This is a genomic window from Erwinia sp. B116 (genome assembly GCF_002865965.1).
Classification (GTDB): domain Bacteria; phylum Pseudomonadota; class Gammaproteobacteria; order Enterobacterales; family Enterobacteriaceae; genus Erwinia.
Genome location: NZ_JRZZ01000004.1, coordinates 80,919 through 138,589, shown reverse-complemented (window position 1 = coordinate 138,589; position 57,671 = coordinate 80,919). Strand labels below are relative to the sequence as shown.

Here is a 57,671-nt window from a genome sequence, read left to right as displayed (position 1 = left end):
CAGGATCCAGCGGTACGTAAGCGCCACCGGCTTTCAGGATAGCCAGCAGTGCCACCACCATCTCAGCGCTGCGGGCGGCACACAGCGCTACGCGCTGGTCGGGTACGACGCCGCTGACGCGCAGCTGCGCGGCCAGCTGATTAGCCTGCTGGTTAAGCGACAGGTAGCTGAGCGCCAGCCCTTCGCCGCACAGTGCGGGGGCGTCTGGCGTGCGCAGCACCTGCTGTTCAAACCAGCGGTGGATGCCGCCGGGCAGCAGCCAGCGGCGATCCGTCTGGTTCCACTGGCCGAAGACCCGTTGCTGTTCGTCCGGCAGCAGCAGCGGAATGGTCGCCAGCGGCACCTCTGCGTTGCTGTCCAGAACGTGGGCCAGCATCTGCATCAGGCGGTTGGCGCTGCGCTCTGCCTGTTCGGCGCTGAACCAGGCCTGGTTGAAGTTGAACTCGACCAGCGGCTCATCCTGCGGATGGTAGTGGCGCAGATAGACGCCCAGCGGCAGTTGCTCAAAGCCGTGGTGCATAATTTCCACCTTCAGACGGCTGCCCTCCAGCTCAATATCGGTAGGAAACACCTCCAGCGAAAAACTCAGGTCGAACAGCTGGCGGCGGCCCTGCTGGCCGAGTTTCAGGTGACGGTTAAGTTCGGCGACAGGGAAACGCTGGTGGCGGTAGCAGCGGCGCAGCTCGGCAGCGATCTGTTGCATCAGGGCGCTGAACGGCTGGCGGTGGTCGATCTGCAGGCGCAGCGGGATCATCGACGAGAACATGCCCAGCGTCTGCTTGTGCTGCGCTCCGCTGCGGTTGTGCACCGGGATGCCGATGATCGCCTCATCCACCTGCTTCAGGCGCGCCGACCAGCAGGCCAGCAGCGCGACCATCAGATGCATCGGCGAACAGCCGTGGGCGGCAGACAGCGCGCTGAGCCGGGCGAAAGCGGCCAGCGACAGGTGACGGTTGATCTGCTGGCTGGGGCAGGGACCCGCCGTTTCATACCCCGGACGGCGTTCCAGCGGGTGAAGCTGTACGTCGCTGAAGCGGCTCAGCCAGAAGGCGCGGTCCCGTTCATAGCGGGTGGATGTCTGGTAGGCGCAATCGTTGGCGATAAATTCACCGTAACCCACGATCGGGCCATCGTCCGCCTGCACTCCGTTTTTTAATTTTTTATAACGCTCCACGATGGTTGCGCTCAGCAATGATATAGACGTGCCGTCGGCAATCAGATGATGAGCGCTGATTAACCACAAGTGGTGGTTCTCATCTGTTTTAATCATCAGGCAGCGCCAAAGTAATTCATCGTACAGTTTGAAGGGAGAATTGAATCGTTCTTTCAGGAAATAACGGGCTTTCGCGGCAGCCTCTTTTTCCTGACTAAAGTTGTGGTATTCAAGATGAATGCCTTTTGTTGGTACTGTCGTCTGCACAATGCCGGACTCACTCTCTTCCAGCCGGGTCCTCAGCGCATCATGCTCGGCAAGGGTTTGATTTATTGCCTTATTAAACAGTTGGATATCAATATCTCTCTCAATTCGCCACAGTGTGCCGACGTTATAGCAGGGTGTTTCCGGGGTCAGCAACTGGTCGAGCCAGACGGCCTGTTGTACGCTGGTTAACGGATAATTAGACACGCGGGGGCCTCCATTAAAGGATCGGTAATTTTTTATCGCTACAGTACGGGAAAGTAGTATAGGAATATTTCTGAAATATGAAATGAAATTAGTTTATTTCGTTATGAGCATTTTTCAGTTTCCATGCGGGATAATATTTTTCGTTATGAGATTTAAGTCTCATAATGAGATTTCAGTTTAATTAAAATTAAAAAATGAGAATTATCAGGACGCGGTTAACCTGGGATTATTTCGTTTTCGGTAGCCGAACGCCGCCGGTGCGGCAGGCGCATTCGCCAGATTATCAGGGACAATTCCGTAAATATTTGTGCAGTGCATGGCAGAAGCTGCCAGGGCACGTTAGCATGAGAGGGGTTATTCAGGATCAATCAGGTAAAGTGGGGAGCGTCATGGCAGACAAGTGGCAGTGGTGGCTGGCGGCAGCCTGTGTAGCGGCAACGGTGGGCAGCGCCCGCGCGGATTCGCTGGATGAACAGCGGGCGCGTTATCTGCAGATTAAGCAGGCGTGGGACAGTAAACAGATGGACACCGTTGAGCGGCTGATGCCGACGCTGCGCGATTATCCGCTGTATCCCTATCTTGAATATCGCCAGCTCACTCAGGATCTCGGGCAGGAGACCGGGCTGGCGATCAACGCCTTTATTCAGCGTTATCCGACGCTGCCGCCGGTGCGTTCGCTGCCGGCACGATTTGTGAATGAACTGGCCCGCCGCGAAGACTGGCAGGGGCTGCTGGTGTTCAGCCCGCAGGAGCCAAAACCGGTGGCCGCCCGCTGTAACTGGTATTACGCCAAATGGGCCACCGGCCAGCAGCAGGTCGCCTGGGACGGAGCCAAATCGATCTGGCTGACCGGCAGTTCGCTGCCCGCCAGCTGCGACAAGCTGTTTACCGTCTGGCAGCAGGCGGGGCAGCAGAATCCGATCACTACTCTGGAACGCATCCGGCTGGCGATGAAGGCCGGCAACGGCAGCCTGGTCAGTTTCCTCGCTAAACAGCTGCCGGAGGATTACCAGACTATCGCCAATGCGGTGATGGATCTGCAAAATAATCCGGCCAACGTTGAAGGATTCGCCCGCAGCGTCGGCCCGACCGACTTTACCCGCCAGGCGACGCTGATTGGCTTTACCGCGCTGGCACGTAAGGACGCGGAGAGCGCCCGCCAGATGGTCCCGTCGCTGATTCAGCTGCAAAAGCTCGATGAGCAGCAGGCACAGGAGTTTAAAGAGGCGGTAGCCTGGCAGCTGATGGGCAAGGATGTCACCAGCGATCAGGCGCGCTGGCGTGATGACGTGGTGATGCGCACCGAGTCGACCACGCTGCTGGAGCGCCGGGTGCGCATGTCGCTGGGCAATAACGACCGCCGCGGCCTGAACACCTGGATCGCCCGCCTGCCGCTGGAAGCGAAAGCGAAAGACGAGTGGCAGTACTGGCAGGCCGACCTGCTGCTGGAGCGCGGACGCAAGGAGGAAGCCGGGGATATTCTGCGCAAACTGATGAAAGAGCGCGGCTTCTATCCGATGGTGGCCGCCCAGCGCCTCGGTGTCGACTATCCGTTACAGATTGACCGCGCGCCGGCTGTTGACAACAGCCTGACCGGCGGCCCGGAGATGGCCCGCGTGCGCGAGCTGATGTACTGGGGGATGGATAACCTGGCGCGCAGCGAGTGGAGCTATCTGGTGACCAGCCGGCCGACCGCGCAGCAGCAGATGCTGGCCAGCTACGCCCGTCAGCAGAACTGGTGGGATCTCAGCGTACAAACCACCATCACCGGCAAGCTGTGGAACAGCCTGCAGGAGCGCTTCCCGCTGGCCTGGCAGCCGCAGTTCACTCGTGCGGTGAGCGATAAGAGCATCCCGCCGAGCTACGCAATGGCCATCGCCCGTCAGGAGAGCGCGTGGAACCCGAAAGCCCGTTCACCGGTCGGGGCCTCCGGGCTGATGCAGGTGATGCCGGCCACCGCGCAGCATACGGTGACCAAATTCGGCATCCCGGGCTACAGCAACAGCAGCCAGCTGCTGGACGCCGAGACCAATATTCAGATCGGTACTCAGTATCTGGAGTCGGTCTATCAGCAGTTCGGCCAGAACCGCATCTTTGCCTCGGCGGCCTACAATGCCGGGCCGGGCCGGGTGCGCACCTGGCAGGGCAACAGCGCCGGGCAGCTGGACGTGGTGGCGTTCATTGAAACCATTCCGTTCTCGGAAACGCGTGGCTACGTGAAGAACGTACTGGCCTACGACGCCTATTACCGCTACTTCCTCGACAAACCTGACCGGCTGTTCTCCGACAGCGAATGGCAACAGCGCTACTGACCGCCTGCGCCGCAGATGCGCGGGCAGCTTCACGTCCTTAAACGAAAATGGTAAGCTGCTGTACTAGTTCAATAGTATGGCGGCTTACGATGACCGATAACCACCCTGTTCCCGTAACGGCTGAACCTGCAAATGCGGAGTGGCAGCGCTTTGTCACGCTGCTACAGCGGGCTTTTGAAGGCGAACTGCACCTGCCGCTGCTGCAGCTGATGCTGACCCCGGACGAGCGTGATGCGCTGGGCACCCGGCTGCGGATTATTGAAGAGTTGATGCGCGGCGAGATGAGCCAGCGCGAGCTGAAAAACGAGCTCGGCGCCGGTATTGCCACCATTACCCGCGGCTCAAACAGCCTCAAAAGCGCGCCACCTGCCTTAAAAGCCTGGCTGGACGCGCAGTTGCTGAATGGGCCAGATAAAGTGTGAGCCGCTAGTCTGCGGGCAACTGATACACCGGGTTGTGGAACGGGCACAGCGCCAGGATCAGCGCCTGATGATAGACGCTGCTGCGCGTCAGCTGGCCGGCGGTAAAGGCACCGATCGCGCCCCCTTTATGTTTAATATTCTCAATCCCGGTCAGACGTGACATCTCTTCGCCCAGCTCCCGACCCTGATTTATACCCTGCATGACGATCGCCGGCAGGGTGAAGCTGGCCGAACGGGACTCGCCGCGCTGCTGGCCGTCTTCAATCACCATCCACGCAAACGCACTGTCACCCTCAATGCCGGCTTCAATCGCCACCCAGAAGTCGGCATCCGGGCGGATTTCGCGGGCGTTAATCACGCGCTGACGTGCGCCAGTTCGCGTTTCTGTATCGCTGAGCGGCTGTGGCGCTACGCCGCTGTCGACCTCCACACCCTGAATATGGCAGGATCCTTCGCCGAAGATATCGCTGAACGCCTGGGAAATTGCCTTAATTTTGGCTGGATTCATGGTAGCCGCGACAACATTGTGCATAATTGTTTGGACCCTCTACGCAAATTAGCTGCAGTATAACGGAAAATAGCATGTTACAAGTCTATCTTGTTCGCCACGGAGAAACCCTCTGGAATGCCGCACGCCGCATTCAGGGGCAGTCAGACAGCGCCCTTACGGCTAAAGGAGAACAGCAGGCGCATCAGGTGGGAGACCGGGTAAAACATCTCGGCATTACCCACGTGATCGCCAGCGATTTGGGGCGTACCCGTCGTACCGCTGAAATTATCGCTGACGCCTGCGGCTGCGAGGTCAGACTCGATCCGCGCCTGCGTGAGCTGAATATGGGCGTGCTGGAACAGCGGCCGCTGGATTCACTGAGCGCAGAAGAGGAAGGCTGGCGTAAGACGCTGGTGGACGGAACCGAAGGGGGCCGCATTCCGCAGGGTGAATCGATGTCTGAAATGGCGGAACGTATGCATCAGGCGCTGAACACCTGCCTGCAGCTGCCTGAAGGGAGCCGGCCGCTGATCGTCAGCCACGGTATGGCGCTCGGGGTGCTGGTCAGCACCATTCTCGGTCTGCCCGCCAGTTCAGAGCGTCGCCTGCGCCTGCGTAACTGTTCCATCTCTCGCGTCGATTATCAGCAGAGCCCGTGGCTGGCTTCCGGCTGGGTGGTTGAGACGGCAGGGGACGTGTCGCATCTGCATGACGTGGCGCTGGACGAACTGCAGCGTTAACCTGAAGGGCCGGCAGGACCGGCCCTGATGAGTTGCCTGGATTACAGCGGTCTGGCCCGGATCGGGATCAGGTATTCACAGCGAATATCGATCGGCGGTTCGGGCCGTTTCTTGCCGCCGTGGGTGTGGAAACGTTCGATATCCTGGCCGTGACGACGGGTCAGATTCAGTAACGGCATACAGGTGCCGTACAGCAGCAGGACAAAATCCTGCAGTCCGCTCCGCAGGCCCTGATAGTTGAACTGGACATACTCTCCACCCTCCAGCAGGACGGTCTGGGTTGACTGCAGCTGATCCGACAGGTGATCTATCGGTACTGCAGTGGTGTAGAAGATCTCCTGTTCGTCGTCTTTGTCGTGGCTCGGTCGAGCCTGATGCAGGCCATACAGCACCGGGGGAACCGTGTCGGTTTCCGTCAGGAACTGACGCCAGAAGTGCAGGCGCATCTGATCGCGGAAACGGGAGATCTGTTCCAGGGTACAGGTATAGCTCTGCGTCTGACCGGCCAGCAACATCTCCGGCAGCGTGACCCATGCGGGTTGTGGCAGGGCTGTGTCGCCAAGGCGGATCGGTGGCCGTAAACCAAAGGCATTCCAGTCGGATGACCGGCGATACCAGGCTGGCGTCTGGGTAAACTGCTTTTTGAAAGCCCGGGTGAAGGTCTGCTGGGAATCAAACCGGTACTGTAAAGCAATGTCCAGGATCGGGCGGCTGGTGAGGCGCAGAGCCACAGCGGCCTTCGACAGGCGTCGGGCGCGAATATAGGCGCCGATAGCGTGGTCGGTTACTTCCTTGAACATTCTTTGCAGATGCCATTTTGAATATCCTGCTTTGGCCGCCACGTTGTCCAGTGATAGTGGCTGGTCCAGATGGCTCTCCAGCCAGACAAGCAAATCTCGAATGATACCGGCTTTGTCCATAAATCGTCCTCATTCTACTCGGTGTTAGTGCATGAATTGCAAAGTCGACAAATGTTAGCATTATATGCAAATGCAAAATATTGGGGGTTTATTGTAAAAACGTGCTTAATCACTACGCGTTTACCAGACGTTTTGTGTGACCAGCCGTAACGCTCTGTATTGCAAGATAGCTTACAATGTCATCTATTCTCATTGAAATGGTAACGTCATGACAATTAAAAAAGTGTTAATAGTCGCTTCAATCCTGAGCGCAACATTTGCTTCTCATGCTGAAGAAGTGGGTTCTGTCGACACGGTATTTAAAATGTTCGGCCCCGATCACAAAATTGTGGTTGAGGCGTTTGATGACCCGGACGTGCAGAACGTCACCTGCTATCTGAGCCGTTCGAAAACCGGCGGCATCAAAGGTGGGCTGGGGCTGGCAGAGGATACGGCCGATGCGGCGATCTCCTGCCAGCAGGTCGGCCCGATCGCGCTCAGCGATAAGATCGCGCAGGGCAAAGCCGAAGGCGAAGTGGTGTTCCGCAAGCGCACGTCACTGGTGTTTAAGAAGCTGCAGGTGGTGCGTTTTTATGACCAGAAACGCCACGCGTTAATCTATCTGAGCTATTCGGACAAAGTGGTGGAAGGGTCGCCAAAGAATGCACTGAGCGCGGTGCCGATCATGCCCTGGGGTAAGTAATGCAAAAGGGCGAGGTTAACCTCGCCCTGAACCTGAACGCAGAAATAATTAGTCCTGCAGATCGCCGCAGAAACGATAACCTTCACCGTGGATAGTGGCGATAATTTCCGGGGTGTCCGGCGTCGATTCGAAATGCTTACGGATGCGACGAATGGTGACGTCAACGGTGCGGTCGTGCGGTTTCAGCTCGCGCCCGGTCATTTTCTTCAGCAGGTCGGCACGGGTCTGAATTTTACCTGGGTTTTCGCAGAAGTGCAGCATGGCACGGAATTCACTGCGCGGCAGCTTGTACTGCTCGCCCTGCGGACTGACCAGCGAGCGGCTGTTGATATCCAGTTCCCAGCCGTTGAAACGGTAGCTTTCAACCAGTTTGCGCTCTTCACTGACGACCGCCAGGTTCATGGTACGTGACAGCAGGTTGCGTGCGCGGATGGTCAGCTCGCGTGGGTTAAAGGGCTTGGTAATATAGTCATCCGCACCAATTTCCAGGCCAAGGATCTTGTCGACTTCGTTATCACGACCGGTCAGGAACATCAGTGCAACATTTGCCTGCTCGCGCAGTTCACGCGCCAGCAGCAGTCCGTTTTTGCCCGGCAGGTTGATGTCCATAATGACCAGATTGACGTCGTTATCCGTCAGAATCTGATGCATTTCGGCACCATCCGTCGCTTCGAAAACCATGTAGCCTTCGGCTTCAAAAATACTTTTGAGCGTATTACGAGTGACTAATTCGTCTTCAACGATAAGTATGTGCGGGGTCTGCATGTGTTCGCTACCTAATTGCCAACAAAATCGAAACAGGACATACGGCTGTTACCGGGGGCGCCGGCGAAAAACCGGTAACGCTGACAACGTAACAGCAGTACAGAATGATGTTCTTGATACACACTTCAGGGCCGTCAACAACATGGTTACCCGTACGGGGGGGCGACAGGGGCTTTTACTGCCGCAACGGCGTGTATCCTAACTGCATTAACAGCAACATAACAGCACAGGCAACAACCCGTACGCAACAAAACAACGCTTAGTTGACTTATATCAAACCAAGTGTAGCACGTTAACACTTTTGTGAAAAACCCTTCCCATAATGCCGGGTTAGCTCACAAATAGCCGGGCCGATTGACACATCAGGCTGAAAAGTTAATAAGCCGTAGATAGTGTTTTTAACAATTGTTAATTATTTGATAAAAAACACTTTAATTATTGAGACAGCGGCTTATGCGGCTTATTCAATAAAGGATGAGTATACCATCTGATAGCAGTAATTTGTATTCGCCGTGGGGCGGATCGTCGTACCGTGCTGCACCTGTTATTTCCCCGGCTGACATGGCAAAGTAAGCGCCCATTTTACGATTCTGAAGGCCGCTATGCGTTTTCCACTGATTCTTGTCTCTCCCGCCCGTGCTGAAAACGTCGGTGCGGCCGCCCGCGCGATGAAAACCATGGGGTTTAGCGAGTTACGTATCGTTAACAGTCAGGTGCATCTGGAGCCGGCGGCGCAGCGGGTGGCGCACGGGGCCGGCGAGATCCTCGACGCGGCCAGCCACTGGGACTCGCTGGCAGAGGCGCTGGCGGATATTGATTTCAGCATTGCCACCACCGCGCGCAGCCGGGCGAAGTTCCGCTACTACGCTACCCCGCAGCAGGTGCAGACGGTGCTGGAAGAGAAGGTGCAGTGGATCAACAGCGCCGCGCTGGTGTTTGGCCGCGAAGACAGCGGGCTGACCAACGACGAACTGGCGCAGGTCGACCTGCTGACCGGCATCCCGATGGCGAATGACTACCCTTCGCTTAATCTCGGCCAGGCGGTGATGGTGTACTGCTATCAGCTGTCGGCGTTGCAGCAGGTGAGCGCAGGGTCTGCGCCGGTGGCCGATGCCCCGCAGCTGGCCGCGTTACGACAGCGCAGCCAGGCACTGCTGCAGCAGTTAGAGGTGGCGGGGGATGAAAAACTGGCCGACTGGCTGCAGCAGCGGCTGGGTCTGTTGCAGCAGCGGGATACGGCGATGTTGCACCGTTTACTGCACGATGTGGAAAAAAAGCTGGCAGATAAAAACGCTGGTTAAGTGACAATCCACGGCGGGAATAACTACGATTATTTATACCAGGCACAGAACCACCAGGCCGTTGCGGCAGAACCCGCCTCGGGCTGTCGCACCCCGTCCGGGCCGTAAAACATAAAAAAATTGACTTACCCGGCCGTTTGCTTTACTTCTGGAGGCCGACAGATTTTACAGACAGACGATAAATCTAAAATGCGTAAAAACAGCCTGATTACCACAATCATTATTACCACCACCATTACTACAGGTAACGGTGCGGGCTGACGCATACAGGAAAAACAAAAAAATAAGCCCGCACCTAACCAGTGCGGGCTTTTTTTTCGGCAAAAATTCAGGAGAGCTTTAACATGCGAGTGCTGAAATTCGGTGGGACCTCAGTAGCCAACGCGGAACGTTTTCTGCGGGTGGCGGACATTCTGGAGAGCAATGCACAGCAGGGACAGGTCGCTACCGTATTGTCCGCTCCGGCCAAAATTACCAACCATCTGGTGGCGATGATTGAGAAAACCATCAGTGGCCAGGACGCCACGCCGAATATCAGCGACGCCGAGCACATTTTTGCCAGCCTGCTGCAGGGCCTGGCTGAAGCCCAGCCGGGCTTTGCGCTGGAGCGGGTAAAAACGCTGGTCGATCAGGAGTTCGCGCAGCTGAAGCAGGTGCTGCACGGCATCAGCCTGCTGGGCCAGTGCCCGGACAGCGTGAATGCGGCAATCATCTGCCGTGGCGAGAAGCTGTCGATTGCGATCATGGAGGCGCTGCTACAGGCGCGCGGCTGGGGCGTCAGCGTGATCAACCCGGTTGAGAACCTGCTGGCGGTCGGCCACTATCTTGAATCCACCGTCGATATCCCTGAATCCACCCGCCGCATCGCCGCCGGCAAAATCCCGGCCGGCAATATGATCCTGATGGCCGGTTTCACCGCCGGCAACGACCGCGGTGAGCTGGTGGTGCTGGGCCGTAACGGCTCCGATTACTCTGCCGCCGTGCTGGCCGCCTGCCTGCGCGCCGACTGCTGTGAGATCTGGACCGACGTGGACGGCGTCTATACCTGCGATCCGCGCCAGGTGCCCGACGCGCGGCTGCTGAAGTCGATGTCTTACCAGGAGGCGATGGAGCTCTCTTACTTCGGTGCCAAAGTCCTCCATCCCCGCACTATCGCGCCCATCGCCCAGTTCCAGATCCCTTGTCTGATTAAAAACACCGCTAATCCGCAGGCCCCCGGCACGCTGATCGGCGGCGAGGGCAGCGATGAAGAGAACCCGGTGAAGGGCATCACCAACCTGAACAATATGGCGATGTTTAACGTCTCCGGTCCGGGAATGAAAGGGATGATCGGCATGGCCGCGCGAGTGTTCAGCGCGCTGTCACGCAGCGGCATCTCGGTGGTGCTGATCACCCAGTCCTCCTCTGAATACAGCATCAGCTTCTGCGTGCCACAAAGTGACCTGCCGCGTGCGCGTCGGGTGCTGGAAGATGAGTTCCACCTGGAGCTGAAGGACGGCCTGCTGGAGCCGCTGGACGTGATGGAGCACCTGGCGGTGATCTCGGTGGTGGGTGACGGTATGCGCACCCTGCGCGGTATCTCCGCCAAGTTCTTCTCGGCGCTGGCCCGCGCCAATATCAATATCGTGGCGATCGCGCAGGGATCTTCCGAGCGTTCGATCTCGGTGGTGGTGAATAACGATGAGGCGATCACCGGCGTGCGCGTGGTGCACCAGATGCTGTTCGCCACCGACCAGGTGATCGAAGTGTTTGTGATCGGCACCGGCGGCGTCGGCGGCGCGCTGATCGACCAGCTGCATCGCCAGCAGGCGTGGCTGAAGAACAAGCATATCGACCTGCGCGTCTGCGGCATCGCCAACTCGCGCGCGCTGCTGACCGGCGTGCACGGCATCGCGCTGGAAAACTGGCAGGAGCAGCTGCAGGCGGCGCAGGAGCCGTTCGATCTCAGGCGCCTGAACCGGCTGGTTAAGGAGTATCACCTGCTGAACCCGGTGATCGTCGACTGTACCTCCAGCCAGCAGGTTGCCGATCAGTACGCCGACTTCCTGGCGGACGGCTTCCACGTGGTAACGCCGAACAAGAAAGCCAATACATCCTCATGGAGCTACTACCAGCAGATGCGTGCGGCGGCGGCGAAATCACGCCGTAAGTTCCTCTACGACACCAACGTCGGTGCCGGGCTGCCGGTGATCGAAAACCTGCAGAACCTGCTGAACGCCGGCGACGAGCTGCTGCGCTTCTCCGGCATCCTCTCCGGTTCGCTCTCCTTTATCTTCGGCAAGCTCGACGAAGGCGTTTCCCTCTCGGCCGCCACCAGCATGGCGCGCGAGATGGGCTTTACCGAGCCGGATCCGCGTGACGATCTCTCCGGCATGGACGTGGCGCGCAAGCTGCTGATCCTCGCCCGTGAGGCAGGCCATCAGCTGGAGCTGAGCGACATTGAGATTGAAGCGGTGCTGCCGGAAGAGTTTACCGCCATCAGCGACGTGGAAGCGTTTATGCATCGTCTGCCGGAGCTGGATGACGCCTTTGCCGCGCGGGTGGCCACTGCCCGTGACGCCGGAAAAGTGTTACGTTTTGTCGGCGCGATTGAAGAGGGCGGCCGCTGCCGCGTGAAGATTGACGCGGTAGACGGCAACGACCCGCTGTATAAAGTGAAAAATGGTGAAAACGCGCTGGCCTTCTACAGCCGTTACTACCAGCCGATTCCGCTGGTGCTGCGCGGCTACGGCGCCGGTAACGATGTGACCGCCGCGGGCGTGTTTGCTGACCTGTTACGTACCCTGTCCTGGAAGTTGGGAGTTTGAAGATGGTTAAAATTTATGCCCCTGCCTCAATTGGCAACGTCAGCGTCGGCTTCGACGTCTTAGGGGCGGCGGTGTCGCCGGTGGACGGCACGCTGCTGGGTGACTGCGTCAGCGTTGAGGCGGCGGAAAGCTTCAGCCTGCGCAATGAAGGCCGCTTCGTCAGCAAGCTGCCGGCAGGCCCGAAAGAGAATATCGTTTACCAGTGCTGGCAGCGCTTTTGCGAAGCCATTGGCCGCGAAGTGCCGGTGGCGATGACGCTGGAAAAAAACATGCCGATTGGCTCCGGCCTCGGTTCCAGCGCCTGTTCAGTCGTCGCCGGGCTGATGGCGATGAACGAGCACTGCGGCAGGCCGCTGAATGACACTGAAATGCTGGCACTGATGGGCGAGTTGGAAGGACGGATTTCCGGCAGCGTACACTACGACAACGTGGCACCCTGCTTCCTCGGCGGCATTCAGCTGATGCTGGAAGAGAATGGCATTATCAGCCAGGCCGTGCCAGGGTTTGCTGACTGGCTGTGGGTAATGGCCTATCCGGGCATTAAGGTGTCGACCGCGGAAGCGCGCGCGATCCTGCCTGCCAGCTACAGCAAACAGGACATTATTCGTCACGGGCGCTACCTCGGCGGCTTTATTCACGCCTGCCACAGCCAGCAGCCGGAACTGGCGGCGAAACTGATGCAGGACGTGATTGCCGAACCGTACCGCACGCAACTGTTACCGGGCTTTGCCGCAGCCCGCCAGGCTGCCGCCGATATCGGCGCGCTGGCCTGTGGTATCTCCGGCTCCGGGCCGACGCTGTTTGCCGTGTGCAACCAGCCGGAGACGGCCCAGCGGATGGCGGACTGGCTTCGCCAGAACTATCTGCAAAATGATGAAGGCTTCGTTCATATTTGCCGCCTCGACACGGCTGGCGCACGTAAACTGGGATAACGCATGAAACTGTATAACCTTAAGGATCACAACGAGCAGGTCAGCTTTGCACAGGCGGTAAAGCAGGGGCTGGGCAAGCAGCAGGGCCTGTTCTTTCCACTGGAACTGCCGGAATTTGAGCTGACCGACATCGATGCACTGCTGGAGATGGATTTTGTTACCCGCAGCAGCAAAATTCTCTCGGCCTTTATCGGCGATGAAATTGCCGCACATCAGCTGAATGAGCGCGTGAAAACCGCCTTTACCTTCCCGGCACCGGTGGTCAGCGTGACCGACGACGTTGCCGCGCTGGAACTGTTCCACGGACCGACGCTGGCATTTAAAGACTTCGGCGGCCGTTTTATGGCGCAGATGCTGGCTTACGTCAGCGGTGCCGACGAGCAGATCACCATTCTGACCGCGACCTCCGGTGATACCGGTGCCGCCGTGGCCCACGCCTTCTACGGCATGGAAAACGTGCGCGTGGTGATCCTCTATCCGCAGGGCAAGATCAGCCCGCTGCAGGAAAAACTGTTCTGCACCCTCGGTGGCAACATTGAAACCATCGCCATCGACGGCGACTTCGACGCCTGCCAGGCGCTGGTCAAACAGTCGTTTGACGATGAAGAGCTGAAGAAGGCGATTGGCCTGAACTCGGCTAACTCAATCAACATCAGCCGCCTGCTGGCGCAGATCTGCTACTACTTTGAAGCCGTGGCGCAGCTGCCGCAGGAAAAACGCAACCAGCTGGTGATCTCGGTGCCGAGCGGCAACTTCGGCGACCTGACCGCCGGCCTGCTGGCGAAATCACTGGGTCTGCCGGTGAAGCGCTTTATCGCCGCGACTAACGCCAACGACACCGTACCGCGCTTCCTTGCCGACGGCCAGTGGACGCCAAACCAGACCGTAGCCACTCTCTCTAACGCTATGGACGTATCGCAGCCGAACAACTGGCCGCGCGTGGAAGAGATCTTCCGCCGCAAAACCTGGCGTCTGCAGGATCTTGGCTTCGGCGCGGTGAGTGATGAGACCACCAAAGCCACCATGCGCGAGCTGGCGGATCTCGGCTATATCTCCGAGCCGCACGCGGCGATCGCTTACCGTATGCTGCGCGATCAGCTGCAGGAGGGCGAATTCGGCCTGTTCCTCGGCACCGCACACCCGGCCAAGTTTATCGAGAGCGTGGAAGCGATCCTCGAGCGCAAGCTGCCGGTACCGGAAGCGCTGGCAGAACGTGCCGATCTGGATCTGCTGTCGCACAACATGAAAGCGGACTTTGCTGAACTGCGGGCGTTTCTGCTGAAGAAGTAGGATTGCCTGCAGCCGGGGAAACGGGGGGGGATGATACGGAACCCTCCGCCGGCGGGCATGTTAATGCGTAAAGGAGTCCCGGGGTGGGGCTCCTTTTTTTACGCCTCTGCTGCCGGTTTACGGCTGATTAACGGGCATGCCACCGTTTTGCGCAGCAATAAATAGAGCGCCATGACGTCCGGTCATGCTCTGCAGCGGGGAAGTTCAACGGTCAGCCGCCCAGCGACACGCATAACGATGCTCTCCGTTGGTCAGCGTGTGGCGCGTGCCGTCCGGCATCACCAGCTCCGCGCCGGCCCCTGGCGGCACCTCCACCGTCACTGAGAAGGTGCCATCGGTAATTTGCCAGCCTGAGGCAATACGGCCATAAGGCGACGCCAGCTCGCATTTCGCGTGGCTGACGCCGCCGCCGGGGCGCGGACGGAACAGAATGCGATCGTAGCCGCTGCCCGCATTCTCAATGCCCCCGACCACCCGGTGCAGCCAGTCGGCCACCGCTCCGAGCGCGTAGTGATTAAAGGAGGTCATCTCACCGCTGTTAACCGTGCCGTCCGGCTGCATACTGTCCCAGCGCTCCCAGATGGTGGTCGCGCCCATATCCACCTGGTACAGCCATGACGGGCATTCGCGGCACTGCAGCATATGGCTGAACTGCAGCAGCTTCGCCCGCGCACCGTCCGGGGCTTCTTCGGCGATCATCGCCAGCGACACCGGCACGCCACCACATCGCCAGACTGATGTCAGGTTTCGTCTGCATAAAGACCTCGGGTACAGGAAGTATTGTTGTTATCAGAGGCACTGATGCCTGTTTATGCGGGCTGACCGCCCGGATGCCACCGTTAGCAGGTAACGTTCTGATTATAAAAATGCCCACTGCAGCGGCCACCGCCGCGTCGCCAAATGCGTACCGCGGGTGGCACTGAGGGAAAGATTGCCATGCTGCCGCTCACAAATGGCGTGCGGGCTTTATGGCTGAAGGGGTTCCTGTGAGGGAGCGTAGCCGAACAGATTTTTGTAGCTGGAGGAGAAGTGGTTGCTGCTGCTAAAACCGCAGCGGAAGGCGATGTCCGTAATGCTCGCTTCCCCGCTGCGCAACCAGACGCGCGCGGCGAGCAGGCGCTGTTTACGAATAAACTGGTGCGGAGAAAGCCCGGTAATCTCTTTCACCTGGCGATACAGCGTGCGTTTACTGAGCAGAAAATGGCTGCACAGCGTGTCCCAGTCGATCTCTTCTGGATCAGACGATGGGCTTTAAAATGGGTATGGCCGCGACTGGCGCTGCTCAGGGAGCGATGAAGGGAGAGTAGCAGCTCTAACCAGACCACCTCCCGGGCGGCGTCATCCAGCAGCGCGTCGCTGGAGGGCGCGGTCAGGCGGGCAATGGTCTGACGGCAGGCCAGACGCTCCTGTGGCGTCAGCCAGCCCGGCTGCTGGTCGGGGGGGCGGTTAATACCGTTCAGCAGCGGCTGAAGATTGCTCAGATAGCGTAACGGCCGACGGGTGTTGATCAGCAGGTTGGTTAATCTGAGCGTGCCCAGCCGGTCGTAAAAATGGCTTTCCTGGCCGTGTACGAAGAACACATCACCCTGCTGGACAAAGCCGGGCTGGCCGTTGAGCACGTGCAGGCCGTGCCCGCTTTCAACAAACACCAGTTCGTCGAATTCATGGCTGTGCTCGCAGTTATTGCGTTCCGGAGCGCTGACGTAGAGCGCGAACGGCTGGCTGTCGGCGCTGAAGTATTTTTCCATACAGAGCGTGTGCATCAGACAGGCTTCCTGTCGGTGACTGAATGATGACAAGCCTGGACAACCGTTGCCGGGCGCGCGAGTGGTGATGCAAAATTTGTGAGCGGGTTAACGAACAGCAGGTGAAAGGGGGCCGGGCAGGGGCGCTGCCCGGCGTGGCATTACGCTTCGCGGCGCTTAAACACCAGCTCGTTACCGCTGCTGCCGTCGGCGTCATAGACGTAGCCGTCGATGTTGAATTTCTTCAGCTGTTCCGGCTGCGTCAGGCGGTTCTGAATGATGTAGCGGCTCATCAGGCCGCGCGCCTTCTTGGCGTAGAAGCTGATCACCTTGAACTTGCCGTTCTTCTCATCGAGGAACACCGGCTTGATGATGTCGGCGTTAAGTTGCTTAGGCTTAACCGATTTAAAGTATTCGTCGGAGGCGAGATTAATCAGCACGCTGTCGCCCTGTTCCGCCAGCGCGGCGTTCAGTGCCGTAGTAATGCGATCGCCCCAGAAGCCGTAAAGGTCCTTCGCGCGCGGGTTCTCCAGCCTGATGCCCATCTCAAGGCGGTAGGGCATCATCAGATCCAGCGGGCGCAGCAGGCCGTACAGCCCGGAGAGCATCCGCAGGTGGCTCTGGGCAAAGTCAAAATCCGCCTCGCTGAAGGTTTCCGCCTGCAGGCCGGTGTAAACGTCGCCCTTAAAGGCCAGAATCGCCTGACGGGCGTTGTCCGGGGTGAAATCCGGCTGCCAGTCGTTGAAGCGCTCTGCGTTAAGCAGCGCCAGCTTGTCGCTGATGTGCATCAGCGTACCCACCTGCGCCGGGGAGAGCTGGCGTGCCACCTCAATCAGCTGCTGCGACTGATCCAGCAGCGCCGGTTGCGTGAAACGCGCCGTCGCCAACGGGCTTTCATAGTCCAGCGTTTTAGCCGGGGAAATTACCATTAACATCGTCGTTTCCTTGTGATGACTCGTTGCGATAAACCTCAGCGCTTACTTTACCAAAAAAGCTCGCCGGACGGGTAAATCACTGCCATAGGCCAGGGGTATTACCCGCATAAAATAGTGGATAAATAGCCATTTGTGCTGCGATGTTCGTCACTGGTGTTACGGGGAACGCTGCTGCTTGCATGGTGAGTTGCGCGTGCTATCATCCGGGGCAGACATTTTCAACACCCTATCAAATCAACCTCGATGAGAATGACAAACATGACGGACAAATTAACCTCCCTGCGTCAAGTCACTACCGTAGTTGCCGACACCGGCGATATCGCGGCAATGAAACTCTACAAACCTCAGGATGCGACCACTAACCCGTCGCTGATCCTGAGCGCAGCGCAGATCCCAGAATACCGTAAGCTGATTGACGAAGCTGTTGTCTGGGCGCGCGAGCAGAGCAGCGATAAAGCAGAGCAGGTCGCTTACGCCGCTGACAAGCTGGCGGTGAACATCGGTCTGGAGATCCTGAAGCTGGTTCCGGGCCGCATCTCTACCGAAGTTGATGCGCGTCTGTCTTACGACACCGAAGGCAGCGTAGCCAAGGCACGCAGCCTGATCAAACTGTACAACGATGCCGGCATCAGCAACGACCGCATCCTGATCAAGCTGGCGTCCACCTGGCAGGGCATCCGTGCCGCCGAGCAGCTGGAAAAAGAAGGCATCAACTGTAACCTGACCCTGCTGTTCTCCTTCGCTCAGGCGCGTTCCTGCGCAGAAGCGGGTGTGTTCCTGATCTCTCCGTTCGTGGGCCGTATCCTCGACTGGTACAAAGCCAACACCGACAAGAAAGAGTACGCGCCGAATGAAGATCCAGGCGTGGTGTCAGTGACCGAAATCTACGAATACTACAAGCAGCACGGTTACGAGACCGTGGTGATGGGCGCCAGCTTCCGTAACGTCGGTGAGATCATCGAACTGGCCGGCTGTGACCGTCTGACCATCTCCCCGGGCCTGCTGAAAGAGCTGGCGGAGACCGAAGGCACCGTTGAGCGCAAGCTGTCTTACACCGGTGAAGTGAAAGCGCGTCCGGCTAAAATGACCGAGGCTGAGTTCCTGTGGCAGCACAACCAGGATCCAATGGCGGTACAGAAACTGGCTGAAGGCATCCGTAACTTTGCCATCGACCAGGGCAAACTGGATAAAATGATTGCCGACCTGCTGTAATCGTTAAGCGCGGCCGGGTCACCGGCCGCACTGCCTCCACTGCCTCCACTGCCTCCACTGCCTCCACTGCCTCCACTGCCTTCACCCGCTCTGGCCCGCTAAGGCCTCTGTGCAGACCTGGCGTCTCTCTGGCAGCTGTCCCCGGCAACACGAACCTCCCCCCGCCTTCCTGCTCTCTGTGCCTGCCACTCATGGTGCTTTGCGGTTATACTGCCTGCCTCTCTTCTTTGCTGACGGCGAACCCAATATGAACACACTCCGCATAGGACTGATCTCCGTTTCCGACCGCGCCGCTAACGGCATCTATCCCGACCTGGGGCTGCCGGCGCTGGAAGTCTGGCTGAGACGCGCGCTGACCACGCCGTTCGAAATAGAGACGCGTCTGGTGCCCGATGAGCAGCCGATGATTGAGCAGGCGATCTGTGAACTGGTCGACGAGCTGTTCTGTCATCTGGTGCTCACCACCGGCGGCACCGGCCCGGCGCGGCGCGACGTGACGCCGGACGCCACGCTGGCGATTGCCGATCGCGAGATGCCCGGTTTTGGCGAGCAGATGCGCCAGATTAGCCTTAACTTTGTACCCACCGCGATCCTCTCCCGCCAGGTGGGGGTGATCCGCAAACAGTCTTTAGTGATCAACCTGCCCGGCCAGCCGAAGTCGATTCAGGAGACGCTGGAAGGGCTGAAAGATGCCGACGGCAAAGCGCTGGTGGCGGGCATTTTTGCCAGCGTGCCGTACTGCATCCAGCTGCTGGAGGGCCCATACGTCGAGACAGATCCGCAGGTGGTAGCAGCTTTTCGGCCTAAAAGTGCCAGACGTGAAACAAACGGCTAAAAATCTGCTATTTCACGGATAAGATCCAGCTTGCAATGGTGTGTCAGTAAATTGACGATATAGTACGTTTAGCTTTACACAACGGACTATATGAATTTCATCTGACACTGGACTTATCAGCAATGGCATCCGAAACCGCGCATCGCCTTACCGGGCAGGACTATAAAACGTTATCTCTGGCCGCCCTCGGTGGTGCGCTGGAGTTCTACGACTTCATCATCTTCGTCTTCTTTGCCGCCACCATCGGCCAGCTGTTCTTCCCGGCGGATATTCCCGAGTGGCTGCGCCAGCTGCAGACCTTTGCGATCTTTGCCGCCGGCTATCTGGCGCGGCCACTGGGTGGGCTGATTATGGCGCACTTCGGCGACAGCCGCGGCCGCAAGAAAATGTTCAGCCTGAGTATTCTGATGATGGCGCTGCCGACGCTGGCGATGGGGCTGATGCCGACCTACGCCACCATTGGTATTGCCGCACCGGTGGCGCTGTTGCTGCTGCGCGTGCTGCAGGGGGCGGCGATCGGCGGTGAGGTACCGGGTGCCTGGGTGTTTGTCGCCGAGCACGTGCCGCAAAAGCGCGTCGGTTTTGCCTGCGGCACGCTGACCGCCGGGCTGACCTTCGGTATTCTGCTGGGATCGCTGGTCGCCACGCTGCTGACCAGCACGCTGACCCCGCAGGCGATCCTCGACGGCGGCTGGCGCATTCCGTTCCTGCTGGGCGGCATTTTTGGCCTTGGGGCGATGTATCTGCGCCGCTGGCTGCATGAAACCCCGGTGTTTACCGCCATGCAGCAGCGCAAGGCGCTGGCCGCCGGGCTGCCGCTGAAAACCGTGCTGCGCGATCATAAGGGCAGCGTGGTGCTATCGATGCTGCTCACCTGGATGCTATCGGCCTGTATTATGGTGGTGCTGCTGATGGCACCGACCCTGCTGCAGAAGGTGCACGGCATTCCGGCCACGGCGGCGCTGCAGGCTAACAGCGTGGCGACCGTGATGCTGATTATCGGCTGTATCGTCGCCGGGGCGCTGGTGGACAGGTTCGGTGCGGCGGTGGTGCTGATTGTCGGTAGCCTGCTGCTGGCGATCTCCTGCTGGTCGTTTTTCCAGGTAGCGGCGCTGGCGCCGGAGCAGCTGATGGTGGCCTATGCCATCGCCGGCCTGTGCGTGGGCGTGGTGGGGGTGGTGCCGTTCGTGATGGTTGGGGCGTTCCCGGCCGAGGTGCGTTTTACCGGCTTCTCCTTCTCGTATAATCTCTCCTACGCGATTTTTGGCGGCCTGACGCCGGTCACCATCACCCTGCTGATGAAGTGGACGCCGATGGCACCGGCTTATTATGTGGTCGGGCTGGCGGCGATCGGGCTGCTGCTCGGTTGCTGGCTGCTGCGGGACGCGGGCCAGCGTACGTCACTGAAGCAGGCCGACGCCCGCTAAAAGGCATCGCCATCTCCTGAAAACCCGCTCCGCCGCCGCGCAGCGGGTTTTTTTATAGCGAAAGTGAAATTTTTTTCGTCATCCCCCTTGATGCCGGGGCACTCGGCCCCATCTTATCTGGCATCCGAGGCGAGGAACCTGGAAAAAAAGCGCAGGGCGCGCAGTTGAAACTGCCGGAAACGCCCGCATTTAAGGTTCATAACCTGATTTGAAACAAATTTAAGTGGGAGACGTTTAGATGGGTAAGATTATTGGTATTGACCTGGGCACCACCAACTCTTGTGTGGCTATTATGGATGGCGGTAAAGCGCGTGTGCTGGAGAACGCCGAAGGCGATCGCACCACGCCATCGATCATCGCGTATACCCAGGACGGTGAAACGCTGGTCGGTCAGCCTGCTAAACGTCAGGCGGTGACTAACCCGCAGAACACCCTGTTTGCGATCAAGCGCCTGATTGGCCGTCGCTTCCAGGACGAAGAAGTACAGCGTGATATCAAAATCATGCCGTTCAAAATCGTCGGTGCCGACAACGGCGATGCCTGGCTGGACGTGAAAGGCCAGCGCGTGGCGCCGCCACAGATTTCAGCCGAAGTGCTGAAAAAAATGAAGAAAACGGCAGAAGATTACCTGGGTGAGCCGGTAACTGAAGCGGTAATTACCGTTCCGGCCTACTTCAACGATGCGCAGCGCCAGGCAACCAAAGACGCCGGCCGTATCGCGGGTCTGGAAGTAAAACGTATCATCAACGAACCGACCGCCGCCGCGCTGGCTTACGGTCTGGACAAAGGCCAGGGCAACCGCACCATCGCGGTATATGACCTGGGCGGCGGTACTTTCGATATCTCCATTATCGAAATCGACGAAGTTGACGGCGAAAAAACCTTCGAAGTACTGGCAACCAACGGTGATACCCACCTGGGTGGTGAAGACTTCGACAGCCGTATGATCAACTACCTCGTGGCTGAATTTAAGAAAGATCAGGGCATCGATCTGCACAACGACCCGCTGGCAATGCAGCGTCTGAAAGAAGCGGCAGAGAAAGCGAAAATCGAGCTCTCTTCTGCGCAGCAGACCGACGTTAACCTGCCGTACATCACTGCAGATGCCACCGGTCCTAAGCACCTGAACATCAAAGTGACCCGTGCGAAACTGGAATCACTGGTAGAAGACCTGGTCGCGCGCTCTATCGATCCGCTGAAAGTTGCGCTGCAGGATGCCGGCCTGTCGGTTTCTGACATCAACGACGTGATCCTGGTCGGTGGTCAGACTCGTATGCCAATGGTGCAGGCGAAAGTGGCCGAGTTCTTCGGTAAAGAGCCGCGTAAAGACGTTAACCCGGACGAAGCCGTCGCCGTAGGTGCTGCGGTGCAGGGTGGCGTGCTGGCCGGTGAAGTCAAAGACGTTCTGCTGCTGGACGTTACCCCGCTGTCGCTGGGTATTGAAACCATGGGCGGCGTGATGACCTCGCTGATCACCAAGAACACCACTATTCCGACTAAACACAGCCAGGTGTTCTCAACGGCAGAAGACAACCAGTCTGCGGTGACCATCCATGTGGTGCAGGGCGAGCGTAAACGTGCGGCGGATAACAAATCGCTGGGTCAGTTTAACCTCGACGGTATTCAGTCAGCGCCGCGCGGCATGCCGCAGATCGAAGTGACCTTCGATATCGATGCCGACGGTATCCTGCACGTGTCTGCCAAGGACAAAAACAGCGGTAAAGAGCAGAAGATCACCATTAAGGCCTCTTCCGGTCTGAACGAAGAAGAGATCGCAAAAATGGTGCGTGACGCGGAAGCGAACGCAGAATCTGACCGCAAGTTTGAAGAGCTGGTGCAGACCCGTAACCAGGGTGATCAGGCTGCGCACAGCACCCGTAAGCAGCTGGACGAAGCCGGCGATAAACTGCCAGCAGAAGACAAAGCACCGATCGAAGCGGCGCTGGCCGAGCTGAACACCGCGCTGAAAGGCGAAGACAAAGCGGAAATCGAAGCTAAGATTCAGGCGCTGATGGAAGTGTCCGGCAAGCTGATGGAGTTCGCTCAGCAGCAGCAGGCCGCCGGCGGTGCAGCTGACGCCACCGACGCAACGAAGAAAGATGACGACGTGGTTGACGCCGAATTCGAAGAAGTTAAAGACAAAAAATAATCGCCCTTGAGCGGGCTCGTCACTACTGATACATACAACCATTCAGGTCCCTTCGTGGGGGCTACCCTGGGTGCATCAAGGCGGTAAACGCGTGAATCCCCGGCAGCACAGAGATCTGTGTGACTGGGGTTAGCGAGAGCAGCCAACGCAGAGGCAGCCTGAAGCATGATGTATCGTAGTGGCGGATTTAACCAGCACGGGCGTGGAGAGATCTCCTCGCCCGTGCACGCATGTTAAGGGCTGAAAATTACCATGGCGAAGCAAGATTATTACGAGATTTTAGGCGTTTCCAAATCAGCGGAAGAGCGTGAGATCAAAAAGGCCTATAAGCGCCTGGCGATGAAGTATCACCCGGACCGTAACCAGGGCGATAAAGAAGCCGAAGGCAAGTTTAAAGAGATTAAAGAAGCCTACGAAATTCTGACCGATGCGCAGAAGCGTGCGGCCTACGATCAGTACGGTCACGCGGCCTTCGAGCAGGGCGGTATGGGCGGCGGTCACGGCGGCTTTGGCGGCGGCGGCGCAGACTTCAGTGATATCTTTGGCGACGTATTCGGCGATATCTTCGGCGGAGGCCGCCGTCAGCAGCGCGCCGCGCGCGGTGCTGATTTACGCTACAACATGGAGCTGTCGCTGGAAGAAGCGGTACGCGGCGTGACCAAAGAGATCCGTATCCCTACGCTGGAAGAGTGTGACGTCTGCCACGGCAGCGGGGCGAAGGTGGGAACCAAGCCACAAACCTGTTCCACCTGTCACGGTGCCGGCCAGGTGCAGATGCGCCAGGGCTTCTTTACCGTGCAGCAGGCGTGCCCGACCTGCCAGGGGCGCGGCTCGATCATTAAAGATCCGTGCAACGCCTGCCGCGGCCACGGCCGGGTAGAGAAATCTAAAACCCTGTCGGTGAAAATTCCGGCGGGCGTGGACACCGGCGACCGCATTCGCCTTACCGGTGAAGGTGAAGCCGGCGAGCAGGGCGCGCCGGCGGGCGATCTCTACGTTCAGGTGCAGGTGCGCAAGCACCATATCTTCGAACGTGAAGAGAACAACCTCTACTGCGAAGTGCCGATCAACTTTGTGATGGCGGCGCTCGGCGGCGAAATTGAAGTGCCGACCCTCGATGGCCGGGTGAAGCTGAAGGTGCCGGCGGAAACCCAGACCGGCAAACTGTTCCGCATGCGCGGCAAGGGCGTTAAATCCGTCCGTGGTGGCGCGCAGGGCGACCTGCTGTGCCGCGTGGTGGTGGAAACCCCGGTCAGCCTTAATGACAAGCAGAAAGCGCTGCTGCGCGAGCTGGAAGAGAGTTTTGGCGGGCCGAGCGGCGAGCACAACAACAGCCCGCGTTCAAAAAGCTTCTTTGACGGCGTGAAGAAGTTCTTTGACGACCTGACGCGCTAACCGCGCCTGTAAACGGTCAACGCTAAAAGCGGAGGGGAAATCCTCCGCTTTTTTGTTTTCCGCGCCGCCCTTATTCGCCGTGCAGATTAAGTATGCTTTGTCAGCCTTAAGCCCTTAAAAGCTTCCCTTCTTTTCTGACCCTCTGAACGGTCATCCCCGTTCTTTTTACCGGTGTTACTGGCCCCCGTGGCGCGCGCGCTCACTTCGCTGGTTTCTGGAAGCCGGTAAATGCCGGTAAAAGCCGTTTTTCCCCGCGCGTTAAAGACGTATGCTAGACGCCATTCTGACAACTCTTGTCACATTCAGCGGAGCCTGGAATTGAAAAGCATGCTAAAAAAACTGTTTAACAATGATGCGACCGGTGGCGTCGTACTGATTATCGCGGCGGCGATCGCCATGTTTCTGGCTAACCACGATGGCACCCGCGACGCCTATCAGGCGCTCCTGGCCACCCCGGTGCAGTTCCGCTTTGGCAGCCTCGACATCAATAAGGACCTGCTGCTGTGGATTAACGATGCGCTGATGGCGCTGTTCTTCCTGCTGATTGGTCTGGAAGTCAAACGTGAGCTGATCACCGGCTCACTGAACAGCCGCCAGCGGGCGATGTTCCCGCTGATCGCCGCACTGGGCGGGATGCTGGCCCCGGCGCTGATCTACGCGGCGTTTAACCACGCAGACGGGCTGGCGATACACGGCTGGGCGATCCCCACCGCCACCGATATCGCCTTTGCACTGGGGATTCTGGCGCTGCTCGGTAGCCGGGTGCCGGTGCAGCTGAAGATCTTCCTGATGGCGCTGGCGGTGATCGACGATCTCGGCGCCATCGTGATTATTGCCTTCTTCTACACCAGCAACCTGTCGCTGGCCTCGCTGGGCGTGGCCGCTGCCGCCATCGTGGCGCTGGCGCTGCTTAACCTGTGCGGCGTGCGCAAGACGTCGCTCTACCTGCTGGTGGGAATGGTGCTGTGGGTGGCGGTGCTGAAGTCGGGGGTGCACGCCACGCTGGCCGGGGTGGTCGTTGGTTTCTTTATTCCGTTGAAGAACCCGGACGGCCCGTCACCGGCTGTGGAGCTGGCGCACGGCCTGCAGCCGTGGGTCAGCTGGCTGATCCTGCCGCTGTTCGCCTTTGCCAACGCTGGCGTCTCGCTGGCTGGCGTACCGGCGGGTGGGCTGTTCTCGGCGGTGCCGCTGGGCATCGTGCTCGGTCTGTTTATCGGCAAGCCGCTGGGCATTACGCTGATCTGCTGGATGGCGGTGAAGCTGAAGCTGGCAGCACTGCCGGAAAAAACCCGCATGATCGATATCGCCGCGGTCGGCGTGCTGTGTGGGATTGGTTTTACCATGTCGATCTTCATCGCTTCGCTGGCCTTTGATGCGGCGCACGAGGAGCTGGTGACGCTGGCTAAGATCGGTATTCTGACCGGATCGGTGGTGTCGGCGGTAGTGGGGTATCTGCTGCTGCGGGTGAAGCTGCGCTAAGTGAGTGACAGACAGGCCGTGCTGACAACAGACGGTCTGTGCAAGGCTTAACTAAAAGAAACAGCAACGGATTATTTTTTTTCAGACAGGCTGCCGGAGGCAGTGTAGCGGGCAAAGGCCGCCGAAAAAGCGCACTTTACTGAGGACAGGTGAGCATTTTGAGGCGGCCTTTAACGCAGCATGACCGCAGTGCAGTAAACGGCAGCAAACCCGGAAAATAAAAAAACCGCCGTAAGGGCGGTTTCTTTATCAAAGCTCGACTAACAAGCAGGCATTAAGCCAGTTTGCTGATCTGTGCAGCCAGGTTTGCTTTATGGCGTGCAGCTTTGTTTTTGTGGATCAGGCCTTTAGCTGCCTGACGGTCCACAATTGGTTGCATTTCATTGAATGCATTCTGCGCCGCAGCTTTGTCGCCAGAAGCGATAGCAGCGTATACTTTCTTAACAAAGGTACGCATCATTGAACGACGGCTAGCGTTGTGCTTACGACGCTTCTCAGACGTTACGGCGCGTTTCTTAGCTGATTTGATATTAGCCAAGGTACAACTCCCAAATAGTTCTATGAGGACAATTCAAAGGCCGAGGAATATGCCCTTTTCGCCTTTGGTTGTCAATGGATTTGTGCAAATAAGCGCCGGTGGAACGATGGCACTTCATTACGTTTCGATGGCGCAAGATTCTACCAGCTTCGTCCAGGCGAATACAGCTTATTCACAATAAAAATCACATCCCCTGCCCGGTCAGCGACCTGCGGCAGTAAATGGCAGCAAGAAAGCGCGAAAGCGCGCATTCGCGGGTTAACCTTACGGGCTGTACAAGGTATAATCCGCCGATTTCCACAAATTTGAGCCAGCCATGAAGTTTATCCGCGGCATACACAATCTGAGAGAACACCATCGCGGCTGCGTGCTGGCCATCGGTAATTTTGACGGCGTGCACCGCGGGCATCAGGCGCTGCTGGCGCGCCTGAGCGAAGAAGGGAAGCAACGCAACCTGCCGGTGATGGTCATGCTGTTCGAACCCCAGCCGCTGGAGTTGTTTGCGCCAGGCAGTGCGCCCGCCCGCCTGACCCGTCTACGGGAAAAACTCTGCTACCTTGAGCAGGCCGGCGTCGACATCGTGCTGTGCGTGCGTTTTGACCACCGCTTTGCTGCCAACACCGCCGAGAGTTTTGTCTCCGACCTGCTGGTCGGGAAACTCGGCGTGCAGTTTCTGGTGGTGGGGGATGATTTCCGTTTTGGCGCTGGTCGCCAGGGGGATTTCCTGTTATTACAGAGGGCTGGTGCCGAATATGGCTTCAGTGTCATCAGCACCCAGACCTTTTGCGACAACGGGCAACGCATCAGCAGCACCGCCGTGCGTCAGGCGCTGGCGGAAGACGACCTGCCACAGGCCAGTGCGCTGCTGGGGCACCCCTTCAGCATTTCTGGCCGCGTGGTGCACGGTGATGCGCTGGGGCGTACTATCGGTTTCCCCACCGCCAACCTGCCGATGCGGCGTTCAGTCTCCCCGGTGAAAGGGGTGTATGCCGTTGAAGTCCGTGGCCTTGGCGGCCGCCCGCTGCCCGGCGTGGCCAATATTGGTACCCGGCCGACGGTGGCCGGTATCCGCCAGCAGCTGGAAGTGCATCTTCTGGACGTAACGGCCGATCTTTACGGGCGCCACATTGAAGTGGTGCTGCGCAAAAAAATACGTAATGAGCAGCGTTTTGCCTCGCTTGACGCGCTGAAAGAGCAAATTGCTAACGATGTGGTGACTGCCCGAACTTTTTTTGGGCTGCAAACACCGGTTTAAAGAACCGAAATACGGAATCGAGAATCTGATGAGTGACTATAAATCTACCCTGAACTTGCCGGAAACGGGGTTCCCGATGCGTGGCGATCTGGCCAAACGCGAACCGGGAATGCTGCAACGTTGGTATGATGACAAGCTGTACGGCATCATCCGCGAAGCCAAAAAAGGGAAAAAAACCTTTATCCTGCATGATGGCCCTCCGTACGCGAACGGCAGCATTCATATTGGTCACTCGGTTAACAAGATTCTGAAAGACATTATCGTTAAGTCGAAAGGCATGGCGGGCTATGACTCGCCGTACGTCCCGGGCTGGGACTGCCACGGCCTGCCGATTGAGCACAAAGTGGAGCAGATGATCGGCAAACCGGGTGAGAAAGTCACCCCGGCCGAATTCCGCGCCGCCTGCCGTAAATACGCCGCCGAGCAGGTGGAAGGGCAGAAAGCCGACTTTATCCGCCTCGGCGTGCTGGGTGACTGGGATCGCCCGTACCTGACGATGAACTTCAAAACCGAAGCCAACATCATCCGTGCGCTGGGTAAAATCATCGGTAATGGCCACCTGCACAAAGGCGCTAAGCCGGTGCACTGGTGCCTCGACTGCCGCTCTGCGCTGGCGGAAGCCGAAGTTGAGTATTACGACAAAACTTCACCGTCGATCGACGTGGCGTTTAACGCCGTGGACAAAGCCGCGGTGCTGGCGAAATTTGGCGTGGCGGATGCCGCAGGCCCGGTATCGCTGGTGATCTGGACCACCACCCCGTGGACCATGCCGGCGAACCGCGCCATCTCACTGCACCCGGAATTTGACTACCAGCTGGTGCAGATTGACGGCCGTGCGCTGATCCTCGCCAAAGACCTGGTGGAGAGCGTACTCAAGCGCGCCGGCGTCAGCGAGTGGACGGTGCTGGGCGAAGCCAAAGGCGCGGCGCTGGAGCTGCAGGGCTTCCAGCACCCGTTCCTGGAGCAGATTGTCTCCCCGGTGGTGCTCGGCGAACACGTCACGCTGGATGCCGGTACCGGTGCGGTTCATACCGCGCCAGGCCACGGCCCGGACGACTACGTGATCGGCCAGAAATACGGCATTGAAGTGGCCAACCCGGTCGGCCCGGACGGCAGCTATCTGCCGGGTACCTATCCGACGCTGGATGGCGTTAACGTCTTTAAAGCCAACGATATGATCGTTGAGCTGCTGCGTGAAAAAGGCGCGCTGCTGCACGTTGAGAAACTGCACCACAGCTATCCGCACTGCTGGCGTCACAAAACCCCGATCATCTTCCGTGCCACCCCGCAGTGGTTTATCAGCATGGATCAAAAGGGCCTGCGTGCGCAGTCGCTGAAAGAGATCAAAGGCGTGCAGTGGATCCCGGACTGGGGCCAGGCGCGTATTGAGTCGATGGTTGCCAACCGCCCGGACTGGTGTATCTCGCGCCAGCGTACCTGGGGCGTGCCAATGGCTCTGTTCGTTCACAAAGAGAGCGAAGAGCTGCACCCGGACAGCCTGGAGCTGATGGAGAAAGTGGCCCAGCGCGTTGAGCAGGACGGCATTCAGGCGTGGTGGGATCTCGACCCGCGCGACCTGATGGGCGATGACGCCGATCATTACGTTAAGGTGCCGGATACGCTGGACGTGTGGTTTGACTCCGGTTCTACCAGCTTCTCGGTGGTGGACGCGCGTCCTGAGTTTGGCGGGCATACGCCGGATATGTATCTGGAAGGTTCCGATCAGCACCGCGGCTGGTTTATGTCCTCACTGATGATCGGCACGGCGATGAAAGGCAAAGCGCCTTACCGCCAGGTGCTGACCCACGGTTTCACCGTCGATGGTCAGGGCCGCAAAATGTCCAAGTCGCTCGGCAATACCGTGTCGCCGCAGGACGTGATGAACAAGCTGGGTGCTGACATTCTGCGCCTGTGGGTGGCATCCACCGACTACTCCGGCGAGATCGCCGTGTCGGACGAGATCCTCAAACGCTCCGCCGACAGCTACCGCCGTATCCGTAACACCGCGCGTTTCCTGCTGGCTAACCTGGCCGGCTTTAATCCGGAAACGGACCTGGTGAAACCAGAAGAGATGGTGGTAGTCGATCGCTGGGCGGTGGGCCGCGCGCTGGCCGCGCAGCAGGATATCGTGGCGTCCTACGAGGCCTATGATTTCCACGAAGTGGTACAGCGCCTGATGCAGTTCTGCTCGGTAGAGATGGGGTCCTTCTATCTGGACGTGATCAAAGACCGTCAGTACACCGCTAAAGCCGATGGCCTGGCGCGTCGCAGCTGCCAGAGCGCGCTGTGGTATATCGTGGAAGCGCTGGTGCGCTGGATGGCACCGATCATGTCCTTCACCGCTGACGAAATCTGGGGCTACCTGCCGGGCAAACGCAGCCAGTACGTGTTTACCGAAGAGTGGTTCGACGGCCTGTTCGCGCTGGACGCCAGCGAGCCGATGAACGATGCTTACTGGGACGAACTGCTGAAGGTGCGCGGCGAAGTCAACAAGGTTCTGGAGCAGGCGCGTGCCGATAAACAGATCGGCGGCGCGCTGGAAGCCAGCGTCACGCTGTATGCCGACGCGGAGCTGGCCGCGAAGCTGAACAGCCTCGGTGACGAGCTGCGCTTTGTGCTGCTGACCTCGGGTGCGCAGGTGGCTGAACTGGCGCAGGCGCCGGCTGAAGCTCAGCAGAGTGAGACGGTAAAAGGCCTGAAAATTGGTCTGCACAAAGCCGCAGGCGACAAGTGTCCGCGCTGCTGGCATTACACCACCGATATCGGTCAGAACGCTGAACATGCCGATATCTGTGGCCGCTGTGTCACCAACGTCGCGGGCAGCGGCGAACAACGTAAGTTTGCATAAATGAGCCGACCTGTACTCTCAACCGGATTGCGCTGGCTGTGGCTGGCGCTGTTGGTCATCGTTATCGATCTCGGCAGCAAGCAGTGGATTATGGATACGCTGATGCTGCATGAGACGATGCCGGTGATACCGTTCTTTAACTTCTTCTATGCGCACAACTACGGTGCTGCATTCAGCTTCCTTGCCGATCACGGCGGCTGGCAGCGCTGGTTCTTCGCCGGCATTGCCATTGCCATCGTGGTGGCGCTGCTGGTGATGATGTACCGCAGCCCGGCGAGCAAGAAGCTGAACAACATCGCCTACGCGCTGATCGTTGGCGGGGCGGCGGGCAACCTGTTTGACCGGTCATATCATGGCTTTGTGGTGGACTTTATCGACTTTTACGTCGGTGACTGGCATTTTGCCACCTTTAACATCGCCGACTGCGCCATCTGCATTGGCGCAGCATTAATCGTGCTGGAAGGGTTTATCAGCCCTGCCGGCAAACCGGCTAAGAGCAAAGGGTAAGGCATGACCGATTCTGTACAGCACGATAGCGCGGTGCTGGTGCATTTCACCTTAAAGCTGGCGGATGGCTCTACTGCAGAGTCAACGCGCAGTAACGGCAAACCGGCGCTGTTTCGCCTCGGCGACGGTAGCCTGTCTGACGGGCTGGAAAGCCAGCTGGTGGGGATGAAGGTGGGCGATAAGCACGCCTTCGCACTCCCGCCTGAGGACGCGTTTGGCGGTATCAGCCCCGATCTGATCCAGTATTTTTCGCGCCGTGATTTTGTCCAGGCCGGCGAACCGGAGATCGGTGCAATCATGCTGTTCAGCGGCATGGATGGCAACGAGATGCCGGGCGTGATCCGTGAAATCTCCGGTGATTCCATCACCGTGGATTTCAACCATCCGCTGGCCGGGCAGACCATTCACTTTGATATAGAAGTGCTGGAGATCGATCCGGTACTGGAGGGCACCCATGCAGATCATGCTGGCTAACCCGCGCGGATTCTGCGCCGGGGTCGATCGTGCCATCAGCATCGTGGAGCGTGCGCTGGAGATGTATGGCGCACCGATCTACGTGCGCCATGAAGTGGTGCATAACCGCTATGTGGTGAACAGCCTGCGCGAGCGCGGGGCGATCTTTATCGAAGAGATTAGCGAAGTACCGGACGGCTCGATCCTGATCTTTTCGGCACACGGCGTGTCGCAGGCGGTACGGGCCGAAGCCAGGTCCCGCGATCTGACCATGCTGTTTGATGCCACCTGTCCGCTGGTGACCAAGGTGCATATGGAAGTGGCGCGCGCCAGCCGTAAGGGGACCGAAGCGATCCTGATCGGTCACGCCGGGCATCCGGAGGTGGAGGGCACCATGGGCCAGTACAATAACCCGAAAGGGGGGATGTATCTGGTGGAGCAGCCGGCTGACGTGTGGAAGCTGCAGGTTAAGGATGAGAATAACCTGTGCTTTATGACGCAGACCACGCTGTCGGTGGACGACACCTACGAGGTGATCGACGCTCTGCGCGCACGTTTCCCGAAGATTGTCGGACCACGTAAGGACGATATCTGTTACGCCACCACCAACCGTCAGGAAGCGGTGCGGGTGCTGGCGAAGGATGCCGACGTGGTGCTGGTGGTCGGTTCGAAGAACTCCTCTAACTCTAACCGTCTGGCGGAGCTGGCACAGCGTGCCGGTAAGCTGGCGCGGCTGATCGACTCCGCTGAAGATATTCAGGAGGAGTGGGTCAGGGGTGCGAAGTGCGTGGGCGTCACCGCCGGGGCTTCAGCACCGGACGTGCTGGTGCAGCAGGTGATCCAGCGTCTGAACGAGCTGGGCGGCGTGGAAGCGATTGAGCTGATCGGCCGCGAAGAGAACATCGTATTCGAAGTACCGAAAGAGCTGCGCGTCGACGTGCGTCAGGTCGAGTAAAAGCATCCGGTTAGCACCATCCGAACAAATACAGGCAGCGGCAACGCTGCCTTTTTCTTTTTTGGGGCTTTGTCGCTTCGGGTTCGGGGGCCTGGCTTATCGGTGCATGGCTTTTGGGCAGGGTCGCTTCGGGTTCAGGAGTCTGGTTTGTCGGGGAATGGCTTTTGGGCCGGGTCGCTTCGGGTTCGGGTGCCTGGCTTATCGGGGGAATGGCTTTGTGGCCGGGTCGCTGTGGGTGCAGGTGCCTGGCTTATCGGGGTTATCCGGATCGCGGACACGCTATGAACACGTCCGTGTGCGCTCGGCGGCGCGCGTCCCTGCGCGCCGACGGTCCGCTAACCCGGATAACCCCGATTGCCGTTGATCATTTGTGTTGCTGCTCTAAAATCCTCAGCATTCAGCATTCAGCATTCAGCATTCAGCATTCAGCATTCAGCATTCAGCATTCACCGTATTTAGGTTTTAAGAAAGCGATGCAACGGCCGAACCCGGCATCAGAACGAGAAGCTACGCCCTTAGAACAGCCACACAAATGCAAGAAGGGAGGACGTTGGCGAACAGGTTAGCCGGGCGTACGGCGCACGGATGCGCCGTCCGAGCCTACACGGATGTATTTACGGCGTCCCGGCGTTCTGTCACCAACGGCCGATCCAGACCACTGAACCTGCCGCTACGCCCCTGGCCTTTGCACTTGCAGCTGAACCCTGGCATCCAGTTGCATCGCGAGGGATGCATTGCCACTGCCATCTTCCCTGAATCCTTACAAAAATTCGTTTTACTGATAATGATTGCGCGCTGGCGTAAAATTCTAATCATCCACTTTTAATTGTGGCACAGTAGTTAACGCGTGGTTAATCTGTGTGCGCTTTGCATGCATTGAAATAAGACTGGGAATAATTATGAGTAACGCAGAAATCCGTATCGCCGTGGTGGGAGCCGCCGGGCGTATGGGACGTCAGCTGATTCAGGCCACTGTACAGGCCGAAGGCGCTCGTCTGGGGGCCGCCGTGGTGCGTGCCGGGTCATCGCTGGTGGGGGCTGATGCCGGTGAACTGGCGGGTAGCGGTGCGCTGGGGGTGAAAATCAGCGACAGCCTGAACGCGGTGGTCAATGACTTCGACGTGCTGATCGATTTTACCCGCCCGGAAGTCAGCCTGGAGTACCTGGCCTTTTGCCGCCAGCATGGCAAAGCGATGGTGATTGGTACCACCGGCTTTGATGAGGCGGGCAAGGCGGCGATTAAGGCCGCGTCGGCAGAGATTGGCATCGTGTTTGCCGCTAACTTTAGCGTCGGCGTTAACCTGGTACTGAAGCTGCTGGAAAAAGCCGCCAAAGTGATGGGCGACTACGCGGATATCGAAATTATTGAAGCCCACCACCGTCATAAAGTGGATGCGCCGTCCGGCACCGCGCTGGCGATGGGTGAGGCGATTGCCGATGCGATGGACTGGAACCTGAACGAGCACGCGGTTTACGCCCGTGAAGGCATTACCGGCGAGCGCAAGGCGCAGACTATCGGATTTGCCACCGTGCGCGCCGGCGATATCGTCGGTGAGCATACCGCGATGTTTGCGGATATCGGTGAGCGGGTAGAGATTACCCACAAGGCTTCAAGCCGGATGACCTTCGCTAATGGTGCGGTTCGTGCGGCTGGTTGGTTGAGTTCGCATAAATCAGGTCTTTTTGATATGAGAAGCGTGCTTAATCTGGAAGGTTTGTAAGTGTTGTGCACCATCGTGATGTGGTTATTACAATCATAAGGTTATGATTGAATGGGCAATAATTTTTATTGCCCTTTTTATTTTGTAAAAAAAAAGACCTTTGCTGTTGATTTTGTTTCAGAGGTCTGAAATTTGCTTTTTATTGATTTTAATGGTCGCCAAAGATAATAATTTTGACCATTTGGTCTGGTTTTTCACACTTTTCCCTCTGTTTTTATGCGTAAGCCGTCAGGCAAACGGTTTTATCACCAGGATATGTTCCCTTTTTATCGCCAATCTACTGATTTTCCGTTCAGTGAGTTAAAAAAATAAGAAAAAGTGGCTCTCAGGGTAGACATTAGGCGGGGCTATCATTAGAATGCGCGCAATTTGCCAAAAACTGAGCATTCAGGCAGTTTTGACGTTGATTTTAGGGTCAATCCTGAATTAATATGCAGATATTGTGACTGTTTATTCCCTGGAGGATGTTTTGATTAAGTCAGCGCTCTTGGTTCTGGAAGACGGAACCCAATTCCACGGTCGGGCCATCGGGGCAACCGGATCGGCAGTGGGAGAAGTTGTTTTCAACACTTCAATGACCGGTTATCAAGAAATCCTCACTGATCCTTCCTATTCCCGCCAGATCGTTACTCTTACTTATCCCCATATCGGCAATGTCGGCACTAACGCCGCTGATGCAGAATCCACTCAGGTACATGCCGCGGGCCTGGTTATTCGTGATTTACCACTGATTGCCAGCAACTACCGTAATGAAGAAGGGCTGTCTGAGTATCTGGTTCGCCACAACATTGTCGCTATTGCCGATATCGATACGCGTAAGCTTACCCGTCTGCTGCGCGAAAAAGGGGCACAGAACGGTTGCATCATCGCCGGTGACGCGCTGGACGCCGCGGTGGCGCTGGAAAAGGCTAAAGCCTTCCCGGGCCTGAAAGGCATGGACCTGGCAAAAGAAGTCACCACCCCGGATGCCTATCAATGGGCACAGGGCAGCTGGACGCTGGAAGATGAACTGCCGGCGGCGAAAACCGCTGCGGAGCTGCCGTTCCACGTGGTGGCCTATGACTACGGCGTGAAGCGCAACATCCTGCGCATGCTGGTGGATCGCGGCTGCCGCCTGACCGTAGTGCCGGCGCAGACCTCTGCAGAAGAGGTGCTGGCCCTGAATCCGGACGGCGTGTTCCTCTCAAACGGACCGGGCGACCCGGAGCCGTGTGACTACGCGATTAACGCCATCACCCGTCTGCTGGCAACCGACATCCCGGTGTTCGGCATCTGCCTCGGCCACCAGCTGCTGGCGCTGGCCAGCGGGGCTAAAACGGTGAAGATGAAGCTCGGCCACCACGGCGGCAACCACCCGGTGAAAGATCACGACAACAACACCGTGATGATCACCGCGCAGAACCACGGTTTTGCCGTTGATGACAGCAACCTGCCGGCTAACCTGCGCGTGACCCATACCTCACTGTTTGACCACACGGTACAGGGTATTCACCGCACCGATAAAGCGGCGTTCAGCTTCCAGGGGCACCCTGAAGCCAGCCCTGGCCCGCACGATGCTGCACCGCTGTTCGATCACTTTATCGAACTGATTAACGCTTACCGTTCTGCCGCGAAATAAATCAGGAGCGAAAAAATGCCAAAACGTACAGACATAAAAAGTATCCTGATCCTCGGTGCTGGCCCGATCGTTATCGGCCAGGCCTGTGAATTTGACTACTCCGGCGCCCAGGCGTGTAAAGCCCTGCGTGAAGAGGGTTACCGCGTTATCCTGGTGAACTCTAACCCGGCCACCATCATGACCGACCCGGAAATGGCCGATGCCACCTACATCGAGCCTATCAACTGGGAAGTGGTGCGTAAGATCATCGAAAAAGAGCGCCCGGACGCGGTTCTGCCGACCATGGGCGGCCAGACCGCGCTGAACTGTGCGCTGGAGCTGGAACGTCAGGGCGTGCTGGCCGAGTTCGGCGTCACCATGATCGGCGCCACCGCCGACGCGATTGATAAAGCCGAAGACCGTCGCCGCTTTGATGTGGCGATGAAGAAGATCGGTCTGGACACCGCGCGTTCCGGTATCGCACACACCATGGAAGAAGCGCTGGCGGTTGCCGCTGACGTCGGCTTCCCGTGCATCATCCGTCCCTCCTTCACCATGGGCGGCACCGGCGGCGGTATCGCTTACAACCGTGAAGAGTTCGAAGAGATCTGCGAACGCGGTCTGGATCTGTCGCCAACCAACGAGCTGCTGATTGACGAGTCGCTGATTGGCTGGAAAGAGTACGAGATGGAAGTGGTGCGTGATAAAAACGACAACTGCATCATCGTCTGCTCGATTGAAAACTTCGATGCCATGGGCATCCACACCGGTGACTCGATTACCGTAGCGCCAGCCCAGACGCTGACCGACAAAGAGTACCAGATCATGCGTAACGCCTCGCTGGCGGTACTGCGTGAAATCGGCGTGGAGACCGGCGGCTCTAACGTTCAGTTCTCGGTGAATCCGGAGAACGGCCGTCTGATCGTTATCGAGATGAACCCGCGCGTGTCGCGCTCGTCGGCGCTGGCCTCAAAAGCGACCGGCTTCCCGATTGCTAAAATCGCCGCCAAGCTGGCAGTAGGCTTCACCCTCGACGAACTGACCAACGATATCACCGGTGGCCTGACCCCGGCTTCGTTTGAACCCTCTATCGACTACGTGGTCACTAAAATCCCACGCTTCAACTTTGAGAAGTTCGCCGGTGCGAATGACCGTCTGACTACCCAGATGAAGTCGGTCGGTGAAGTGATGGCGATTGGCCGCACCCTGCAGGAATCGATGCAGAAAGCGCTGCGTGGCCTGGAAGTGGGCGCGACCGGTTTCGACCCGAAAGTCGACCTTAACGACCCGGAAGCGTTGACCACCATCCGTCGCGAGCTGAAAGATGCCGGCTCAGACCGTATCTGGTACATCGCGGACGCCTTCCGTGCCGGCCTGAGCGTGGAGGATATCTTCGCGCTGACCAACGTTGACCGCTGGTTCCTGGTGCAGATTGAAGAGCTGGTGCAGCTGGAGCAGCAGGTGGCGAAAGAGGGCGTTAACGGCCTGAACTACGACTTCCTGCGTAACCTGAAACGTAAAGGCTTTGCCGATGCCCGCCTGTCGGCGCTGGCCGGCGTGTCTGAAGCCGAAATCCGCAAGCTGCGCGAGCAGCATAACCTGCACCCGGTCTACAAACGCGTGGACACCTGTGCGGCGGAATTCGCCACCAATACCGCTTACATGTACTCCACCTATGAAGAAGAGTGCGAGTCTAACCCGAGCCAGGATCGTGACAAAATCATGGTGCTGGGCGGCGGTCCAAACCGTATCGGCCAGGGTATTGAGTTCGACTACTGCTGCGTTCACGCCGCGCTGGCGCTGCGTGAAGACGGCTTCGAAACCATCATGGTCAACTGTAACCCGGAAACCGTGTCAACCGACTACGACACCTCTGACCGTCTCTACTTCGAACCGGTGACCTTTGAAGACGTGCTGGAAATCGTGCGCATCGAGAAGCCGAAAGGCGTGATCGTACAGTACGGTGGCCAGACCCCGCTGAAGCTGGCGCGCGCGCTGGAAGCAGCAGGCGTACCGGTGATCGGTACCAGCCCGGATTCGATTGACCGTGCCGAAGACCGCGAGCGTTTCCAGCAGGCGGTCGATCGCCTGGGCCTGAAACAGCCGGCTAACGCCACGGTGACCGCCATCGATATGGCGGTAGAGAAGGCGGCGATCATCGGTTATCCGCTGGTGGTGCGCCCGTCCTACGTGCTGGGCGGCCGCGCGATGGAGATCGTCTACGACGAAATCGACCTGAAGCGCTACTTCAACACCGCGGTGTCCGTCTCGAACGACGCGCCGGTGCTGCTGGACCGCTTCCTTGATGACGCGGTGGAAGTGGATGTTGATGCCATCTGCGACGGCGACCAGGTGCTGATCGGCGGCATCATGGAGCACATTGAGCAGGCCGGCGTGCACTCCGGTGACTCCGCCTGTTCTCTGCCGGCCTACACGCTGAGCGAAGAGATCCAGAACGTCATGCGTCAGCAGGTCGAGAAACTGGCCTTCGAGCTGGGCGTACGCGGCCTGATGAACGTGCAGTTCGCGGTGAAGGATAACGAGGTGTACCTGATTGAGGTGAACCCGCGTGCCGCCCGTACCGTGCCGTTCGTCTCCAAGGCCACCGGCGTGCCGCTGGCGAAAGTGGCTGCCCGCGTGATGGCAGGCAAAAAGCTGGCCGAGCAGGGCGTGACCGAAGAAATTATCCCGCCGTACTACTCGGTGAAGGAAGTGGTGCTGCCGTTTAACAAGTTCCAGGGCGTTGACCCGATCCTCGGCCCGGAAATGCGTTCAACCGGTGAAGTGATGGGCGTCGGCCGCAGCTTTGCGGAAGCCTTCTGCAAAGCGATGCTCGGCGCGCAGAGCAACATGAAGAAGAGCGGCCGCGCGCTGCTGTCGGTTCGCGAAGGCGATAAGAAGCGTATCGTTGAGCTGGCACAGCGTCTGCAGAGCTACGGCTTTGAGCTGGACGCCACCGCCGGCACCGCTGCGGTGCTGGAAGCCGCGGGTATCGTCGTACGCCGGGTTAACAAGGTGCACGAAGGCCGCCCGCACATTCAGGATCGCCTGAAGAACGGTGAATACGCCTACATCGTGAACACCACCGCAGGCCGCCAGGCGATTGAGGATTCCAAGCTGATCCGCCGCAGTGCCCTGCAGTACAAGGTGCACTACGACACCACGCTGAACGGTGCCTTCGCCACCACCACCTCGCTGAACTCCAGCGCGACTGACCGGGTGATTTCAGTGCAGGAAATGCACGCGCAGATCGCCGGTTAATCGCTGACAACAGCTGTAAAAAACCCCGCTTCCGAGCGGGGTTTTTTTATTAGGGGGGATCTATCAGGACAGCGCCACCTTGATGCCCAGCGCGATCAGCACGCCGCCCAGCAGTTTGTCGATGATGCGCTGGGCTTTGGTCAGCCCGGCACGCACCGGTGCGCTCTGGATCAGAAACACCAGCAGCGGCCACCACAGCGTGGAGAGGCCGAGGATGATGCCGGCATACCAGAGTTTCTCACCGACGCCGGAGTCGACGCTAAGCACCTGGGTGAACACCGACAGGAAAAACAGCGTCGCCTTCGGGTTGAGCAGGTTACACAGGTAGCCCTGCATGAAGGCTTTACTCAGCGTTACCGGTTCCTGCGCCACGTTATTCAGATCCAGCCTGCTGCCGCCGTGCGCCCGCAGCGCCTGAATACCGATCCAGATCAGGTACGCTGCACCGGCATATTTCAGCAGCATAAACAGCCACGGCGTGGTGGTGATGACCACTGCCAGGCCGGCCACACAATAAGCCATATGGGTGGCGACCGCGCAGTTAACGCCCATCGCCGTCATCAGCGCGGCGCGGCGCGGATAGCGGGCGGCATTTTTCACCACCAGGAAAAAATCGGGGCCGGGGGAGAGCATGCCCAGCGTGGCGATGGTGGCAACGAACAGCGTAGTTTCAAACATGATCGGTTTCTGCAGGGAGTGTAAAGGGCGAAGTTTAGCACGACGGGGGGAATGTGGTGGCCGAAATGGTGGGATGCAGAGCACGTAAAGGCCGCGCTGAACAACCTTTACGGAATATGCAGCGCTTACCTATCGACGAAAGTTTCGCCTTTCCGTATGATGGCGCGAATTTTACCCCCTGCTGAGTTTGATATGATGATTAGCCTGATTGCGGCCCTGGCGGCCGATCGCGTAATTGGGATGGAAAACGCCATGCCATGGCACCTGCCTGCTGACCTGGCGTGGTTTAAACGCCAGACGCTGAACAAGCCGGTGGTGATGGGGCGGCGTACCTGGGAGTCGATTGGACGCCCGCTGCCAGGACGGCTGAATATTGTAATTAGCAGTAAACCTGGCGATGCCGATGGTGTGACCTGGGTGACCTCGATTGACGAAGCGCTGCAGGTAGCAGGCGACGTGGAAGAACTGATGGTGATCGGCGGCGGACGGATCTACGAGCAGCTGCTGCCGCGTGCCGATCGTCTCTATCTGACCCACATTGACGCGGAAGTAGAAGGGGATACCCATTTCCCGGACTATGAGCCGGATGAGTGGCAGTCAACCTTTAGTGAATTTCACGACGCCGACGACAAGAATTCCCACAGCTTCTGCTTTGAGATCCTCGATCGCCGCTAAGTCGTCACGCTGCTGACATCTTCGGCTTCTATCATGGCGCGACATCCACTACGGAGCGCGCCATGTCTGTTTCTGCTGCACTGAATCGCGATCGCCTGCGTGACCCGGCCCGCCGGGAACTCTCTCTTTCAGAAAGCCACCCGCCGGTGCTGTTCCAGCCGGGCGCGCTGTGGAGTATTCCCTTTGATACCCTGACGCCGGCAGAGCGGGCGGCGAACGGCACCGCAGACGATCACAGTGCCGGGGTGACTTCCCGGTTAGAGGGCTGAACAAAGACCTGCCTGTCTTCCCAGCGCAGCAGGGTCAGGGTGCCGCCCCAGCAACAACCGGTATCGAGGCCGATGACGTTATCCGGCGTGCCTTTCCCTTCCAGCGACGCCCAGTGACCGAAGATCACCGTGTAGTCAGCGGGTAACAGGCCGGGCACGTTAAACCAGGGCTTCAGCGGCGGTGGCGCATTTTCCGGCGACTCTTTGCTGATCATGTCCAGCTGTCCGGCGGGGAAGCAGAAGCGCATGCGGGTCAGCGCGTTGGTGCTGAAGCGCAGGCGCGCCAGACCGCTGAGCGCCGGTGACCAGTTGTTCGGCATATCGCCGTACATCGCATCCAGGAACAGCGGATAGGTGTCGCTGCTCAGTACTGCCTCGACTTCGCGGGCACACAGCTTTGCGGTGTCAATATCCCACTGCGGGGTGATACCGGCGTGCGCCATCACCAGTTTTTTCTCTTCATCCACCTGCAGCAGCGGCTGGCGACGCAGCCAGTTGATCAGCTCGTCGGCATCGTCGGCCTCCAGCAGCGGCGTCAGGCGATCCTTCGGTTTATTGCGGCTGATGCCGGCGTACACCGCCAGCAGATGCAGATCGTGATTGCCCAGCACGATGCGCACGCTGTCACCGAGGGAACGCACATAACGCAGCACGTCCAGCGAGGCCGGCCCACGGGCCACCAGATCGCCGGTCAGCCACAGCTCGTCCTGCGCCGGATCGAAATCCACCTGCGCCAGCAGCATTTTCAGCTCGTCGTAGCAACCGTGAATATCGCCGATAAGATAAGTGCTCATGCCTTCTGTCCTGAAAAGGGGGTTACCGTGATCGCGTGGCCGGCAGCTCAGGATTGCTTAGCCACTGGTCCGGGTCAGGATAACCGCGGCGCGCCTGGCGCGCGCAAAAAAAAATGCGCTTTGCCCGTGAGGAGCAAAGCGCTGGATGAGGGGTGACTCAGTGAATGTGGCTGACAACCGCCAGCCGGAACACCGGAATATCCACCAGCAGCGTCTCGCCGTCGGCATCAACCATGCGGTAATGCCCCTGCATGGTGCCCATCGGGGTTTCGAGAATCGCACCGCTGGTGTACTGGAACTCATCGCCAGGGGCGATGTGCGGCTGTTCGCCGATCACCCCTTCACCCTGAACTTCGGTTTCACGGCCGTTGCCGTTGGTGATTAGCCAGTAGCGGCCGATCAGCTGCACCGGGATACGCCCCAGATTACGGATGGTGACGGTGTACGCAAACACATAACGCTCTTCTTCGGGCGCAGACTGCGACGCGATGTAGACGCTTTGTACATGGACACAAACACGGGGCGTATCGTTCATGCTCAGTTCTCCTGAGGAGGCTGCTGCTGAGGGTGCGCGGTCAGCCAGTTCGCCAGCTGGCAGTACTGCGCCACGGTAATGTTCTCAGCGCGCAGCGTCGGGTCAATGTTCATTTCGGCCAGGGCTTCGGCAGAGAACAGATGGCCGAGGCTGTTACGCAGGGTTTTACGGCGTTTACCAAAGGCTTCGGTGGTGATGCGGCTCAACGCGCGGATATCCTGTACCGGGTGCGGGATCTCCGCGTAAGGCATCAGGCGCACCACCGCAGAATCGACCTTCGGTGCCGGGGTGAAGGACTCCGGCGGTACTTCCAGCACCGGGATCACCTGGCAGTAGTACTGTGCCATTACGGTCAGGCGGCCATAGGCTTTGCTGCCAGGGCCGGCGACCAGACGATTAACCACTTCTTTCTGCAGCATAAAGTGCATATCTTTGATCGCGCCGACGTAGCTGAACAGGTGGAACATCAGCGGGGTCGAAATATTGTACGGCAGGTTGCCGAACACGCGCAGCGGCTGGCCTTTTTCCGCAGACAGCGCCGCAAAATCAAAGGTCATCGCATCCTGCTGGAAAATGGTCAGCTTCGGGCCGAGGAACGGATGCGTCTGCAGGCGTGCTGCCAGATCGCGGTCCAGTTCGACCACCGTCATTTCATCAATGCGCTCACCCACCGGCTCGGTGAGTGCACCGAGGCCAGGGCCGATCTCAACAATCGCCTCGCCGCGCTGTGGGTGAATGGCGTTGACAATACTGTCGATAATATACTGATCGTTAAGGAAGTTCTGTCCAAAACGTTTGCGGGCGAAGTGGCCCTGGTGAACGCGATTATTCATTACTGCTCTTAATCATGGTGATGGCGAGGTTAAGCGCCGTTTTGAAGCTGCCCGCATCGGCCTGACCCGTAGCCGCCAGTTCAAGGGCGGTGCCGTGGTCGACGGACGTGCGGATAAATGGCAGACCGAGGGTGATATTCACCGCGCGGCCAAAGCCCTGATATTTTAGCACCGGCAGGCCCTGATCGTGATACATCGCCAGCACCGCATCGGCGTGCTGCAGATATTTCGGCTGGAACAGGGTATCCGCGGGGAGTGGCCCGGTCAGGTTGATGCCCTGCTGGCGCAGTTCGTCCAGCGCCGGGGTAATGGTATCAATCTCTTCCCGCCCCATATGGCCGCCTTCACCCGCGTGCGGGTTCAGCCCACACACCAGAATGTGCGGGCGTGCAAGGCCGAACTTGCTCTGCAGGTCGGCGTTAAGGATGGTAATCACTTCATGCAGGCTGTCACGGGTGATGGCGTCGGCTACGTCTTTCAGCGGCAGATGGGTGGTGGCCAGCGCCACCCGCAGCTCTTCCGTGGCCAGCATCATCACCACGCGCTCGCACCCGGCGCGTTCGGCGAAGAACTCGGTGTGGCCGCTGAACGGAATGCCCGCGTCGTTGATCACCCCTTTGTGCACCGGTCCGGTGACCAGCGCGGCAAATTCGCCGTTCAGGCAACCGTCGCAGGCGCGCGCCAGCGAGGCCAGCACGTAGTGACTGTTATCCACGCTGAGTTCACCGGCCACCGCGTGGCTGGCCAGCGGCAGCGGCAGCACGGTCAGTGAACCAGCGTCCTGCGGGCGGGCCGTCGCGCTGGCATCATATTCGCGTAGTTCCAGCGGCAAACGCAGCGCTGCCGCGCGGGTGCGCAGCAGCTCGGGATCGGCACAGACCACCAGCTCAACCGGCCACGCCTGTTGCGCCAGTGCTACGATCAGATCCGGGCCAATCCCGGCGGGTTCGCCGGGAGTGACCACCACGCGCAGGTTACTGAGCGCTGCCATCGAGGATCTTCACATAGGCGGCGGCACGCTGTTCCTGCATCCAGGTCTGCGCTTCTTCCGAGAATTTACGGTTGAACAGCAGGCGGTAGGCGCGCTCTTTCTTCGCGGAGTCGGTCTTATCAACCTGACGGGTATCCAGCAGCTGAATCAGGTGCCAGCCGAACGAGGAGTGAACCGGTGCGCTGGTCTGGCCCTTGTTCAGGCGCAGCAGTGCGTCGCGGAACGCCGGATCGTAGGCTTCCGGAGAGCTCCAGCCAAGGTCGCCGCCCTGGTTGGCGGAACCCGGATCCTGCGACAGCTGTTTGGCCGCATCGGCAAAGCTGATCCGACCGCTCTTAATATCGGCAGCGGTTTCCAGCAGTTTCTGGCGCGCCTGGTCATCGGTCATGATCGGTGACGGCTTTAGCAGGATATGGCGGGCGTGCACTTCGGTAACCGAAATGCTCTGGTTTTCGCCGCGCACGTCGTTGACTTTCAGGATATGGAAGCCAACGCCGGAGCGGATCGGACCTACGATGTCGCCTTTTTTGGCGGTCACCAGCGCCTGCGCAAACAGCGACGGCAGCTCCTGCAGTTTGCCCCAGCCCATGTTGCCGCCTTTCAGCGCCTGTGGGTCAGCGGAGTAGGTGATCGCCAGCTTGCCGAAATCGGCACCGCTTTTGCTCTCCTGCACCAGCTGTTTGGCCAGGGTTTCCTGGTCGTCAACCTGCTGCTGCGTTGGGTTTTCCGACAGCGGCAGCAGAATGTGGCTGATGTTCAGCTCGGTACCGGCATCGTTCTGCGCGGCCATCTGGTTTGAGAGGGAGTCCACTTCCTGCGGCAGGATGGTGACGCGGCGGCGCACTTCATTATTACGCACTTCCGAGGTCAGCATCTCTTTGCGGATCTGCTCGCGGTAGGTGGCGTAGTTCATGCCGTCATACGCCAGGCGGCTGCGCAGCTGATCGACGCTCATTTTGTTCTGTGCGGCGATGTTGCCGATCGCCTGATCCAGCTGCGCGTCGCTAATCTGGATGCCGGCCTGTCTGCCCATCTGCAGCATGATGTTATCCATCACCAGACGTTCGACAATCTGGTGACGCAGCGTTTTATCATCCGGCAGCTGCTGCCCGGACTGCTGCGCCTGGCCTTTGACCGACTGCATCATGCCGTCGACGTCACTCTCCAGCACCACGCCGTTATTTACCACGGCGGCGACCTTATCAACAACCTGCGGGGCCGCGAACGCGGTGTTGGCCGTTAAGGCGGCACCGAGGATCAGCATTCTCCAGTTCTTCATACTTTTTCCATTCTTCCTATCCGCACTGCGGGAGTGGTCTGTTAACTGTGCCAACATCAGAAGCCGCGCTGGTAAGGCAGAATGCCCTGGCGCAGCATTTGACCGGTCCCTAAGCCGTAGCTCGGGCTGAGGCCACGCAGTTCAATGTTGAACGAGACTTTGTTGTCGTACTTACTGTTATCGTTTTCCCAGCCGGTGATTTTACGCTCATAACCGAGGCGAATGGCATAACAGCAGGAGCTGTACTGCACGCCCAGCAGCTGGTCAGCGGGCTGGTTGGCTTTGGTATCGTAATACCAGGCCCCGACCACTGACCATGCGTCGGCGACAGGCCAGCTGGCGGTGGCACCCACCTGCGAGATCCCCTTCTGATACAGCGGATTAGTGATCTGCGTCAGCGTCTGCTGAATGTACTCTTCACTGGTGTAACGGTAGTTCAACTGCACCATGCGGTCTGCATCACGGCGCCACTCCAGCACGGCGTTACCCTGCGAGACGTTGTCCAGACGGGTGTCATACTGCAGGCCACCACGTGCTGCCCAGTTGTCGCTAATCTTCCAGTAGGTATCGCCCGCCCATACCAGGCTGCCACGGTCATCGTCATCGGTGGTGTTCAGGCCGGTACGAGCCGGCGTGAACGAGTAGATTTGACCCACGGAAGCGTTAAAACGTTCAACCAGATCGTTATCAAAAATGCGCGTGGTGACGCCGCTGGTCAGCTGATTAGCCGAGGCGATGCGATCCAGGCCGCTGTAGGTGCGGTCGCGGAACAGGCCGGTATAGTCGGTCTGCAGCAGCGTGGAGTCATAGGCGCGGATCATACTCTGATCGCGGTACGGCACGTACAGGTACTGCAGGCGCGGCTCCAGCGTCTGGGTATAGCCCGGCGACCAGTTCATATCGCGGTCAAACACCATCTTGCCGTCAACCTTCAACTGCGGCATCACGCGGTTAACGTTGTCTTTCAGCTGGTTGATTTTGCCAGTGTCGTAGGTGCTGTTGTAGTACTCAATGCCGTCCTGCTGGTAGTGTGTTGCTAGCAGTTTCGCTTCGGTGTTCAGACTGCCCCAGCCATTTGACACCGGCAGGTTGATGGTCGGCTCCAGGTGGAGACGGGTGGCGTCCGGCAGGCGTTCGTTGACGTTGGTAAACTTCACCGCCTGCGCATACAGATGGGTGTCAAAGGGGCCGACATCGTTCTGATACCAGTTGATATCCAGCTGCGGTTCGGCGCGATACACGTCGTTATTGGCGTTGGTCGAGAAGATCTGGAACTGCTTGGTCGACAGCGTGGCGTCCCAGTTGGTATCTGCATAGCCAATGCTGAATTTTTGCGTCACATAGCCGTCGGTGGTCGAGCCGTAGGTCGAGTCCAGGTCGGTAAAGTAGTAGGGATCGCTGACTTTGGTGTAGTCGGCATTGAAGCGCCAGTGCTGCTCGTAGATCCCCGAATGGTTCCAGTAGAACAGCCAGCGGTTGGAGTCTTTATCGTCCTCGTGCTCGTTGTTATACACTTTATCCGATGCCATATAGTCGAACTCCATCAGGCCGGCACCGACGCCGGTCAGATAGCGGAATTCGTTCTGCCACTGCATGCCGCGGCGGCTGATGTAGTGCGGCGTCAGCGTGGCGTCGGCCTGCGGCGCAATGTTCCAGTAGTACGGCAGCATAAACTCAAAGCCGCTGTTGCTACCGTATTTGGCGTTGGGGATCAGGAAGCCCGAGCGGCGCTTATCGCCGACCGGCAGCTGCAGGTACGGGCTGTAAAACACCGGCACCGGGCCGATTTTAAAGCGTGCGTTCCAGATCTCGGCCAGCTGCTCCTGGCGATCGTGAATAATTTCGGAACCGACCACGCTCCAGCTGTTCTGCCCTGGCAGGCAGGAGGTGAAGGAGCCGTTTTCCAGAATGGTATAGCGGTTATCACCGCGCAGCTTCATCTGGTCAGCGTTACCGCGCCCCTGGCGGCCGACCATCTGATAGTCGCCATTCCACACGTTGGTGTCTTTGGTGTTCAGGTTAGACCAGGCTTTTGGCCCTTTCAGTATCACCTGGTTATCGTCGTAGTGGACGTTGCCCAGCGCGTCGACGGTACGGGTGGGTTCGCTTTTACCCGGCAGCATCTTCTGATGCAGCTGCACCTCGTCGGACTGCAGGCGGCTGTTACCCTGGCGGATATCCACATCGCCGCTAAAGACCGCATTATCCGGGTAATTACCCTGTGATTTGTCGGAATTGATGGTTATCGGCAGTTGGTTGGTGTTTTTCCCTTCTACCAGCGGACGGTTATAGGAAGGCACCCCGAGCATACACTGGGATGCGAGGTCATCGGCCAGGCCCTGCTGGCTGTACAGCGCTGAGCCGATCAGGGTGGCCAGCAACGTAGGTAGTCTATTTTTCATACGCGGTATCGAAAATTCCGTGATCACTGGCATCATGCCGACAAACGGTCAGAGACTAACGCACTCAAGGAGGTTGCGCCAGTCATATACACGTCATCCTTCACGCTGCCTCTGCGCTGGCTGCTCTCGCTCACCCCAGTCACAGAGCCATCTCTGCTCCCGGGGATTCACTCGTTTGCCGCCTTGATGCAGCGTGAATGATTTAGTGTATACCCACATTTCAGGCTACAGCTGCTGGCCGCTATAACCGGTGAGGTATCTTCTGGTTGTTTGACCGCGTTGCCAATAGGCTATGAGATGAATGACAGGTATGATAATGCAAATTGTAGCCTTGAGCATGGCGAATTGAGGAGTATATGCGCTATTGGGGAAAAGTATTGGGACTTGTGCTGGGTTTATTGTCCGGCGCGGGCTTCTGGGGCGTAGTTTTTGGCCTGCTGGTCGGCCATCTGGTTGATAAAGCGCGTTCAACGCGGCGTCAGGGTTATTTTGCCAACCAGCAAACCCGTCAGGCGCTGTTTTTCAGCACCACCTTCCAGGTGATGGGGCATCTGACAAAATCGAAAGGCCGGGTCACGGATGCCGATATCCAGATGGCCTCGCTGCTGATGGACCGCATGCAGATGCAGGGCGCCAGCCGTACCGCAGCCCAGCAGGCGTTCCGTGAAGGTAAAGAGGGTGACTACCCGCTGCGCGAAAAATTGCGTGAGCTGCGCAGCGCCTGCTTTGGTCGCTTCGATCTGATTCGCATGTTTCTGGAGATCCAGATTCAGGCGGCGTTTGCCGACGGCTCGCTGCACCCCAACGAGCGCCAGGTGCTGTATGTGATTGCCGAAGAGCTGGGGATCTCCCGTCATCAGTTCGATCGGTTCCTGCGCATGATGGAAGGCGGCCAGCAGTTTGGCGGCGGTGGGTACGGTTATCAGGGCGGCCACTCCTCACAGGGCGGGTACACCGGAGCGCAGCGCGGCCCAACGCTTGATGATGCCTGTAACGTACTGGGGGTGAAGAGCAGCGATGATGCCACCACCATCAAGCGTGCCTACCGTAAGCTGATGAGCGAGCACCATCCGGATAAGCTGGTGGCGAAAGGCCTGCCGCCGCAGATGATGGAGATGGCCAAGCAGAAAGCGCAGGAGATTCAGGCCGCTTACGACCTGATCAAGCGCGAGAAGGGCTTTAAGTAAAAAAAACGGGCTTACGGCGAGTGCCGTCAGCCCGTGTTATCGCGACGTGGTGCCAACCCTGCCTCCGCCCGCTGCGCCCTTCGGCCGGGGGGAACAGCAGACTAAAACGCCGCCGGCTGGCGAAAGGTCATCGGCGTGCCGTACTGCGGATGGGTGATGCTCAGGCTTTCGGCGTGCAGCTGCAGACGGGGCGCCATCGCTAACGCCTCATCGTGGGCATAGAAACGATCGCCGAGGATCGGGTGCCCCAGCGCCAGCATATGCACGCGCAGCTGGTGGGAGCGGCCGGTGATCGGCTTCAGCTGCACCCGCGCCCAGTTCTCTGCCACCTCCAGCACCTGATACTCCGTCTGCGCCGACTTACCGGTTTCAAAACAGACCTTCTGCTTTGGCCGGTTCGGCCAGTCACAAATCAGCGGCAGATCCACCAGCCCTTTTTCCGGCTGCGGCACCCCCCATACGCGGGCGACGTAGGTTTTCTGCGGCTCACGTTCGCGGAACTGACGCTTAAGCTCGCGCTCTGCCGCTTTGGTCAGCGCCACCACCATCACGCCGCTGGTCGCCATATCCAGCCTGTGCACCGACTCCGCCGCCGGGAAGTCACGCTGGACGCGGGTCATTATGCTGTCCTTGTGCTCCTCCAGACGTCCGGGTACGGAGAGCAGCCCACTGGGTTTGTTGACCACCATAATGTGCTCATCCTGGTAGAGAATATGCAGCCAGGGTTCGGACGGCGGGTTGTAAGGTTCCATCATAAGCATCTCGCAAAGTGCCGGAGAGGGGCAGGGCGCAGACCATCGCGGGACGATGGCAGGCACCCTGCTGAGGGGATTACTGGTGAGCGACCACGATCAGGCGCAGCGCATCCAGGCGCCAGCCGGCATCATCCAGGCTGGCCAGTACCTGCTCGCGGTTGCTTTCCAGCGCGTCAATCTCATCCTGACGGATGTTCGGGTTGACGGCGCTCAGCGCCTGCAGGCGGGAAAGCTCCGCACCCAGCTTATCGCTGGCTTCCGCACGGGCGGCATCGATCAGCTTACGCGCTTCCACCGCCGCCGGCTCCTCGGAGAGCTTGATAATCTCATGCACGTCCTGCTGCACCGCGTTGACCAGCTTGCTGCCGGTGTGGCGGTTGATGGCGTTCAGCTGGCGGTTAAAGCTTTCAAACTCCACTTTGGCCGCCAGGTTATTGCCGTTACGGTCGACCAGCATGCGCACCGGGGTTGGCGGCAGGAAGCGGGTCAGCTGCAGGTGCTTCGGTGCCTGCGCTTCCACCACCCAGACCAGCTCCAGCAGCAGCGTGCCGGCCGGCAGCGCCTTGTTTTTCAGCAGCGACAGCGCGCAACTGCCGGTGTCGCCGGAGAGGATCAGATCCAGACCGTTGCGGATGATCGGGTGCTCCCAGCTGACGTACTGCGCGTCTTCACGCGACAGCGCCTGGTTACGATCGAAGGTGATGGTGCAGCCATCTTCCGGCAGGCCCGGGAAGTCCGGCACCAGCATATGGTCCCCGGGAGTCAGCACGATCAGGTTATCGCTGCGGTCTTCCTGGTTAATGCCGACGATATCGAACAGGTTGAGCGCGAAGTTCACCAGCTCGATGTCGTTATCCTGTTCGGCGATCTGTGCGGCCAGCGCCTGCGCCTTCTCGCCGCCGTTGGAGTTGAGCTCCAGCAGGCGGTCGCGGCCCTGTTCCAGCTGCGCCTTCAGCCCGTCATGCTGTTTGCGGCAGCCGGCGATAAACTCTGCCAGCCCTTCGCTGTTTTCCGGCGCGGCGAGGTACGCGATCAGCTGTGCATAGACGCTGTCATAGACGGTACGGCCGGTCGGGCAGGTGTGTTCGAAGGCGTCCAGCCCTTCGTGGAACCACTGCACCAGCACCGCCTGCGCGGTACGTTCCAGATACGGCACGTGGATCTGAATATCGTGCATCTGGCCGATACGGTCCAGACGGCCGATACGCTGTTCCAGCAGGTCCGGGTTAAACGGCAGGTCGAACATCACCAGCTGGCTGGCGAACTGGAAGTTGCGGCCTTCGGAGCCGATCTCCGAACAGAGCAGCACCTGGGCACCATCCTCTTCAGAGGCGAACCAGGCGGCGGCGCGGTCGCGCTCGATAATCGACAGCCCTTCATGGAACACGGCGGCACGGATCGCTTCGCGCTCGCGCAGCACCTGCTCCAGCTGCAGCGCGGTGGCCGCCTTGGCGCAGATCACCAGCACTTTCTTATCGCGGTTGCTGGTCAGGAAGCCGAGCAGCCACTCAACGCGCGGGTCGAAGTTCCACCAGGTGCCGCTGTCGCCTTCAAATTCCTGATAAATCTGCTCCGGATAGAGCATATCGCGCGCGCGCTCATCGGCAGATTTGCGGGCGCTCATGATGCCGGAGACCTTAATCGCGGTCTGGTACTGGGTCGGCAGCGGCAGGCGGATCTGGTGCAGTTCGCGTTTCGGGAAGCCCTTTACGCCGCCGCGGGTGTTACGGAACAGCACGCGGCTGGTGCCGTGGCGATCCATCAGCATGCTGATCAGCTCCTGACGGGCCTCCAGCTTGCCTTCACGATCGCTGTTGGCCACCTGCAGCAGCGGCTCGATATCCTGCTCGCCCATCAGGTCGTTTAGCAGGTTCAGCTCGTCGTTGCTGATGGTTTTATCGGCCAGCAGCATCGATACCGCGTCGGCGATCGGCTGGAAGTGCTTCTGCTCTTCAACAAAGGCCGCGAAATCGTGGAAGCGGTCCGGATCCAGCAGGCGCAGGCGGGCAAAGTGGCTCTCCAGACCCAGCTGTTCCGGGGTGGCGGTCAGCAGCAGAACGCCGGGAATATTTTCCGCCAGCTGTTCAATCACCTGATACTCGCGGCTCGGTGCCTCTTCCGACCACACCAGGTGGTGGGCTTCATCGACCACCATCAGGTCCCACTCGGCGTCGGCCAGCTTCTCCAGGCGCTGCTTGTTGCGGCGTACGAAGTCCAGCGAACAGATAATCATCTGCTCGGTTTCAAACGGGTTGTCGCTGTCGTGCTGCGCTTCGGCGTAGCGGTCGTCATCAAACAGCGCAAAGCGCAGGTTGAAGCGGCGCAGCATCTCAACCAGCCACTGGTGCTGCAGGGTTTCCGGCACCACGATCAGAATACGCTCGGCGCGGCCGGCCAGCAGCTGCTGGTGGATGATCATCCCGGCTTCAATGGTTTTACCCAGACCCACTTCATCGGCCAGCAGCACGCGCGGCGCGTGGCGGCGGCCAACGTCGTGTGCGATGTGCAGCTGGTGCGGGATCAGGCTGGTGCGCATGCCGCGCAGGCCGCTGATCGGCAGGCGGTACTGCTCGCTCTGGTACTTGCGCGCGCGGAAACGCAGCGCAAAACGGTCCATGCGGTCGAGCTGGCCGGCGAACAGGCGATCCTGCGGCTTGCCAAACACCAGCTTGCTGTCGAGCATCACTTCCCGCAGGCGTACCCCGGTCTCGCCGGTGTCGGTGCGGGTGCCGAAATAGCTGACCACGCCGTTGTCGGTTTGTACTTCGTCAACGATGAGCTGCCAGCCTTCGTGGCTGGTGACGGTATCGCCCGGGTTAAACACCACGCGGGTGATCGGCGAATCATTTCTGGAGTAGAGACGGTTTTCACCGGTGGCAGGGAACATCACCGTGACCATGCGGGTATCCACCGCAACCACGGTTCCTAATCCCAGCTCGCTTTCCGTATCGCTTATCCAGCGTTGACCAAGTGTAAAAGGCATATAATATTCGGCTCGATTGTCGTCAGTTTATTGCAGGCAATAGTGTTACGACCCGGCAGAGGCTGCCCGGTAGTCGTTTCAGAACGATTATTTTAAGGAAGGGCGCTATGGTACTGGAAGGCGGCCCTTTCGTCACCTGTCAAAACAGGCCCAGCTGTCCGGTTATCAGTCTGGCAAAGTCATCCTGCACAAAGGGCAGGATGCCATCCGCCACCGGCTGCAGCTGGCGGGAGACATAGTGATCGTAGTCCAGCGGCGTGCTGCGCACCTCCAGCGGCTCGGGGCCGGAGGTGGCCATCACGTAGCGGATCTTGCCGCCGTTCTGGTAGAGCAGCGGCCTTTCGAGCTTCTGATGATACTCATCGGCGATGCGCGCGGCGCGCACGTGCGGTGGTACGTTACGCTGGTAGTCGCCGAGCGGGCGACGCAGCCGCTTGCTGTACACCAGCTGGTCGTCCAGTTCGCCGTTCAGCAGCCGTGCCACGGTGTCGCGGATATAGTCCTGCCAGGGCTGGCCGGTAAAAATTTTCAGGTACAGCGCCTGCTGGAACTGTTGCGCCAGCGGGGTCCAGTCGGTGCGGACCGTCTCCAGCCCTTTAAACACCATACGTTCACCGCCGTCGGTGCGGATCAGTCCGGCGTAGCGTTTCTTGCTGCCCTGTTCGGCACCGCGGATGGTTGGCATCAGAAAGCGGCTGAAATGAGTTTCATATTCCAGCTCCAGCGCGCTCTCAAGAGCGAATTCGGCTTTAAGGTGCTGCCGCCACCAGTCGTTGACCTTCGCCACCAGCCGCTGGCCGATCGCCGCCGCCGTCGCCTCGTCGTGGGGCGACTTCAGCCAGACAAAGGTGGAGTCGGTGTCGCCGTAAATCACGTCATAGCCTTCCGCCTCGATCAGTTCGCGGGTCTGCAGCATGATCTCATGGCCGCGCAGGGTGATCGACGAGGCGAGGCGCGGATCGAAAAAGCGGCAGGCGCTGGTGCCGAGCACGCCGTAGAAGGCGTTCATAATGATCTTCAGCGCCTGCGACAGCGGCTTATTACCCGCCCGCTTGGCGGCCTCACGTCCCTGCCAGATCTGGCTGACGATCTCCGGCAGGCAGTGGCGGCTGCGCGAGAAGCGCGCGTGGCGGAAACCGGCTACCGAATCGGCGTCGTCCGGGTGGGCCAGCCCCTCCACCAGCCCGACCGGGTCGATCAGGAAGGTGCGGATAATCGCCGGATACAGGCTTTTATAGTCGAGCACCAGCACCGAGTCGTACAGGCCGGGGCGCGAGTCCATCACGTAGCCGCCGGGGCTGGCCTCCGCCGCCAGTTCGCCCATACTCGGCGCGACGTAGCCGGCACGGTGCATGCGCGGCAGATAAAGGTGGCTGAACGCCGCCACCGAACCGCCGTGGCGATCCACCGCCAGGCCGTTGACCGAGGCGCGTTCCAGCAGAAACGGCATCAGCTCAGTGTGCTGGAAAATGCGCGTCACCAGCTCGCAGTCTTTCAGGTTGTAGTGCGCCAGCGCCGGTTTGTCTTCGGCGAAGCGCTGGTTGATCTCCTCCATGCGCTGCCACGGGTTGCCGATCGCCTTGCCTTCCCCCAGCAGCTCGCGGGACACCGCTTCCAGGCTGAAGGAGTCAAAGTTCCAGAACGCCGACTTTAGCGCTTCAATGCCGTCGATAATCAGCCGACCGCTGGCCTGAGCGAAGAACACGCCGGGCTTAAAGCCGTGTTCCCGCCACTCCAGCGCCGGGTGATGACCGCGGCCCAGCCTGAGCGGGATGCCGTAGCGGTCGGCGTGCTTCTGCAGCACCCGCAGATCGAACTGCACCACGTTCCAGCCGATCAGCACGTCCGGGTCGTATTCGGCAAACCAGGCGTTGAGGCGCTCCAGCAGCAGCGGTCGGCTGCTGAGGTATTCGAGGTTAAAGTCCAGCTGGCTGGCATCGCCGTTCGGCGGCCCGAGCATAAAGACATCGCGCCGCCCGCAGCCCTCCAGGCCGATGCAGTACAGCTCGCCGTGGCGGGTGGTTTCAATATCCAGCGACACCCACTTCAGCGGCGGGCGGTAATCGGGATGGGGCTTGAGCCGCGCGTCGGTCAGACGGTTGCCGTCCGGCCTGCCGCTGAACCACACCGGCGCGGTGATAAAACGCTCCATCAGGTAGCGCTCCGGCGGGCGGATATCGGCCTCGTATACGGTGATGTCGTTTTCGCGCAGCAGTTTCTCCAGCTTCATCAGCTGGCGCTGCTGGCGGCAGTAGAGGCCGGCCACCGGCCGCTGGCGGAAGTCTTTCAGCGTCAGCGGGGCGAAACGCCAGTCGCGTTCATTCGCCAGCAGGCGCTCCGCCGCCGCCTGCTGTTCTACCGGCACAAAGGCTACCGACTCCTGCGCAGGCAGCACCACCTGCTGCGGACCGGCGTCGGTGGCCAGCCACAGCGTCACTTCGCTGCCGGCCGGCGTGTCCCGCCAGTGGCGGGTTAACAGAAATCCTGCGCGTGGGTCGTTCACACTGCCTCCGGGACGCATAATGCTGTAATAATAGCATGTTTATATATACAGTGGTTATTTCCCTGTATCACCTGGCTAATGCGGTCATACGTTCCCATACAAATATCGTCTTGACGCCCGCCGGGCGGGCCGGGAAAATCGCCGGTTCTGTCAACTCTGTTGGATACTTATGGAAGCCTGGCTGGAACACTTAATTACGCAATCGCTGACGTATGCGCTGCTGGCCGTGGGGCTGGTGGCTTTTCTGGAGTCGCTGGCGCTGGTTGGGCTGCTGCTGCCCGGCACGGTGATGATGGCCTCGCTGGGGGCGTTAATCGGCAGCGGCCAGATGGGGCTCTATCCGGCGTGGCTGGTGGGCACCATTGGCTGCCTGCTGGGCGACTGGATCTCCTACCTGCTGGGCTGGAAATTTAAAGGGCCGCTGCACCGCTGGTCGTTTATTAAAAAGCACCACTCGCTGATGAGCAAAACCGAGCATGCGCTGCACCAGCACAGCATGCTGACCATTATGGTAGGCCGCTTTGTCGGGCCGACCCGCCCGCTGATCCCGCTGGTGGCGGGGATGCTGGAGCTGCCGGTACGCAAGTTTATTCCGCCGAATATCATCGGCTGCATCCTCTGGCCGCCGCTCTACTTCCTGCCGGGCATTCTGGCCGGGGTGGCGATCGACGTGCCGAAGGACGCCAGCAGCGGCCTGTTTAAATGGCTGCTGTTAGCGGTGGCGATCCTGGTCTGGCTGGGCGTCTGGCTCGGCTGGCGCTGGCTGCGCAGCGGTAAGCAGCAGGACTGGGCGACGGCGTACCTGCCGGCGGCGCGGCTGCGCTGGCTGGGGCCGCTCGGGCTGCTGGTCGCCGTTGGCAGCTTTACCGCCATTCAGTTCCACCCGATGATGCCGATGTTCCGGCACCTGCTGTGGCAGGTCTTTTTCTGATCATGCAGCGAGGTGGCGCGAGTTCCTGCCGGTTAAACCCGGCGGCCTGCTCGCGCCGTTTATCGACTGCCTCCACAATCCGCTGCTGCGGGCGCGTCTGATATCGTTTACTGATGGAACCTGGGCTACACCGTTCCCTGTGCGCCGCCGGATAAGCGAGACGGTTTATCCGGGCCGGTAAGCGATGCCCAGCACCGCCGCGGCACTCACCTCACCGCGCTGCAGCTGTGCGGTGCTGCCGTCCCAGTAAACCCGCCCGTCTACGATGAGCAGGCTGCGTGGCGCGATCTGTGCGGCATCCTCGACGCTGTGCGATACCATCAGCAGGGTGATATTGCGCTCGCGGCACACCTTATCGACCAGTGCCAGCATCTCCTTACGCAGTGCCGGGTCCAGCGCTGAGAACGGCTCGTCCAGCAGCAGGATCGGCTGCTGCCGCACCAGGCAGCGGGCGAGCGCGGCGCGCTGACGCTGGCCGCCGGAGAGCTGATGCGGCAGCCGGGGCAGATGCTCTGCCAGCCCGACGCGGCGGGCGATCTCCTGCATCTGCTGCTTCTGCTGCGGGTTCAGCTTCAGCCCCGGATGCAGGCCGAGGCCGATATTCTCCGCCACCGTCAGGTGGGGAAACAGGTTATTTTCCTGGAACAGCATCGACACCGGGCGCTGCGCGGGCGGCGTGTGGCGGTGCTCAGCGCCGTTCAGCTGCAGGCTGCCGCTTTCGACGTTGAGAAAGCCGGCGATCAGGCTGAGCAGGGTGCTTTTACCCGCGCCGCTGGGGCCGAGGATCGCCAGCCTTTCGCCGGCCTGCGCGCTGAAGGTAAAGCGCATCGGCAGGTGCTGATAGAGCCAGGTGAGGTTAGTCAGGTTTAGCATGGCGTCCCGGAAGCTTTTCAATCAGGGTGAACAGCAGGAAGCAGAGCAGCAGCAGCAGCAGGGCGGTGACCGCGCCGTCGCTGCTGCGGTAAGAGCCGATCTGCTGGTAGAGATAGAAAGGCAGGGTGCGGAAATCCTCATTGCCGAACAGCGCCACCGCGCCAAAATCACCGATCGACAGCACGCAGGCAAAGGCCAGCGCCTGCGCCAGCGGCCGCCGCAGCGCGCGCAGCTCAATCAGCCGCAGGCGGTTCCAGCCGCGAATATCCAGCGACAGGCACAGGCGGTTGTAACGCTCGGCGATATCACGCAGCGGGTTTTCCAGCACCTTGATCGCATAGGGTATGGCCATCAGCGCATTGGTGAAAATCACCACGCCGTCCGCCGATGCGGGCAGGCCGGTGGTGGCATTCAGCAGCAGGAAAAAGCCGGTGGCCAGCACGATACCCGGCATCGCCAGGATCAGCATGCCGCTCAGCTCCAGCAGCTGCCCGCTTTTCGGTCGCTGGCGCAGGCGCAGCTCGCGGCTGCTCCACAACAGCATCACGGTCAGTATCACGCTGAGCAGCCCGGCGGCCAGCGCAATGCGCAGCGAGGTAAAGGTGGCCTGCCACAGGGCGGGTTGCTGCAAAACGCCGCTGACCCCCTGGTTAATGCCGCTGACGCCAACCGCCAGCAGTGGCGGCAGGATCAGCAGCAGCGCGGCGGCGATAAGCACCGCATCCAGCAGGCGGGCGCGCAGGCTGTCCTGCGGATTACGCCAGCCGCCGATCTGCCTGCTGCCTGCGGGCAGCGCCCTGTTCAGCCGCTGGCTGAGCAGTACCAGCCCGAGGCAGCAGACCATCTGCAGCAGCGCCAGCAGCGCGGCACGGCCGGGATCGTAGTCAAAGCTCAATGCCTGGAAGATCGCCAGCTCAATAGTGGTGGCCTGCGGGCCGCCGCCCAGCGAAAGCACGGTGGCAAAGCTGGCAAAGCACAGCATGAAGATTAGCGCGGCAGCCGGCAGCAGCTGCCGCTTCAGCCACGGCCACTCGACGATGCGAAAGTGTGCCCAGCCGCGCAGGCCGAGCTGCGCCGCCAGCTGGCGCTGTTCGCCGGGGATCTGCTCGAGCGCCTGCAGCAGCAGCCGGGTGGCCAGCGGCAGGTTGAAAAAGACGTGCGCGAGCAGGATGCCCTGCAGTCCGTAGGGGGTGAAGGTCCACGGAATGCCGAGCAGCGCACAGAGCTGCGCCAGCCAGCCGCTGCGGCCGTAAACGGTAAGGATGCCGAACACCGCCACCAGCACCGGCAGCACCAGGGTCATGGCGCACAGCCGCAGCAGGCTGCTGCGCCCGGGGAAACGGCGGCGGTAGAGGGCGCGGGCCAGCGGAACGGCGGGCAGCGCCG

The 57,671-nt window shown here is 59.4% G+C and carries 48 protein-coding genes and 1 other annotated feature (1 of these 49 only partly in view); of the genes, 27 read left to right on the top strand and 21 right to left on the bottom strand.

The features are described from left to right. Positions 1 to 1,624 carry the 5' end (the start) of a non-ribosomal peptide synthetase gene (locus NV64_RS04815; protein ID WP_101505433.1) on the bottom strand. The gene continues 2,321 nt to the left of window position 1, outside the view, so the window shows 1,624 of its 3,945 coding nt (coding positions 1-1,624); the start codon lies at positions 1,622 to 1,624; the stop codon falls past the left edge of the window. 389 nt (positions 1,625 to 2,013) lie between these two features. On the opposite strand from NV64_RS04815, the gene sltY reads away from it, so the two are divergent. After that, entirely contained in the window at positions 2,014 to 3,936 is a 1,923-nt protein-coding gene (gene sltY / locus NV64_RS04810; protein WP_056235834.1) for a murein transglycosylase, read from the top strand. A gap of 89 nt (positions 3,937 to 4,025) precedes the next feature. After that, positions 4,026 to 4,358, top strand: a complete 333-nt coding sequence (trpR, locus tag NV64_RS04805) for a trp operon repressor (protein WP_056235836.1) — start codon at positions 4,026 to 4,028, stop codon at positions 4,356 to 4,358. 4 nt (positions 4,359 to 4,362) lie between these two features. Here trpR and yjjX read toward each other — a convergent pair whose 3' ends face one another. After that, positions 4,363 to 4,890 carry an inosine/xanthosine triphosphatase gene (gene yjjX / locus NV64_RS04800; RefSeq protein ID WP_056235839.1) on the bottom strand — a complete coding sequence of 176 codons (528 nt, stop codon included), beginning with the start codon at positions 4,888 to 4,890 and terminating at the stop codon, positions 4,363 to 4,365. A gap of 50 nt (positions 4,891 to 4,940) precedes the next feature. On the opposite strand from yjjX, the gene gpmB reads away from it, so the two are divergent. Beyond that, complete coding sequence (gene gpmB / locus NV64_RS04795; protein ID WP_056235842.1) at positions 4,941 to 5,588, top strand: 2,3-diphosphoglycerate-dependent phosphoglycerate mutase GpmB; 648 nt, start codon at positions 4,941 to 4,943, stop codon at positions 5,586 to 5,588. A gap of 41 nt (positions 5,589 to 5,629) precedes the next feature. Here the strand turns inward: gpmB and robA are convergent, their stop codons facing one another. Beyond that, positions 5,630 to 6,508 (bottom strand): MDR efflux pump AcrAB transcriptional activator RobA, encoded by an 879-nt coding sequence (robA, locus tag NV64_RS04790; RefSeq protein WP_056235846.1) that lies wholly within the window; start codon positions 6,506 to 6,508, stop codon positions 5,630 to 5,632. Positions 6,509 to 6,716: 208 nt separating this feature from the next. Here robA and creA point away from each other — a divergent pair, with 208 nt between their 5' ends. Further along, positions 6,717 to 7,190, top strand: coding sequence for a protein CreA (gene creA, locus NV64_RS04785; protein WP_056235849.1), 474 nt, complete (start codon positions 6,717 to 6,719; stop codon positions 7,188 to 7,190). Between the two features lie 48 nt (positions 7,191 to 7,238). Here the strand turns inward: creA and arcA are convergent, their stop codons facing one another. Continuing rightward, the gene (gene arcA, locus NV64_RS04780; protein ID WP_056235850.1) at positions 7,239 to 7,955 is read right to left on the bottom strand and encodes a two-component system response regulator ArcA; all 717 of its coding nucleotides are present in this window, start codon (positions 7,953 to 7,955) and stop codon (positions 7,239 to 7,241) included. Between the two features lie 602 nt (positions 7,956 to 8,557). Here arcA and NV64_RS04775 point away from each other — a divergent pair. The 5 genes from NV64_RS04775 to thrC all read left to right on the top strand — a co-directional run bounded on the left by NV64_RS04775 (position 8,558) and on the right by thrC (position 14,285). Next, positions 8,558 to 9,256, top strand: a complete 699-nt coding sequence (locus NV64_RS04775; RefSeq protein WP_056235853.1) for a tRNA/rRNA methyltransferase — start codon at positions 8,558 to 8,560, stop codon at positions 9,254 to 9,256. 189 nt (positions 9,257 to 9,445) lie between these two features. Continuing rightward, positions 9,446 to 9,517 carry a thr operon leader peptide gene (thrL, locus tag NV64_RS23650; RefSeq protein WP_105594825.1) on the top strand — a complete coding sequence of 24 codons (72 nt, stop codon included), beginning with the start codon at positions 9,446 to 9,448 and terminating at the stop codon, positions 9,515 to 9,517. Next, positions 9,453 to 9,575 (top strand) — a sequence feature (Thr leader region). (Overlaps the previous gene by 65 nt.) Before the next feature lie 25 nt (positions 9,576 to 9,600). Further along, positions 9,601 to 12,063, top strand: coding sequence for a bifunctional aspartate kinase/homoserine dehydrogenase I (gene thrA / locus NV64_RS04765; protein ID WP_101505432.1), 2,463 nt, complete (start codon positions 9,601 to 9,603; stop codon positions 12,061 to 12,063). A 2-nt stretch (positions 12,064 to 12,065) separates the two neighbouring features. Further along, positions 12,066 to 12,995, top strand: coding sequence for a homoserine kinase (gene thrB, locus NV64_RS04760; protein ID WP_101505431.1), 930 nt, complete (start codon positions 12,066 to 12,068; stop codon positions 12,993 to 12,995). A gap of 3 nt (positions 12,996 to 12,998) precedes the next feature. Then, the gene (thrC, locus tag NV64_RS04755) at positions 12,999 to 14,285 is read left to right on the top strand and encodes a threonine synthase (RefSeq protein ID WP_056235860.1); all 1,287 of its coding nucleotides are present in this window, start codon (positions 12,999 to 13,001) and stop codon (positions 14,283 to 14,285) included. Between the two features lie 204 nt (positions 14,286 to 14,489). On the opposite strand, the gene NV64_RS04750 is transcribed toward thrC, so the two are convergent. From NV64_RS04750 to yaaA, 4 genes are all read right to left on the bottom strand, one after another. Further along, entirely contained in the window at positions 14,490 to 15,002 is a 513-nt protein-coding gene (locus NV64_RS04750; RefSeq protein ID WP_199177622.1) for an alpha-L-rhamnosidase C-terminal domain-containing protein, read from the bottom strand. A 249-nt stretch (positions 15,003 to 15,251) separates the two neighbouring features. Further along, positions 15,252 to 15,452: a helix-turn-helix domain-containing protein gene (locus NV64_RS04745; protein WP_233208921.1), complete on the bottom strand. Its 201-nt coding sequence runs from the start codon at positions 15,450 to 15,452 to the stop codon at positions 15,252 to 15,254. After that, a complete protein-coding gene (locus tag NV64_RS04740; RefSeq protein ID WP_199177621.1) occupies positions 15,449 to 16,048 on the bottom strand; it encodes an AraC family ligand binding domain-containing protein in 600 nt (199 codons plus the stop codon). Before NV64_RS04740 ends, NV64_RS04745 begins: the two co-directional genes overlap by 4 nt. A gap of 143 nt (positions 16,049 to 16,191) precedes the next feature. Beyond that, entirely contained in the window at positions 16,192 to 16,965 is a 774-nt protein-coding gene (gene yaaA / locus NV64_RS04735; protein ID WP_056235869.1) for a peroxide stress protein YaaA, read from the bottom strand. A 258-nt stretch (positions 16,966 to 17,223) separates the two neighbouring features. On the opposite strand from yaaA, the gene tal reads away from it, so the two are divergent. The 6 genes from tal (at position 17,224) to nhaA (ending at position 25,462) form a co-directional block, all read left to right on the top strand. After that, positions 17,224 to 18,177, top strand: a complete 954-nt coding sequence (gene tal, locus NV64_RS04730; RefSeq protein WP_056235871.1) for a transaldolase — start codon at positions 17,224 to 17,226, stop codon at positions 18,175 to 18,177. Positions 18,178 to 18,424: 247 nt separating this feature from the next. Then, a complete protein-coding gene (gene mog, locus NV64_RS04725) occupies positions 18,425 to 19,012 on the top strand; it encodes a molybdopterin adenylyltransferase (RefSeq protein WP_101505429.1) in 588 nt (195 codons plus the stop codon). A gap of 122 nt (positions 19,013 to 19,134) precedes the next feature. Then, on the top strand, positions 19,135 to 20,439 hold the full coding sequence (locus tag NV64_RS04720; protein WP_056235876.1) for an MFS transporter: 1,305 nt from the start codon (positions 19,135 to 19,137) through the stop codon (positions 20,437 to 20,439). Between the two features lie 238 nt (positions 20,440 to 20,677). Continuing rightward, a complete protein-coding gene (dnaK, locus tag NV64_RS04715) occupies positions 20,678 to 22,588 on the top strand; it encodes a molecular chaperone DnaK (RefSeq protein WP_056235878.1) in 1,911 nt (636 codons plus the stop codon). Between the two features lie 252 nt (positions 22,589 to 22,840). After that, positions 22,841 to 23,983, top strand: coding sequence for a molecular chaperone DnaJ (dnaJ, locus tag NV64_RS04710; RefSeq protein ID WP_056235881.1), 1,143 nt, complete (start codon positions 22,841 to 22,843; stop codon positions 23,981 to 23,983). A gap of 318 nt (positions 23,984 to 24,301) precedes the next feature. Beyond that, positions 24,302 to 25,462 (top strand): Na+/H+ antiporter NhaA, encoded by a 1,161-nt coding sequence (gene nhaA / locus NV64_RS04705; protein WP_199177620.1) that lies wholly within the window; start codon positions 24,302 to 24,304, stop codon positions 25,460 to 25,462. Between the two features lie 274 nt (positions 25,463 to 25,736). On the opposite strand, the gene rpsT is transcribed toward nhaA, so the two are convergent. Then, entirely contained in the window at positions 25,737 to 26,000 is a 264-nt protein-coding gene (gene rpsT / locus NV64_RS04700) for a 30S ribosomal protein S20 (RefSeq protein ID WP_056235887.1), read from the bottom strand. A gap of 316 nt (positions 26,001 to 26,316) precedes the next feature. Here rpsT and ribF point away from each other — a divergent pair, with 316 nt between their 5' ends. From ribF to carB, 8 genes are all read left to right on the top strand, one after another. After that, a complete protein-coding gene (ribF, locus tag NV64_RS04695; RefSeq protein WP_056235891.1) occupies positions 26,317 to 27,255 on the top strand; it encodes a bifunctional riboflavin kinase/FAD synthetase in 939 nt (312 codons plus the stop codon). A gap of 28 nt (positions 27,256 to 27,283) precedes the next feature. Then, on the top strand, positions 27,284 to 30,103 hold the full coding sequence (gene ileS / locus NV64_RS04690) for an isoleucine--tRNA ligase (protein WP_101505427.1): 2,820 nt from the start codon (positions 27,284 to 27,286) through the stop codon (positions 30,101 to 30,103). Next, the gene (gene lspA, locus NV64_RS04685) at positions 30,104 to 30,610 is read left to right on the top strand and encodes a signal peptidase II (RefSeq protein WP_101505426.1); all 507 of its coding nucleotides are present in this window, start codon (positions 30,104 to 30,106) and stop codon (positions 30,608 to 30,610) included. It begins immediately after the preceding gene. A 3-nt stretch (positions 30,611 to 30,613) separates the two neighbouring features. Beyond that, positions 30,614 to 31,084, top strand: coding sequence for an FKBP-type peptidyl-prolyl cis-trans isomerase (fkpB, locus tag NV64_RS04680; protein WP_101505425.1), 471 nt, complete (start codon positions 30,614 to 30,616; stop codon positions 31,082 to 31,084). Beyond that, positions 31,065 to 32,018 (top strand): 4-hydroxy-3-methylbut-2-enyl diphosphate reductase, encoded by a 954-nt coding sequence (ispH, locus tag NV64_RS04675; RefSeq protein WP_056235901.1) that lies wholly within the window; start codon positions 31,065 to 31,067, stop codon positions 32,016 to 32,018. The genes fkpB and ispH overlap by 20 nt, the downstream gene beginning before the upstream one ends. Before the next feature lie 899 nt (positions 32,019 to 32,917). Next, entirely contained in the window at positions 32,918 to 33,739 is an 822-nt protein-coding gene (dapB, locus tag NV64_RS04670) for a 4-hydroxy-tetrahydrodipicolinate reductase (RefSeq protein WP_101505424.1), read from the top strand. A gap of 469 nt (positions 33,740 to 34,208) precedes the next feature. Beyond that, positions 34,209 to 35,357 (top strand): glutamine-hydrolyzing carbamoyl-phosphate synthase small subunit, encoded by a 1,149-nt coding sequence (gene carA, locus NV64_RS04665; RefSeq protein WP_369814372.1) that lies wholly within the window; start codon positions 34,209 to 34,211, stop codon positions 35,355 to 35,357. Positions 35,358 to 35,372: 15 nt separating this feature from the next. Further along, positions 35,373 to 38,597, top strand: coding sequence for a carbamoyl-phosphate synthase large subunit (carB, locus tag NV64_RS04660; RefSeq protein WP_056235909.1), 3,225 nt, complete (start codon positions 35,373 to 35,375; stop codon positions 38,595 to 38,597). Positions 38,598 to 38,660: 63 nt separating this feature from the next. On the opposite strand, the gene NV64_RS04655 is transcribed toward carB, so the two are convergent. Continuing rightward, positions 38,661 to 39,275, bottom strand: coding sequence for a LysE family translocator (locus NV64_RS04655; protein WP_101505423.1), 615 nt, complete (start codon positions 39,273 to 39,275; stop codon positions 38,661 to 38,663). Positions 39,276 to 39,467: 192 nt separating this feature from the next. Here NV64_RS04655 and folA point away from each other — a divergent pair, with 192 nt between their 5' ends. Then, on the top strand, positions 39,468 to 39,950 hold the full coding sequence (folA, locus tag NV64_RS04650; RefSeq protein WP_101505422.1) for a type 3 dihydrofolate reductase: 483 nt from the start codon (positions 39,468 to 39,470) through the stop codon (positions 39,948 to 39,950). Positions 39,951 to 40,012: 62 nt separating this feature from the next. Further along, complete coding sequence (locus tag NV64_RS23080) at positions 40,013 to 40,219, top strand: hypothetical protein (RefSeq protein WP_146005445.1); 207 nt, start codon at positions 40,013 to 40,015, stop codon at positions 40,217 to 40,219. Here NV64_RS23080 and apaH read toward each other — a convergent pair. From apaH to lptD, 6 genes are all read right to left on the bottom strand, one after another. After that, positions 40,183 to 41,013 (bottom strand): bis(5'-nucleosyl)-tetraphosphatase (symmetrical) ApaH, encoded by an 831-nt coding sequence (gene apaH, locus NV64_RS04645; protein ID WP_101505421.1) that lies wholly within the window; start codon positions 41,011 to 41,013, stop codon positions 40,183 to 40,185. The genes NV64_RS23080 and apaH overlap by 37 nt on opposite strands. 157 nt (positions 41,014 to 41,170) lie before the next feature. After that, the gene (gene apaG, locus NV64_RS04640) at positions 41,171 to 41,548 is read right to left on the bottom strand and encodes a Co2+/Mg2+ efflux protein ApaG (protein WP_101505420.1); all 378 of its coding nucleotides are present in this window, start codon (positions 41,546 to 41,548) and stop codon (positions 41,171 to 41,173) included. A 2-nt stretch (positions 41,549 to 41,550) separates the two neighbouring features. Further along, a complete protein-coding gene (gene rsmA / locus NV64_RS04635) occupies positions 41,551 to 42,381 on the bottom strand; it encodes a 16S rRNA (adenine(1518)-N(6)/adenine(1519)-N(6))-dimethyltransferase RsmA (RefSeq protein WP_056235925.1) in 831 nt (276 codons plus the stop codon). Further along, complete coding sequence (pdxA, locus tag NV64_RS04630; RefSeq protein WP_101505419.1) at positions 42,374 to 43,372, bottom strand: 4-hydroxythreonine-4-phosphate dehydrogenase PdxA; 999 nt, start codon at positions 43,370 to 43,372, stop codon at positions 42,374 to 42,376. The genes rsmA and pdxA overlap by 8 nt, the downstream gene beginning before the upstream one ends. After that, positions 43,356 to 44,651 carry a peptidylprolyl isomerase SurA gene (surA, locus tag NV64_RS04625; protein WP_101505418.1) on the bottom strand — a complete coding sequence of 432 codons (1,296 nt, stop codon included), beginning with the start codon at positions 44,649 to 44,651 and terminating at the stop codon, positions 43,356 to 43,358. Before surA ends, pdxA begins: the two co-directional genes overlap by 17 nt. Before the next feature lie 56 nt (positions 44,652 to 44,707). Next, on the bottom strand, positions 44,708 to 47,089 hold the full coding sequence (gene lptD, locus NV64_RS04620) for an LPS assembly protein LptD (protein WP_056235933.1): 2,382 nt from the start codon (positions 47,087 to 47,089) through the stop codon (positions 44,708 to 44,710). A gap of 320 nt (positions 47,090 to 47,409) precedes the next feature. Here lptD and djlA point away from each other — a divergent pair, with 320 nt between their 5' ends. Continuing rightward, on the top strand, positions 47,410 to 48,240 hold the full coding sequence (gene djlA / locus NV64_RS04615) for a co-chaperone DjlA (RefSeq protein ID WP_056235936.1): 831 nt from the start codon (positions 47,410 to 47,412) through the stop codon (positions 48,238 to 48,240). 101 nt (positions 48,241 to 48,341) lie between these two features. On the opposite strand, the gene rluA is transcribed toward djlA, so the two are convergent. The 3 genes from rluA to polB all read right to left on the bottom strand — a co-directional run bounded on the left by rluA (position 48,342) and on the right by polB (position 54,481). Then, positions 48,342 to 49,001: a bifunctional tRNA pseudouridine(32) synthase/23S rRNA pseudouridine(746) synthase RluA gene (gene rluA, locus NV64_RS04610; protein ID WP_199177619.1), complete on the bottom strand. Its 660-nt coding sequence runs from the start codon at positions 48,999 to 49,001 to the stop codon at positions 48,342 to 48,344. Between the two features lie 70 nt (positions 49,002 to 49,071). Beyond that, complete coding sequence (rapA, locus tag NV64_RS04605; RefSeq protein ID WP_101505417.1) at positions 49,072 to 51,978, bottom strand: RNA polymerase-associated protein RapA; 2,907 nt, start codon at positions 51,976 to 51,978, stop codon at positions 49,072 to 49,074. Positions 51,979 to 52,117: 139 nt separating this feature from the next. Then, the gene (gene polB, locus NV64_RS04600; protein WP_101505416.1) at positions 52,118 to 54,481 is read right to left on the bottom strand and encodes a DNA polymerase II; all 2,364 of its coding nucleotides are present in this window, start codon (positions 54,479 to 54,481) and stop codon (positions 52,118 to 52,120) included. Positions 54,482 to 54,650: 169 nt separating this feature from the next. On the opposite strand from polB, the gene NV64_RS04595 reads away from it, so the two are divergent. Beyond that, positions 54,651 to 55,412 (top strand): DedA family protein, encoded by a 762-nt coding sequence (locus NV64_RS04595; protein ID WP_101505415.1) that lies wholly within the window; start codon positions 54,651 to 54,653, stop codon positions 55,410 to 55,412. 165 nt (positions 55,413 to 55,577) lie between these two features. Here NV64_RS04595 and thiQ read toward each other — a convergent pair whose 3' ends face one another. Together thiQ and thiP are read right to left on the bottom strand one after the other, a co-directional pair. After that, the gene (gene thiQ / locus NV64_RS04590; RefSeq protein WP_056235946.1) at positions 55,578 to 56,285 is read right to left on the bottom strand and encodes a thiamine ABC transporter ATP-binding protein ThiQ; all 708 of its coding nucleotides are present in this window, start codon (positions 56,283 to 56,285) and stop codon (positions 55,578 to 55,580) included. Beyond that, positions 56,269 to 57,671, bottom strand: a 1,403-nt coding sequence (thiP, locus tag NV64_RS04585; RefSeq protein ID WP_233208920.1) for a thiamine/thiamine pyrophosphate ABC transporter permease ThiP, incomplete at its 5' end; no start/stop codon positions are given. The genes thiP and thiQ, both read right to left, overlap by 17 nt.

Excerpts from the sequence above, each read along its gene's own strand:
- sltY (WP_056235834.1), top strand. The coding sequence starts at position 2,014 with ATGGCAGACAAGTGGCAGTGGTGGCTGGCGGCAGCCTGTGTAGCGGCA.
- folA (WP_101505422.1), top strand. The coding sequence starts at position 39,468 with ATGATGATTAGCCTGATTGCGGCCCTGGCGGCCGATCGCGTAATTGGG.
- fkpB (WP_101505425.1), top strand. The coding sequence starts at position 30,614 with ATGACCGATTCTGTACAGCACGATAGCGCGGTGCTGGTGCATTTCACC.
- ileS (WP_101505427.1), top strand. The coding sequence starts at position 27,284 with ATGAGTGACTATAAATCTACCCTGAACTTGCCGGAAACGGGGTTCCCG.
- dnaK (WP_056235878.1), top strand. The coding sequence starts at position 20,678 with ATGGGTAAGATTATTGGTATTGACCTGGGCACCACCAACTCTTGTGTG.
- arcA (WP_056235850.1), bottom strand. The coding sequence starts at position 7,955 with ATGCAGACCCCGCACATACTTATCGTTGAAGACGAATTAGTCACTCGT.
- robA (WP_056235846.1), bottom strand. The coding sequence starts at position 6,508 with ATGGACAAAGCCGGTATCATTCGAGATTTGCTTGTCTGGCTGGAGAGC.
- NV64_RS04595 (WP_101505415.1), top strand. The coding sequence starts at position 54,651 with ATGGAAGCCTGGCTGGAACACTTAATTACGCAATCGCTGACGTATGCG.
- carB (WP_056235909.1), top strand. The coding sequence starts at position 35,373 with ATGCCAAAACGTACAGACATAAAAAGTATCCTGATCCTCGGTGCTGGC.
- gpmB (WP_056235842.1), top strand. The coding sequence starts at position 4,941 with ATGTTACAAGTCTATCTTGTTCGCCACGGAGAAACCCTCTGGAATGCC.
- ribF (WP_056235891.1), top strand. The coding sequence starts at position 26,317 with ATGAAGTTTATCCGCGGCATACACAATCTGAGAGAACACCATCGCGGC.
- rapA (WP_101505417.1), bottom strand. The coding sequence starts at position 51,978 with ATGCCTTTTACACTTGGTCAACGCTGGATAAGCGATACGGAAAGCGAG.
- rluA (WP_199177619.1), bottom strand. The coding sequence starts at position 49,001 with ATGCTTATGATGGAACCTTACAACCCGCCGTCCGAACCCTGGCTGCAT.
- trpR (WP_056235836.1), top strand. The coding sequence starts at position 4,026 with ATGACCGATAACCACCCTGTTCCCGTAACGGCTGAACCTGCAAATGCG.
- surA (WP_101505418.1), bottom strand. The coding sequence starts at position 44,651 with ATGAAGAACTGGAGAATGCTGATCCTCGGTGCCGCCTTAACGGCCAAC.
- NV64_RS04775 (WP_056235853.1), top strand. The coding sequence starts at position 8,558 with ATGCGTTTTCCACTGATTCTTGTCTCTCCCGCCCGTGCTGAAAACGTC.
- apaH (WP_101505421.1), bottom strand. The coding sequence starts at position 41,013 with ATGAGCACTTATCTTATCGGCGATATTCACGGTTGCTACGACGAGCTG.
- tal (WP_056235871.1), top strand. The coding sequence starts at position 17,224 with ATGACGGACAAATTAACCTCCCTGCGTCAAGTCACTACCGTAGTTGCC.
- thrA (WP_101505432.1), top strand. The coding sequence starts at position 9,601 with ATGCGAGTGCTGAAATTCGGTGGGACCTCAGTAGCCAACGCGGAACGT.
- ispH (WP_056235901.1), top strand. The coding sequence starts at position 31,065 with ATGCAGATCATGCTGGCTAACCCGCGCGGATTCTGCGCCGGGGTCGAT.
- lspA (WP_101505426.1), top strand. The coding sequence starts at position 30,104 with ATGAGCCGACCTGTACTCTCAACCGGATTGCGCTGGCTGTGGCTGGCG.
- yjjX (WP_056235839.1), bottom strand. The coding sequence starts at position 4,890 with ATGCACAATGTTGTCGCGGCTACCATGAATCCAGCCAAAATTAAGGCA.
- apaG (WP_101505420.1), bottom strand. The coding sequence starts at position 41,548 with ATGAACGATACGCCCCGTGTTTGTGTCCATGTACAAAGCGTCTACATC.
- NV64_RS23080 (WP_146005445.1), top strand. The coding sequence starts at position 40,013 with ATGTCTGTTTCTGCTGCACTGAATCGCGATCGCCTGCGTGACCCGGCC.
- dapB (WP_101505424.1), top strand. The coding sequence starts at position 32,918 with ATGAGTAACGCAGAAATCCGTATCGCCGTGGTGGGAGCCGCCGGGCGT.
- thrC (WP_056235860.1), top strand. The coding sequence starts at position 12,999 with ATGAAACTGTATAACCTTAAGGATCACAACGAGCAGGTCAGCTTTGCA.
- NV64_RS04655 (WP_101505423.1), bottom strand. The coding sequence starts at position 39,275 with ATGTTTGAAACTACGCTGTTCGTTGCCACCATCGCCACGCTGGGCATG.
- NV64_RS04720 (WP_056235876.1), top strand. The coding sequence starts at position 19,135 with ATGGCATCCGAAACCGCGCATCGCCTTACCGGGCAGGACTATAAAACG.
- creA (WP_056235849.1), top strand. The coding sequence starts at position 6,717 with ATGACAATTAAAAAAGTGTTAATAGTCGCTTCAATCCTGAGCGCAACA.
- yaaA (WP_056235869.1), bottom strand. The coding sequence starts at position 16,965 with ATGTTAATGGTAATTTCCCCGGCTAAAACGCTGGACTATGAAAGCCCG.
- thrB (WP_101505431.1), top strand. The coding sequence starts at position 12,066 with ATGGTTAAAATTTATGCCCCTGCCTCAATTGGCAACGTCAGCGTCGGC.
- mog (WP_101505429.1), top strand. The coding sequence starts at position 18,425 with ATGAACACACTCCGCATAGGACTGATCTCCGTTTCCGACCGCGCCGCT.
- rsmA (WP_056235925.1), bottom strand. The coding sequence starts at position 42,381 with ATGAATAATCGCGTTCACCAGGGCCACTTCGCCCGCAAACGTTTTGGA.
- pdxA (WP_101505419.1), bottom strand. The coding sequence starts at position 43,372 with ATGGCAGCGCTCAGTAACCTGCGCGTGGTGGTCACTCCCGGCGAACCC.
- lptD (WP_056235933.1), bottom strand. The coding sequence starts at position 47,089 with ATGATGCCAGTGATCACGGAATTTTCGATACCGCGTATGAAAAATAGA.
- dnaJ (WP_056235881.1), top strand. The coding sequence starts at position 22,841 with ATGGCGAAGCAAGATTATTACGAGATTTTAGGCGTTTCCAAATCAGCG.
- djlA (WP_056235936.1), top strand. The coding sequence starts at position 47,410 with ATGCGCTATTGGGGAAAAGTATTGGGACTTGTGCTGGGTTTATTGTCC.
- thiQ (WP_056235946.1), bottom strand. The coding sequence starts at position 56,285 with ATGCTAAACCTGACTAACCTCACCTGGCTCTATCAGCACCTGCCGATG.
- NV64_RS04740 (WP_199177621.1), bottom strand. The coding sequence starts at position 16,048 with ATGCACACGCTCTGTATGGAAAAATACTTCAGCGCCGACAGCCAGCCG.